The 57,671-nt window shown below is 52.8% G+C and carries 52 protein-coding genes; 14 read left to right on the top strand and 38 right to left on the bottom strand.

The features are described 5' to 3' along the window. Positions 1 to 426 precede the first annotated feature (426 nt). The 6 genes from AC6RNO_RS24235 to AC6RNO_RS24210 form a co-directional block, all read right to left on the bottom strand. The gene (locus AC6RNO_RS24235) at positions 427 to 1,221 is read right to left on the bottom strand and encodes a TatD family hydrolase (protein ID WP_497107036.1); all 795 of its coding nucleotides are present in this window, start codon (positions 1,219 to 1,221) and stop codon (positions 427 to 429) included. A 6-nt stretch (positions 1,222 to 1,227) separates the two neighbouring features. After that, entirely contained in the window at positions 1,228 to 1,794 is a 567-nt protein-coding gene (locus AC6RNO_RS24230; protein WP_474683609.1) for an RNA 2'-phosphotransferase, read from the bottom strand. A 55-nt stretch (positions 1,795 to 1,849) separates the two neighbouring features. Beyond that, positions 1,850 to 3,268 carry an RtcB family protein gene (locus AC6RNO_RS24225; protein ID WP_488437512.1) on the bottom strand — a complete coding sequence of 473 codons (1,419 nt, stop codon included), beginning with the start codon at positions 3,266 to 3,268 and terminating at the stop codon, positions 1,850 to 1,852. 296 nt (positions 3,269 to 3,564) lie between these two features. Then, positions 3,565 to 4,677 (bottom strand): slipin family protein, encoded by a 1,113-nt coding sequence (locus tag AC6RNO_RS24220; RefSeq protein ID WP_488437511.1) that lies wholly within the window; start codon positions 4,675 to 4,677, stop codon positions 3,565 to 3,567. 596 nt (positions 4,678 to 5,273) lie between these two features. After that, on the bottom strand, positions 5,274 to 7,277 hold the full coding sequence (locus AC6RNO_RS24215) for a putative bifunctional diguanylate cyclase/phosphodiesterase (RefSeq protein WP_474683606.1): 2,004 nt from the start codon (positions 7,275 to 7,277) through the stop codon (positions 5,274 to 5,276). A 190-nt stretch (positions 7,278 to 7,467) separates the two neighbouring features. After that, positions 7,468 to 7,641, bottom strand: a complete 174-nt coding sequence (locus tag AC6RNO_RS24210; RefSeq protein WP_474683605.1) for a hypothetical protein — start codon at positions 7,639 to 7,641, stop codon at positions 7,468 to 7,470. A gap of 165 nt (positions 7,642 to 7,806) precedes the next feature. Here AC6RNO_RS24210 and AC6RNO_RS24205 point away from each other — a divergent pair, with 165 nt between their 5' ends. Then, positions 7,807 to 8,598, top strand: a complete 792-nt coding sequence (locus AC6RNO_RS24205; RefSeq protein WP_474683604.1) for a hypothetical protein — start codon at positions 7,807 to 7,809, stop codon at positions 8,596 to 8,598. A 461-nt stretch (positions 8,599 to 9,059) separates the two neighbouring features. Here AC6RNO_RS24205 and AC6RNO_RS24200 read toward each other — a convergent pair whose 3' ends face one another. From AC6RNO_RS24200 to AC6RNO_RS24170, 7 genes are all read right to left on the bottom strand, one after another. Beyond that, on the bottom strand, positions 9,060 to 9,899 hold the full coding sequence (locus tag AC6RNO_RS24200; protein WP_474683603.1) for an aldo/keto reductase: 840 nt from the start codon (positions 9,897 to 9,899) through the stop codon (positions 9,060 to 9,062). 78 nt (positions 9,900 to 9,977) lie between these two features. Beyond that, the gene (locus AC6RNO_RS24195) at positions 9,978 to 11,420 is read right to left on the bottom strand and encodes a nicotinate phosphoribosyltransferase (protein WP_497107035.1); all 1,443 of its coding nucleotides are present in this window, start codon (positions 11,418 to 11,420) and stop codon (positions 9,978 to 9,980) included. Positions 11,421 to 11,426: 6 nt separating this feature from the next. Further along, positions 11,427 to 11,993 carry a cysteine hydrolase family protein gene (locus tag AC6RNO_RS24190; protein WP_474683601.1) on the bottom strand — a complete coding sequence of 189 codons (567 nt, stop codon included), beginning with the start codon at positions 11,991 to 11,993 and terminating at the stop codon, positions 11,427 to 11,429. A 360-nt stretch (positions 11,994 to 12,353) separates the two neighbouring features. After that, a complete protein-coding gene (locus AC6RNO_RS24185) occupies positions 12,354 to 12,782 on the bottom strand; it encodes a threonine/serine exporter family protein (protein ID WP_474683600.1) in 429 nt (142 codons plus the stop codon). Then, a complete protein-coding gene (locus tag AC6RNO_RS24180; RefSeq protein WP_497107034.1) occupies positions 12,779 to 13,564 on the bottom strand; it encodes a threonine/serine exporter family protein in 786 nt (261 codons plus the stop codon). The genes AC6RNO_RS24185 and AC6RNO_RS24180 overlap by 4 nt, the downstream gene beginning before the upstream one ends. A 76-nt stretch (positions 13,565 to 13,640) precedes the next feature. Further along, positions 13,641 to 14,765: a glycosyltransferase family 4 protein gene (locus AC6RNO_RS24175; protein WP_474683598.1), complete on the bottom strand. Its 1,125-nt coding sequence runs from the start codon at positions 14,763 to 14,765 to the stop codon at positions 13,641 to 13,643. After that, positions 14,762 to 15,565 carry a DUF6492 family protein gene (locus AC6RNO_RS24170; RefSeq protein WP_497107033.1) on the bottom strand — a complete coding sequence of 268 codons (804 nt, stop codon included), beginning with the start codon at positions 15,563 to 15,565 and terminating at the stop codon, positions 14,762 to 14,764. Before AC6RNO_RS24170 ends, AC6RNO_RS24175 begins: the two co-directional genes overlap by 4 nt. Before the next feature lie 271 nt (positions 15,566 to 15,836). Here AC6RNO_RS24170 and gdhA point away from each other — a divergent pair, with 271 nt between their 5' ends. The 3 genes from gdhA (at position 15,837) to AC6RNO_RS24155 (ending at position 19,202) form a co-directional block, all read left to right on the top strand. After that, positions 15,837 to 17,198: an NADP-specific glutamate dehydrogenase gene (gdhA, locus tag AC6RNO_RS24165; RefSeq protein ID WP_474683668.1), complete on the top strand. Its 1,362-nt coding sequence runs from the start codon at positions 15,837 to 15,839 to the stop codon at positions 17,196 to 17,198. Between the two features lie 350 nt (positions 17,199 to 17,548). Then, positions 17,549 to 17,983, top strand: a complete 435-nt coding sequence (locus tag AC6RNO_RS24160) for a helical membrane plugin domain-containing protein (protein WP_474683596.1) — start codon at positions 17,549 to 17,551, stop codon at positions 17,981 to 17,983. Positions 17,984 to 18,020: 37 nt separating this feature from the next. After that, complete coding sequence (locus tag AC6RNO_RS24155; protein ID WP_474683595.1) at positions 18,021 to 19,202, top strand: NAD(P)/FAD-dependent oxidoreductase; 1,182 nt, start codon at positions 18,021 to 18,023, stop codon at positions 19,200 to 19,202. A gap of 630 nt (positions 19,203 to 19,832) precedes the next feature. Here AC6RNO_RS24155 and AC6RNO_RS24150 read toward each other — a convergent pair. The 6 genes from AC6RNO_RS24150 to AC6RNO_RS24125 are packed head-to-tail and all read right to left on the bottom strand — an operon-like array spanning position 19,833 to position 28,287. Further along, on the bottom strand, positions 19,833 to 20,687 hold the full coding sequence (locus AC6RNO_RS24150; RefSeq protein ID WP_497107032.1) for a diguanylate cyclase domain-containing protein: 855 nt from the start codon (positions 20,685 to 20,687) through the stop codon (positions 19,833 to 19,835). Further along, on the bottom strand, positions 20,668 to 22,767 hold the full coding sequence (locus tag AC6RNO_RS24145) for a cellulose biosynthesis cyclic di-GMP-binding regulatory protein BcsB (protein WP_488437504.1): 2,100 nt from the start codon (positions 22,765 to 22,767) through the stop codon (positions 20,668 to 20,670). The genes AC6RNO_RS24150 and AC6RNO_RS24145 overlap by 20 nt, the downstream gene beginning before the upstream one ends. A 17-nt stretch (positions 22,768 to 22,784) precedes the next feature. After that, a complete protein-coding gene (locus AC6RNO_RS24140; RefSeq protein WP_497107031.1) occupies positions 22,785 to 24,035 on the bottom strand; it encodes a glycosyltransferase in 1,251 nt (416 codons plus the stop codon). Positions 24,036 to 24,043: 8 nt separating this feature from the next. Next, positions 24,044 to 25,582: a hypothetical protein gene (locus AC6RNO_RS24135; RefSeq protein WP_497107030.1), complete on the bottom strand. Its 1,539-nt coding sequence runs from the start codon at positions 25,580 to 25,582 to the stop codon at positions 24,044 to 24,046. After that, a complete protein-coding gene (gene wsfD / locus AC6RNO_RS24130) occupies positions 25,566 to 27,131 on the bottom strand; it encodes a glycan biosynthesis hexose transferase WsfD (RefSeq protein ID WP_488437501.1) in 1,566 nt (521 codons plus the stop codon). Before wsfD ends, AC6RNO_RS24135 begins: the two co-directional genes overlap by 17 nt. 40 nt (positions 27,132 to 27,171) lie before the next feature. Continuing rightward, entirely contained in the window at positions 27,172 to 28,287 is a 1,116-nt protein-coding gene (locus tag AC6RNO_RS24125) for a hypothetical protein (RefSeq protein WP_497107029.1), read from the bottom strand. Between the two features lie 396 nt (positions 28,288 to 28,683). Between AC6RNO_RS24125 and AC6RNO_RS24120 the strand changes: the two genes are divergently transcribed. Further along, positions 28,684 to 29,031: a hypothetical protein gene (locus tag AC6RNO_RS24120; protein WP_497107028.1), complete on the top strand. Its 348-nt coding sequence runs from the start codon at positions 28,684 to 28,686 to the stop codon at positions 29,029 to 29,031. A gap of 191 nt (positions 29,032 to 29,222) precedes the next feature. Here the strand turns inward: AC6RNO_RS24120 and AC6RNO_RS24115 are convergent, their stop codons facing one another. After that, positions 29,223 to 30,434 (bottom strand): cytochrome P450, encoded by a 1,212-nt coding sequence (locus AC6RNO_RS24115; RefSeq protein WP_497107027.1) that lies wholly within the window; start codon positions 30,432 to 30,434, stop codon positions 29,223 to 29,225. A gap of 568 nt (positions 30,435 to 31,002) precedes the next feature. Between AC6RNO_RS24115 and AC6RNO_RS24110 the strand changes: the two genes are divergently transcribed. Together AC6RNO_RS24110 and AC6RNO_RS24105 are read left to right on the top strand one after the other, a co-directional pair. After that, positions 31,003 to 31,251 carry a DinB family protein gene (locus AC6RNO_RS24110; RefSeq protein ID WP_488437498.1) on the top strand — a complete coding sequence of 83 codons (249 nt, stop codon included), beginning with the start codon at positions 31,003 to 31,005 and terminating at the stop codon, positions 31,249 to 31,251. A gap of 24 nt (positions 31,252 to 31,275) precedes the next feature. Then, positions 31,276 to 31,818: a DUF1697 domain-containing protein gene (locus AC6RNO_RS24105; protein ID WP_497107026.1), complete on the top strand. Its 543-nt coding sequence runs from the start codon at positions 31,276 to 31,278 to the stop codon at positions 31,816 to 31,818. Here AC6RNO_RS24105 and AC6RNO_RS24100 read toward each other — a convergent pair. From AC6RNO_RS24100 to AC6RNO_RS24080, 5 genes are all read right to left on the bottom strand, one after another. Continuing rightward, entirely contained in the window at positions 31,815 to 32,648 is an 834-nt protein-coding gene (locus AC6RNO_RS24100; protein WP_474683585.1) for a DUF6597 domain-containing transcriptional factor, read from the bottom strand. The genes AC6RNO_RS24105 and AC6RNO_RS24100 overlap by 4 nt on opposite strands. 147 nt (positions 32,649 to 32,795) lie before the next feature. Further along, on the bottom strand, positions 32,796 to 33,218 hold the full coding sequence (locus AC6RNO_RS24095) for a VOC family protein (protein WP_488437543.1): 423 nt from the start codon (positions 33,216 to 33,218) through the stop codon (positions 32,796 to 32,798). 106 nt (positions 33,219 to 33,324) lie between these two features. Next, positions 33,325 to 34,212: a DUF1963 domain-containing protein gene (locus tag AC6RNO_RS24090; protein WP_497107025.1), complete on the bottom strand. Its 888-nt coding sequence runs from the start codon at positions 34,210 to 34,212 to the stop codon at positions 33,325 to 33,327. A 29-nt stretch (positions 34,213 to 34,241) separates the two neighbouring features. Then, positions 34,242 to 34,829, bottom strand: a complete 588-nt coding sequence (locus AC6RNO_RS24085) for a DinB family protein (protein WP_497107024.1) — start codon at positions 34,827 to 34,829, stop codon at positions 34,242 to 34,244. Between the two features lie 26 nt (positions 34,830 to 34,855). Then, the gene (locus AC6RNO_RS24080; protein ID WP_497107023.1) at positions 34,856 to 35,884 is read right to left on the bottom strand and encodes an oxidoreductase; all 1,029 of its coding nucleotides are present in this window, start codon (positions 35,882 to 35,884) and stop codon (positions 34,856 to 34,858) included. A gap of 119 nt (positions 35,885 to 36,003) precedes the next feature. Between AC6RNO_RS24080 and AC6RNO_RS24075 the strand changes: the two genes are divergently transcribed. Beyond that, positions 36,004 to 36,885, top strand: a complete 882-nt coding sequence (locus tag AC6RNO_RS24075) for a LysR substrate-binding domain-containing protein (RefSeq protein ID WP_497107022.1) — start codon at positions 36,004 to 36,006, stop codon at positions 36,883 to 36,885. Positions 36,886 to 36,964: 79 nt separating this feature from the next. Here the strand turns inward: AC6RNO_RS24075 and AC6RNO_RS24070 are convergent, their stop codons facing one another. The 5 genes from AC6RNO_RS24070 to AC6RNO_RS24050 all read right to left on the bottom strand — a co-directional run bounded on the left by AC6RNO_RS24070 (position 36,965) and on the right by AC6RNO_RS24050 (position 40,377). After that, positions 36,965 to 37,483, bottom strand: a complete 519-nt coding sequence (locus AC6RNO_RS24070) for a GNAT family N-acetyltransferase (RefSeq protein WP_497107021.1) — start codon at positions 37,481 to 37,483, stop codon at positions 36,965 to 36,967. A gap of 36 nt (positions 37,484 to 37,519) precedes the next feature. Then, positions 37,520 to 39,193 (bottom strand): ABC1 kinase family protein, encoded by a 1,674-nt coding sequence (locus AC6RNO_RS24065; RefSeq protein ID WP_488437491.1) that lies wholly within the window; start codon positions 39,191 to 39,193, stop codon positions 37,520 to 37,522. 13 nt (positions 39,194 to 39,206) lie between these two features. Then, complete coding sequence (locus tag AC6RNO_RS24060) at positions 39,207 to 39,521, bottom strand: phasin family protein (RefSeq protein WP_474683578.1); 315 nt, start codon at positions 39,519 to 39,521, stop codon at positions 39,207 to 39,209. 3 nt (positions 39,522 to 39,524) lie between these two features. After that, complete coding sequence (locus AC6RNO_RS24055; RefSeq protein WP_497107020.1) at positions 39,525 to 39,659, bottom strand: hypothetical protein; 135 nt, start codon at positions 39,657 to 39,659, stop codon at positions 39,525 to 39,527. Between the two features lie 73 nt (positions 39,660 to 39,732). Then, complete coding sequence (locus AC6RNO_RS24050) at positions 39,733 to 40,377, bottom strand: Lrp/AsnC family transcriptional regulator (RefSeq protein WP_474683577.1); 645 nt, start codon at positions 40,375 to 40,377, stop codon at positions 39,733 to 39,735. A 283-nt stretch (positions 40,378 to 40,660) separates the two neighbouring features. On the opposite strand from AC6RNO_RS24050, the gene AC6RNO_RS24045 reads away from it, so the two are divergent. After that, the gene (locus tag AC6RNO_RS24045) at positions 40,661 to 41,611 is read left to right on the top strand and encodes a beta-ketoacyl-ACP synthase III (protein WP_488437490.1); all 951 of its coding nucleotides are present in this window, start codon (positions 40,661 to 40,663) and stop codon (positions 41,609 to 41,611) included. After that, the gene (locus AC6RNO_RS24040) at positions 41,608 to 41,751 is read left to right on the top strand and encodes a hypothetical protein (protein WP_488437489.1); all 144 of its coding nucleotides are present in this window, start codon (positions 41,608 to 41,610) and stop codon (positions 41,749 to 41,751) included. Before AC6RNO_RS24045 ends, AC6RNO_RS24040 begins: the two co-directional genes overlap by 4 nt. A 771-nt stretch (positions 41,752 to 42,522) precedes the next feature. On the opposite strand, the gene AC6RNO_RS24035 is transcribed toward AC6RNO_RS24040, so the two are convergent. The 6 genes from AC6RNO_RS24035 to AC6RNO_RS24010 all read right to left on the bottom strand — a co-directional run bounded on the left by AC6RNO_RS24035 (position 42,523) and on the right by AC6RNO_RS24010 (position 49,153). Continuing rightward, the gene (locus AC6RNO_RS24035; protein ID WP_497107019.1) at positions 42,523 to 43,395 is read right to left on the bottom strand and encodes an aminoglycoside 6-adenylyltransferase; all 873 of its coding nucleotides are present in this window, start codon (positions 43,393 to 43,395) and stop codon (positions 42,523 to 42,525) included. 187 nt (positions 43,396 to 43,582) lie between these two features. Then, complete coding sequence (locus AC6RNO_RS24030; RefSeq protein ID WP_497107018.1) at positions 43,583 to 45,433, bottom strand: alpha/beta fold hydrolase; 1,851 nt, start codon at positions 45,431 to 45,433, stop codon at positions 43,583 to 43,585. Positions 45,434 to 45,489: 56 nt separating this feature from the next. Further along, entirely contained in the window at positions 45,490 to 46,071 is a 582-nt protein-coding gene (locus AC6RNO_RS24025; protein ID WP_474683571.1) for a TetR/AcrR family transcriptional regulator, read from the bottom strand. Between the two features lie 25 nt (positions 46,072 to 46,096). Then, on the bottom strand, positions 46,097 to 47,041 hold the full coding sequence (locus tag AC6RNO_RS24020; protein ID WP_497107017.1) for an MsnO8 family LLM class oxidoreductase: 945 nt from the start codon (positions 47,039 to 47,041) through the stop codon (positions 46,097 to 46,099). Between the two features lie 139 nt (positions 47,042 to 47,180). Continuing rightward, positions 47,181 to 48,194 carry an alcohol dehydrogenase catalytic domain-containing protein gene (locus AC6RNO_RS24015; RefSeq protein ID WP_497107016.1) on the bottom strand — a complete coding sequence of 338 codons (1,014 nt, stop codon included), beginning with the start codon at positions 48,192 to 48,194 and terminating at the stop codon, positions 47,181 to 47,183. Then, on the bottom strand, positions 48,194 to 49,153 hold the full coding sequence (locus tag AC6RNO_RS24010; protein WP_497107015.1) for an aldo/keto reductase: 960 nt from the start codon (positions 49,151 to 49,153) through the stop codon (positions 48,194 to 48,196). The genes AC6RNO_RS24015 and AC6RNO_RS24010 overlap by 1 nt, the downstream gene beginning before the upstream one ends. A 140-nt stretch (positions 49,154 to 49,293) precedes the next feature. Between AC6RNO_RS24010 and AC6RNO_RS24005 the strand changes: the two genes are divergently transcribed. Beyond that, positions 49,294 to 50,172, top strand: coding sequence for a helix-turn-helix domain-containing protein (locus AC6RNO_RS24005; RefSeq protein ID WP_497107014.1), 879 nt, complete (start codon positions 49,294 to 49,296; stop codon positions 50,170 to 50,172). Here the strand turns inward: AC6RNO_RS24005 and AC6RNO_RS24000 are convergent. Continuing rightward, positions 50,166 to 50,483: an SPW repeat protein gene (locus tag AC6RNO_RS24000; protein WP_474683566.1), complete on the bottom strand. Its 318-nt coding sequence runs from the start codon at positions 50,481 to 50,483 to the stop codon at positions 50,166 to 50,168. The genes AC6RNO_RS24005 and AC6RNO_RS24000 overlap by 7 nt on opposite strands. 212 nt (positions 50,484 to 50,695) lie before the next feature. On the opposite strand from AC6RNO_RS24000, the gene AC6RNO_RS23995 reads away from it, so the two are divergent. From AC6RNO_RS23995 to trhO, 3 genes are all read left to right on the top strand, one after another. Then, a complete protein-coding gene (locus tag AC6RNO_RS23995) occupies positions 50,696 to 54,493 on the top strand; it encodes a response regulator (RefSeq protein WP_497107013.1) in 3,798 nt (1,265 codons plus the stop codon). A 175-nt stretch (positions 54,494 to 54,668) separates the two neighbouring features. Continuing rightward, positions 54,669 to 55,736, top strand: coding sequence for a PAS domain-containing protein (locus AC6RNO_RS23990; RefSeq protein ID WP_497107012.1), 1,068 nt, complete (start codon positions 54,669 to 54,671; stop codon positions 55,734 to 55,736). Positions 55,737 to 55,811: 75 nt separating this feature from the next. Further along, the gene (gene trhO / locus AC6RNO_RS23985) at positions 55,812 to 56,717 is read left to right on the top strand and encodes an oxygen-dependent tRNA uridine(34) hydroxylase TrhO (protein ID WP_474683563.1); all 906 of its coding nucleotides are present in this window, start codon (positions 55,812 to 55,814) and stop codon (positions 56,715 to 56,717) included. 773 nt (positions 56,718 to 57,490) lie between these two features. Here trhO and AC6RNO_RS23980 read toward each other — a convergent pair. Further along, positions 57,491 to 57,671, bottom strand: a 181-nt coding sequence (locus AC6RNO_RS23980; RefSeq protein ID WP_497107011.1) for a hypothetical protein, incomplete at its 5' end; no start/stop codon positions are given.

Raw genomic sequence — 57,671 nt, 5'->3', positions numbered from 1 at the left:
CTCCCAGCGCTCGGTGCTGCGCTGCATGACGGCGGTCCGCCGACCGCATGGCTTGGCAAGCCGCAAAGCAAAGCCTGCGAAAGCTTTGCCGCCAAAGACACAGTGCAGCCGGTGCGATAGGCAGTTGGCGCCACGCAAGACGCAAAGCCTGCAAAAGTGCAGGCTTTTTCCATAAAAGTGGCTCGTTTTGGCGAAAAGCCTGCGATTGTGCAGGAATTTTCGATGAAAACGGCGCTAAGCTCGTGTATGAGCTGAAAAACCTGCATTTTTGCAGGAATTTTTCGCTGCCAGCTCATCGACGTGCAAAAACCTGCACTTTTGCAGGCTTTCTCCACGCACTCGGTAGATTGCGCTGCCTCCGGCGTGCAAGCCGCTTCTCCGTCGCTCCAGGCGCGAGGCGGGGCGGGGCCTTCGGCGGCATTCGCCTCACTCCACCCCAAAAAACGCTTTCGCCGTCCTCGTCGCAGCTTCCGCCACCTCATCGGCCGTCTTTCCGATACATGCCGCTACTGTCCGTACAATATGCGGCAAAAACATGGGCTCGTTGCGTCCCTCCGCAGGCTTCGCCGGCAAATCCCTCGGCGTCAGGAACGGGGCGTCCGTCTCCACCATCAACCGGTCAAGCGGCACCTTCGTTACCAATTCCCGCAAATGCTTGCCACGGCGCTCATCGCAAATCCATCCTGTAATTCCGATATGGAAGCCCATGTTCAAATATACGTGCAGTTCCTGCAAGCTGCCTGTAAAACAGTGCACGACCGCCTTATTCAGACGCGGCAAATACGGCCTGAGAATGCGCGTAAAATCGTAATGCGCCTCCCGTTCGTGCAGAAAAAGCGGCATTCGCAGCTCGCACGCCAGCCGGATTTGCTCCTCGAACCAGTGCTTCTGCACATCCCTCGGAGAAAAATCGCGATTGTAATCCAGGCCGCACTCCCCGATGGCGACAACCTGAGGGAGTGCGGCAAGTTCCCGCAGCTTCTCAATCGTGTTTGCCGTGCAGTTCCGGACATCGTGCGGGTGAATGCCGGCCGTAGCGTACAATTTCCCGGGAAATCGCCCAGCATAGCGCGCAGCCTCTTCGCTGTTTCGCAAATGCGTTCCTGTCAAAATCAGCGGCGACACGCCCTCCGCTTCCGCCCGTGCAACAACCGCGTCGCGATCATGCTGATAAGAACGATGCATCAAATTGACTCCGATATCGATCATCTGTGTATGCATAATAGATCAAACCTTTCCGGATGTTTCATATACAGCGCAGCAATCGGCCGGGATTTCATCGGCGAGCCAAACTTCATTCCCCGCATAGTAAAAGGCTGCGCCATAGCTTGCGGCTTTGGCCGTATCGACCGCCAAAATGACAAGCTCCCCTCTCCGCCTCCCGGCGAGGGCCGCGAAATGCAGCCCTTCCGACAAATGCACATACTGCCGCTGCATCGGAACAATGCCCTCTTTTAAAATAATCGGCGCCGCCTGTTTGTTCGTCCCGTGGTACAAAACAGCAGGCGGAACAGCCGCAGGATAACTGATTTTGGTGTGGCTGTGCCCATAGCGGGCGCAAATTCGGCCATCCGTTATCGCATAGCGCTGCTTTTCCGAGTTGGCGACGACTTGCTCAATGTCCGCCAAAGTTAAAGCAGACCATTTTGCTTTCGCGCGCAGCGCTCTCAGCAGATCCTCGACCGCACAAGATCCGTCTTCGGCATCTAACCTGATGCCGAATTGTTCCGGCGCATGCCGCAATATTTTGCTCATGAGCTTGCTTAAGCTCGTTTCTTCTTGTTTGTTTAACATGTAATCACTTCCTGATTTCATTAATTGATCCTGCGCCGGTGCCGGCGAGCTCACCCTAAGCGCCTTTTATCGCCGCCATCGGCTTGCATTTGGCTACAACTTGAGCCAGCCCGGCGCTTACGACGCTTTCTATGATTTGATCCACGTCTTTATAAGCCTGGGGCGATTCGTCCAGCAGCGTCTCCAGAGAGCGCTGGTTCACGACGATTTCCTCGTCAGTGCCGACCCGCATGGAAGACGAAAATTCGTTTAGCGTAATCAAACGCTTTGTCGCGCTGCGCGAACGGATCCGGCCCGCTCCGTGGCAGATCGAGTAGTAGTTCGCTTGGCCCCCGGGAGCGCCTGCCATAATGTAGGAAGCGGTCCCCATGGAGCCGGGGATCAGGGCCGGATGTCCGGTGCTGACATACGGTTCGGGATTATCCGGGTGGTTGGCGGGAAGCGCCCTTGTAGCCCCTTTGCGGTGGACAAAATAAGCGCTGCCCTCGTGCCGCTCCTCCCACGCATAATTGTGCATCAGATCGTACAGCGTCGTCATTTCAAATTTCGAGCCGAACACATCCTTGCACGCCTCTCTGACGGCGTAAGCGATGAGGTGCCGATTCACGACCGCATAATTCAATGCGGAGTACATGAGGTTCACATAAGTCTGCGCCAGCGGATGCTCGAGCGGAGCGAACAGCAGCTTCGGATCGGCCGTTCCGAGCCCAAGGGAACGCATCGCTTTCGCCATATCGCTCCCGCAGTACTGGCTCACCGAACCGCCCCAGGCGCGTGATCCGGAATGGATCATCACGATGACCTGGCCGTCAAACAGCCCCCAGGCTTCGGCGGTTTCCCGGTTTTCCTCATCGATCTCCACATACTGGATTTCGGCAAAATGATTGCCGTTCCCGAGCGTGCCGAGCTGCCGGTGCGAACGATGCCAAATGCGCTCCGGGAACCGGTTCAGCGCGTTTTCGTCCAAAGCGAACTTGCTTTGTTCCACATGCGTGAGCGATGTCGCTTTTCGCGGGGTGTAGCCGTCCGGGATATATTTTTTCGGCAAGCCGTGCAGCCCTTTGGCAACGACGTGCTCGAGCCGAATATCTGAGAAATGCCCCCGCGCATGGTCCTCTACAGGCAAATATTTCTCGATCGTTTTTACGAGCTTGCGGCGCAGTTTCACTTCCTTCAGTTCTTCCTTGTGCAAATTCGTTAAATGGACTCTCATGCCGCAGCCTATATCGCTGCCCACGATCGAAGGCGACACATAGCCGTCGTGCGCGTTCCACACCGCCGTAGTGCCGATACACGTACCCACGCCGACGTGAACGTCCGGTGTATAGCTCATATACACTTGATTCGGGATTTGCAAGTTGTTGTTAGCCATTTCAAATATTTTGTAATCCAAAGATTTATACAGGTCGGGACCTGCGTATACGTGCACGACACCCGAAGGGAGCTGCACCTGCCGATAGTAATTTTCGTCCATCTATCAGTTATCCTTTCTTTTTTCAGCTTAATCCATTAGGTCCGGTCAAAACAAAACAGCCATAGACGTCATCGTCCATGGCTGTGCGCAGAAACCTTGCAAGCAGGCGCCCGCATTACATAGGCTGACACCCGCCAAGCTCTCACATGTCCCGTCGAGACCGATGAATCGGAGTTGTTTGTGCAATTGTGATGTTATTTAATCTCGAGATCATATCCATCGGCCTCCTTTCCATTCATTTACAAACATCATAAAGTCGCACCCCGCAACCTGTCAATCCGGCCCGGGCGGAAATATTAATTATAATGATTTCTGTCTCCTAGCAGCGAGTTGAGCTGTTCCAGCAAATTGCCGCCGCCGGTCAGTGAAATCGTACCGATTTTCTCGCATATTTTTTCCAGAAATTCAAGCTCCTTGAGACGATAAAGCGTTTGGTTGTCATCCATCAGCTTGGCAGTGTTCAACAGGCTGCGGGTAGACGCCGTTTCCTCGCGGCGGGTGATGATGTTGGCCTGAGCCTTTTTCTCCGCAAGCAGCACCGTGTTGAGAATGTCCTTGATGTCCCCGGGCAGAACGATATCCTTGACGCCGGCCGACAAAAACTGTACGCCGTATTCCTGTTCCTTTTCGTTCAGGCGCGACAGTACGAAGCCGGCGATTTCCTGCTTCATGCGGAGCAGATCGTCCAGTTTCAACGTTCCGATATATTCGCGCAAAATCAGCTGCAGCGCAATATAAACTTGATCCTCGAAACCCTTGATGCTCAAGGCTTTGAGGGGATTGACGATTTTGTACTGGCAGACAAAGTTCAAGCGCAGAGCGACCTTGTCCTCGGTCATGATCTCTTGCCCCGTCATGTCCAGCTGCTGCTGGCGCAAATCCACCGTTTTTACAGCTGCGGCGACAGGGCTTTTCCAGAAATAGTATTTGCCAGGTCGAAGCTCTCTTTGCATCACATTGTTGTAAAATAGGATGCCGGACTCGTAGCTCCCGACTTCCACAGTGTGGAAATACCCGGTCAACTTGGGCAGGATCGCCAGATCCACTTCCGGCGGCAGTTCCGGCTTGCGAATGTCGAAGCGCACGTAATCATGTTTCTTCAGCACGTTCCAGAACGCATAAGTTCCCGCCGTAAGCAGACCTGCAAATTTGCCGTCTTCGTAGTGCAGCACATATTCGTGATCGGCGACATCGATCGTGCTCAGTTCCTTCCGCAGCTGCTCATCCTGCAAAAACAGCACAAGCTCTTTGCCCGCGGCGTCAAAAGGTTTCATTACATTTTGGACCGCTACCGCAGTATCCGAAAATGGCCCGAACCGATACATTCCCGGCTGCAAGTGCCGGACGTAATTTCCTTTTTTAAACAACAAACCGCGTTCGTCCGTCTGAATATTTATTGTTTTCAACATGTTCATTCCCCCATGAACCGATTTACGGCTGTTTGAACCTTATGTAAGAAATCCTCCTGAAGCATTGGCGGAATCAAGCTTGAGAAAAGAGTTCATATGTCCTATCGTCCGGCACCGTACGGCGAAACATTTCGAGCCCGAACTGCAAACCCGAAAACGTTCCGCGTCATGCCGGCCAAATAAAAACCAATTTACTCTTATCGGTATCTGCCGATTGCAAAGCTTTGCCGCAGCGCGGACACGAATGCCCGCCGAGGATTTCTTCAAAAAGGTTTTTTCTCAATGATTTTTCGCGTGGAAGGCGATATCTTGGGGCTCTGCTCCCCTGTTAGATCTATGCCGGCCGAATCTATACAATATACAAGCACATAGGATGAGCGAGCACTGCGGAATTGTCGGAAATCCCCGCCTTGGTACAGTCACCCGTGCATAAATCCCGATCTTGTCAATCCTGATCTCTGACTGACAGGTACTATCATCGCTCATTTGGAAAGGATCGAACAGGGTGAAAGTATGGCGAGCACAAATAAGGCTAGGGGGAAACTTATCGGGGAATCCGGACCCGAACAGCCGTTGAATACGGGGCCGAACAGGTCTCAGGAACGTACTTGCGGCGCGTCAGCCATGATCAGGCGGACCAATTCTCCAGCCTCGACAGGCTTGCTGAAATAGTAGCCTTGGTAGTAGTCGCAGTTCATTTCGCGGATCATGTCAAGCTGTTCTTTGCATTCCACGCCTTCAATGACGATTTCAATACCGAGCTGTTTGGCCATCGCTATGACGGAACGCAAAATGATCTGACTTTTCCTGTCATGGAGCAGACTTTTCGTAAACGTTTTGTCCAGCTTGACTTCGTCCAGGTCCAACTGGGAGAAATAATGAATCGATGAATAGCCGACCCCAAAATCATCCAGCGCAAAAGAGAAGCCGGCGCTTTTCAAAGTTTGTATCGTTTCGTTCACTTTGGCCAGATTGCTGATCAAAGCCGATTCGGTAATTTCAAAAGTGATGAGCTGCGGATTCACGTTGTAACGGCTGGCGGCTTGATTGACGTGCTCTGCGAAATCAGGCTCCATCAGTTGATAGGGAGATAAATTGATGGCCAGGCTTAAGGAAGCGCCGCCGCCTGCTTCCATTTCGCGCAAAAAGGAAAATACCGTTTCCATAACGTGCATGCCGATCGCGCCAATCAGCCCCAGCCTCTCGGCCATCGGAACAAACAGTTCCGGGGACACGTGTTCCCCGTGCCGCTGCCAGCGGATGAGCGCTTCTGCGCCGACAACGCGGTTATGCTTCAGAGACACCTTCGGTTGGTAGACGACCTCCCAGGCGTTCTCTTCGGATGCTTTGCGCAGATCGTTTTCCATAGCCAGCTGCTGCTCAAGAGCTTGATACATATCATCGTAGTAATAAGCAAACGACTGGTTTTGACTGTGCGCCTCCTGCGCCGCCAATTCCATTTCCTTGATCAGAACGTCGAGCGATTTGGCCGCATCCGTCAGCTCCGTAATCCCCAGGTAAGGACGAAAGTGCCGGCCATAGAAGCGCGTAACGCTGAACATGTCCTGGATCGCCTCTATAAGCCGATTCCCTGTTTGACGATTGCCGGCATGCACCAAAATAAAACGCTCGGAATAAAAACGGTATACTTCGTCATTGCCGCCGCACAAAAATTTGAGCTTTTGCGCAATTTCGCACAAAACCGCGTTTCCTTTGTCATAGCCTACAAAATTGCTGAAGCTTTTAAAACTGTGCAAATTGATTAAAATGAACTGTGCCCCCTCTTCCGGCTGCTCGCTGCGTTGTTGCCGGAACGAAGCCAGGTCTTCCCGGAGCTGGTGCACGTTTTTGATTTGCGTAATTTGATCGTAATACGCCAGCTGCGCAATCCGCTTCTCCGCCGCCAGCAGCCGCTCGTTTTTCGCTTGAATTTTCCGGACGTTGTCCAAAATATTTTTGGAATAAATCTCGCAGTAATACAGAAAAAAACCGACGATCAGCAGCAGCGAAAAAGCAAGATCAAGGGTTAACGTAAGGTGGAAGCTTACCCACGACTTCAGGTTATTGATCAAAATAATGACGATGGCCCCGCTTATTAAATAATAAAGGCCGACTCGGGTAACTTGCTTGTTTTGCTTTAGAGCCGCTCTGGCAAATAAAACGGACATTACAAAAAAAAGAGTCAGAGCCAAATTCAAAATGAGATGCAGCGAGAGCCCGATATAAAAAGCTATATGCACCAAAAACGTAATAACTAGAGTCGCCGGCACTAGTGGAATCAAATGGAATTTTCCTTTGCGGTACAAATCGATCGCCCCGAACAAAACCCCCGATGCCACAACGCCAGCAAAAATCGTAATATCGAGCAAAAGAGCGATCTGTTTCTGATGATCCGCATACAGAAGACCAAGAACCATCACGATGCATTCGATAATCCATATCAAAGAGAAGGAAATGATGTTATCTATAAAGTTTGTCTGCGCATCTTGTCTGCTTTTCCGAATTTCATAATAGGCAAAAAAAACATACATCGATAAGGAGATTAGCACTGCGATGACAATAAAAACTTCAAGCTGATCGAAATTCTGCAAATCAAGCATCCAGGATTCCCTCTTTATCCGATAATTGAATAAGTAAATTTTACCAAAATTATAGCATAAATTATCGAAAATTGTTGTATTTTCTGATTCGCAACCGGAATCGGCAAAAAAGACGCCCGCTCCTCCCTCCATGCAAGGAAACGGTCGCCTTCAGCCATGCTCGTATATGGCGTACCCTCGGCGGGGACGGTCACTGATTTTTAAAAAACTCCTGCTTTACGAATTGGATAAACCGGAGAGAAGCCGATTCCGTCAACTGTTCCCCATCCAGTGTGAAATTGAATTTTTTCAAAATTTCTCTGTCATCTTCGTGCAAATGATTCACCAGCTCTTGAACGTCTTTATCGAGCAATTTCTGTGCCATATCTCTCAACCTCCTAATCCTTCTATACGGTGAGTATATCGAATAAATGTTTGGAAACTTTTAGTTTATCCTTAGAAGTTTGTTAGTCATCCCGGTATATTCCGGTGCAAACTTTCATAGACTGATAGAAAAAGGAGCTTATCTTCCCAGAACAGGAGCTGAAATATGCAGAATTTCCGGGCCGCTCGCATACAGCCGCAGCAAATTTTCATCTATTTTTTGATCATGCTCGTCAGCTTCATGTTTACAATCATTTTGGCGACCCGCTTACGCCCTGCACAACCGCCGCCGGCTCCATACGAATACAAAACCTTCACCGCCACCAACCAGGTTCAGCTCCATACCATTCGGACAAGCCCGCAAAATATCGGATTAAAAGCGATAACTTCCAATGTGACGGATCTGTCGTTCAACGGGATCAACGGGGGATTTTTCTGGCAGGGCTACTTGCTCAGCATAGCGGTGATCAACGATCAGCCGGTCAAAGGGAAGCAGGGGGACTACGGTTCAGGCTGGTATAATATCGACCGCAAGCGGGGAACGCTCGTGTGGGATGAAAAAGCGAAAGCTTTTTCGATACAAGTCGTGGAAAGCGCGGAGGAGTTGAAGATGACCGACCGGACGAAGTATTGGGCGCAGGGCGGGGTAAGCATGGGGCTCCAAAACGAGCAGGGCTGGGCCGCGCAGGCCGTTTCGGAAGAAATGCCCGTCATCGACGAGAAAAGAATGCGCTCGGGCATCGTTTACGACAAAAGCAATAACGTCTATCTCGTCGTCGCTCCGACACCCTGCACCGGCGAGCAATTCCGCAGCGCCGTGCGGGAGCAGGTCGGAGAGGGCCGCTTGGTAGACGGACTGTTCCTCGACGGAGACGGCTCCTCCCAGTTGAAGCTGGCCAACGCCGCTCTCCCCGGCGACCACCGGGAAGTGTTCCAGATGATCACACTGTTGAACTGAAGGCGGGGGTTGGAGGGGCTGCCCGTTGGGGGAGGGGCACTCTCAATTAGAGGCGCAGCAGGCTCTGTGCAGCGGCTTGGCAAGCTGCGCACCGCGTGCAGCTCTTAGCGCGCGGTGCCGGGAAAATCTGCGATTGTCAGATGGACCGTGACAATCAGGATTTTCCGTTAGGGCTGCCGGCGGGGGAGGGGGCGCCCTCAATTGGGAGCGCAGTAGGCTCTGTGCAGCGGCTACGCATGCCGGAAAGCCTGCACTTTTGCAGGAATGTTGCGCGGCGAGCGCTTTGAGAAGCAAAAACCTGCACTTTTGCAGGCTTTCTGCGCGCTTCGCCAAGCAGCTTTGCTGCCAGCTCGCTCGAGCGCGATTGACTTTCGCTTTCGCACGTTTTGGGCCCGCATCGCAGCAAAAATCCGCCCCGTTTCCTATAAGGAATGAGGCGGATTCGGCCGGATACGTATGGATTAGAACGTCACGTTATCGGGATTCGGGCCGAGACGCTCGTTTTTGTTCAGTGCATCGATGGCGTTCATATCTTCGTCGCTGAGCTGGAAGTCGAAAATGTTCGCGTTGTCGCGGATACGCTGTTCCGTAACGGACTTCGGAATCGTCACGACGCCGTTCTGGATGTCCCAGCGGAGAATGATTTGCGCCGGCGTTTTGCCGTACTTGGCGGCAAGCCCGGCGAGCGCCGGATGATCCAGGCGGCCTTGCATCAGCGGACTCCACGCTTCCAACTGTACGCCTTTGTCTTTACAGAACTGCAGCAGCTCTTTCTGCGAAAGGTGCGGATGAAATTCCACCTGATTGACGGCCGGAACGACACCCGTATCTTCGATAATATCGTTCAAATGGTGAATTTGAAAATTGCTCACGCCGATCGCCCGCACATACCCTTGATTGTAGAGATGGACAAGAGCTTTCCAGGTTTCTCTGTATTTGCCGGGAACGGCCCAATGAACGAGATACAAATCAATCATATCAAGGCCGAGTTTTTTGCGGCTCGTTTCGAACGCTTGCAGCGTCGACTCGTAGCCCTGGTCCGCATTCCACACTTTGGTGGTCACGAAAATATGTTCACGCGGTACGCCGCTGTCGCGAATTCCTTGTCCGACGCCTTGCTCGTTGCCGTATACGGCTGCGGTATCAATGCTCCGGTATCCAACGTTTAAAGCCGTTCTGACAGCGTTGATCACTTCATCGCCTTCCTGGGATTTCCAGACGCCAAGTCCGAGCCAAGGCATTTTCACACCGTTATTGAGCGTAACTCCTTCGGTAAAAGCATGGCCTGCCTGCAAAGACATGAATGATACCTCCTTCATTTCGTACGAACACATCTATCATACCATCCAAACATTGTAAATCAAAATCCGCGCCGGCGATTACTCCTGATGCGCATGAATCAGGTCCATTTTCAGCTGCCATGCTTTCGTGCTCAAATTGACGCGGTACACTTCCGGATTCAGTTTGCGCAAATATTGCGACCAGAACAGTTTTTTCTGCTCGGCATGGTATTCGCGGATTTGATGCAAGGAGGGAAGCTCATAGACCAGCTCGCCGTCCGCAAAAATCGGCTCCAGCAGCGGCACGGCGTCATAATTTTCGATATATTTATGAATGTAGGGGTGGGTGGGATCGAACAGCTTGATCCGTTCGCCGCGCCTGATATCTTCCTCGTCGCGCAAAGCCAAATAGTCGGCTTCCGCTTTCCCCGTCTTCCGGTTGACGATCCGGTACACGTCTTTAAAACCGGGATTCGACACTTTTTCCGGGTTGCCGGAAATTTTGATGACCGGCACGTAAGCGCCGTTTTTCTCCCGGGCTACCAGCTTGTAGACTCCGCCCAATGCGGGCTGGTCGGCTGCGGTAATCAGCTGCGTGCCCACTCCCCACACATCGATGCGCGCATCCTGACCCTTCAGGTTGAAAATAATATTCTCGTCGAGGTCGTTGGATGCGACGATTTGCACATCGGGGAACCCCGCATCGTCCAGCATTTGTCTCGCCTGCTGCGACAAGTACGCCAAGTCGCCGCTGTCGAGGCGGATGCCGTTCATTTTTTTCCCCTGGCTTTGCAAATAGCGGGCAATGGTAATGGCATGGGGCACTCCGCTTTTCAAAGTATCGTAAGTGTCCACCAGCAAAGTCACCTGATCGGGCAGCACTTCCGCATATTTGCGAAAAGCTTCTTCCTCCGTGTCGTGACCCTGTACCCAGGCATGAGCGTGCGTCCCTTTGGTCGGAATGCCGAACAGCATCCCCGCCCGCAGGTTGCTTGTCGCATGGAAGCCCGCCACATAGGCGGCCCGCGCTCCCCATACGGCGGCGTCAGCCTCCTGCGCCCGCCTCGTTCCGAACTCCAGCAGCACATCGTGCGGAGCCACTTGCTTGATCCGCGACGCTTTCGTTGCGACGAGCGTCTGATAGTTCATGAAATTGAGCACGGCCGTCTCAATCAGCTGCGCTTCAAACACTCTCGCTTCCACACGGATCAGCGGTTCGCCCGGAAAAACCAGCGTTCCCTCGGGCACGCAGTGCAAATTCCCCGTGAAACGAAAACGCCTCAGCTCATCGTAAAAAGCTTCCTTGTAATTTTCCTCCTGGCTTTGCAGGTAGCGGATTTCATCTTCGCCGAACCGCAAGCTGCGGATATAATGCACAATGCGCTCCAGCCCGGCAAACACCGCGTAGCCGTTGCCGAACGGCAGCTTGCGGAAATATACCTCGAAAACGGCTTTATCGTTGAGCGAGCCTTGCGCCCAATGAGCGTACATCATGTTGATCTGATATTTATCCGTATGAAGCGTCAGGTTATCGTAGTTCATAAGAGTTCACTCCGTTCCGTTGTCCTTGCCGTTCCATGCGCTGACGACTTCTGCGCCCAGCACCGTCCGAAAATGTCCGAGCGCCCAATCATGGCCCTGCGGGTTAAAAGTCGCCGCCGCGTCCTCGTGCACGACGATCCGCAGCCCTTTGTTGTACGCGTCCACCGCCGTATGCAGCACACAGATGTCCGTGCAAACGCCGGCCAAATGAACTTCGTCAATGCCCCTTGCCCGGAGCTGCAGTTCCAGGTCCGTCCCGCAAAAGGCGCTGTACCGCGTCTTATCCATCCAATATATCCGCTGCGCGTCAGCGTCATAAACTTCTTTCAGCTTCCCGTACAGCTGCCGGCCCTCGGTGCCGCGAATGTTGTGCGGAGGGAACAAGCGATGCTCGGGATGGTACGTATCCGCCTCGTCGTGCAAATCCACCGCCATGACGACAAAATCGCCCTGCCGGACGAACTGCCTTGTCAACTCGGCAATGCGCCCCTCGATGGCAATGCCGGGATCTCCGCACGGCAATTTCCCCGTTATAAAATCAACCGTATAATCGATTACAAGAAGTGCTTTCATCGTCAGTCACTCTCCTTGAAATGAGTCTTATAATTTCTATTTGATATTATCAATATGACATATTTAAAAAGAGGTGTCAACTTCTTTTCCCGGCAGCGCGAAAAAAAAATAAAACCAACTCGATTCTCTTTACGTAGTATTCATTTATGCACGATCATTTTCAGGGTCAGGGAGGCTTCTTGCTTATGACAAATGTATTTGTTCTTCAACCAACCGTTTCAATCCGGGACTCCATCCAAATGCTGGTATGGTATTTAAGAAAAAGACGGAAACTATAAATAAACGGCAGTATGCGAACGGCGCAAAAAAAACAGTCCGGCCCGATGAGGGCGCGGGCTGTTTTTTTTGCGCTGGTGCCGGCTACAGGCGCGACTTTCTGATGACGTGGTTGATCACTTCCGAAAAAACGAGTCCGAACGCGATCGCGCCGGAGAGCATGAACGCTTTGGCCGCCAGCTGAACGGCCTGATCGTACTGGTTCTCGACCACGTTCCGCATAGCGTCGAAGGCCAGTCCGCCGGGAACTAAAGGTATGATGCCGGATACGCTGAAGACGATGATCGGCGTTTTATAAATTTTGGCGAACAATTGGCTCGTCACCGTCACGCAAAAAGATGCGATCAGCGTCGCCACAATCGGATCGACGGGAACTTTCAAAAAGGATATGTACAACAGCCAGCCGAACATACCGACAAAGCCGCATTGCAGCAAAGTGCCCTTCGGCACGTTGAACAGGATCGCAAAGGCGGCCGAAGCAACGAAGCTCGTCAGCAGCTGCTCGATCATCATGCGAGTCCCTCCCCGCCGTAAAAGGAAAGCACAAAGGCGATTCCCGCTCCGATGGCGAAAGCGGTCAGAAACGCTTCCGCTCCCTTCGAAAGCCCGGACACAAAATGGCCGGCCATCAAATCGCGCACCGCATTGGTGATAAGAAGCCCCGGCACCAGAGGCATGACGGAGCCGATGATCATTTTGTCCAGATCGCGGCCAAACCCCGCTTTCACGAACAAATAAGCCATCGTCCCGATCAACAGAGAAGCCAGACACTCGGCAAAAAATTTGATCGGGATCAGACGATGGATTGCGGTCAGGAACGCGAAGCCCGCTCCGCCCGCCGCCATTGCAGGGACGAAGTCGTTCCAGGTCCCGTCGAACATGATCAGGAAGCAGCCGCTCGCGATGGCTGCGGCAAAGATTTTGAGCCAAACCGGATAGCCGCGGCTGGAGGCATCGACTTCCTGGAGCAGCCGGCAAGCGTCCGCCACCGACAGCTCTCCCCGGCTTATTCTGCGGGAGACGGCGTTCACGACCGTAACTTTGCGCAAGTCCGTCGAGCGCTGCGAAATGCGGACCAACCGGGTTATAGATTCCGCACCGTCTATAGAAAAGATGATGCCCGTCGGGGTTACAAAGCTGTGGGAATTCGCGACGCCGAAAGCATCGGCAACGCGGGTCATCGTGTCTTCGACCCGGTACGTTTCCCCGCCGTTCTCCAGCATGATTTTCCCGGCCAGCAAACACACCTGGGCGATATCGTTAATGGAATGAGAAGATGGAGCCGGATGTTCCATGCGCTTGGTCTCCTGTACGGTACAAGTTTCCCCAAAAGTATAGTATACCGGGCACTCGCTTTCAAGCCGGTTTCCGTTATTTTTTAGACGCCACCACTTTTTCCACGACCCGCTTCAACGATAAGCCGGCTCTGCCCCACGATAGCTTGCTCACATCCAGCCGGCCTTGCCGGCCTTTTTGCCTGCACAGCGCCGGATTCCTATAAGCGGTCCGCATCTGCCTTTTCAGGCTGGCGATATCGACTTCGGCCCATCGCTGGCCTTTTTCGGCAAAAAATTTGCGAAATTGATACGCTATCGATTGTCCTCCTCTCATTTTAACCACCGGATTCATTAATTTATAGTTGATCAAAAATGAATTTTTACGGGTCAGGAAATCCATGTGCCCGCCCCACCCGGTAGCGATAACGGGAACGCCGCTTGACAACGATTCAAGGAACGGCAGGCCGACGCCTTCTCCGCGGGTAGGAAGCACAAACGCATGGCCGAGCGTATAGACCCCTTTAAGCCGTTCAGGGGACAAATGCCGGGCAATGACCTTGACCGGAGCCGTCTGCTTGCGGATGCCAAGCTTCTTTTTATAGCGCTTAATCCGGTTCAAAATCCATTGTTCGTTTTCAAAAAGGCCAGTTCCGCTCGTTTTGATGACGAGCATTACCTTGTCGGCCGGGGAAAATTCTTCCCAAAACGCGCGCAGCAAAGCTTCGGGATTTTTGCGGTGCTGGAAGCCGAATACGGATACGAAAATAAACTTCCCCTGCGAGCCGGGCAGCGGCATCTTCTTATTGCCGGGGTGATATTTTCTCGTATCGACGCCATGGGGAACGATGAATATAGGAACTTTAACGCCGCTGTTTCTCAAGGCTTGCCTGTTTTGAACCGAGGGCACGCATATGGCGTCGAATTTATTTATGTTCGGCCGCCACCGGTTCGGTATTTTCGTCGTTTCCCAAACCGTATTCAAAATGATATGGTCAAAATGCTTTCTTTCCTTTTGGATATTTATCATATATGGGAAGAAATGGTAAATTAAAACCCGGCGCTTGTTTGTTTTTCTGCCGCCAGGCGATCCGTTCGTCTGCGGCTCCGTTCGGATGTCGACGCCCCGCCGTTTTAACGCTCGAAAGTATTCCCTGCTCGCTATGCCCAAGCCGCTTGCTTTGCGCATCGGGCCTTTCCAGACGCATTGATACTGGATCATCGGCTTCCCCCCTTTGGCGTTCTCGCATACCATTTGCGTTTGTGAAAAGAGACGGACCTGTACTTTGCCGCCAGGTTCCGCAGCTGCAAAGATGAAAGCTGCCGGGCGTTCATATTCAGGCTTTTGTTCAAAGCAGGCTTGAGAATGAGCGATCCCGGGGACCTAGCATACAGAAAGTTCCCGTACGTTTCAAATTCCGAAAACGAAAACTGCTTCGTTTTGTCTATGTTCCGCAAAATCGCGGAATACCAGCGCGTATTATGCTTCGCTTCGATCGCTTTTTTCAACCTGGCGAGCTTCGCTTTCTCAAACAACATGTAATGGGTGACGAAGGACCTGGGGGAGAGGGGCTTTTTTTTCAACAACTTGCGATACGTATTAAAATATTCATTCTGGCTCCAGTTTCTGTAAAAGAACACCGTCTTGCCGCCCGATTTGAAAACGTGCGGGCGGATGAACACCGTATCGGCGTCGATAACCAGATAAGCGTCCGATCGGCAGACGGAATCGCCGCCCAGCTTCAGGAGCTGCTGGTACAGCCAGCCGGAGCGGTCCCATTTGGCGGAGCGGTAGCGGATATGATTTTTGGTAATCGGGAGAACTGTATTTTCGTCGACGAATTTGCACTGTTTATCGCGGCACAGCTTCATCAATTTTTTGCTTTTGGGAGCTACGATGAGGATGCTTCCGATCGGATGCTTCACATGTTTTCTTGCGGCATCGATGACATAGGGGAGGGTCGCCAAATCTTTTTCGATCGCCGGAATCAGGATGTCTATTCGCGAACTGCTGCTTGCCATATTTTCATCTCCATTTAGCTCGGTTGGATTATGATATGTCATTGCAGAGCAAAAGGAATGGGGCAATGCCCCCGCTATTTCAGGATTATCCCTCCGGCACGCTCAAGTCTTCTTTTCGCTTCCTATTCGATAAACCTAACACGCCTTGTAAATAATTATTGAAGCTTTTGGCGGATTATGTAAAAATAAATAAGGTGAATATCCTCTTTTTGGATGGATGCAGAACAATAACGAATGAAGGCGGTAGAACACATTGAGTAATCTTCAAACTATGGTCAACGAAGAAGTAAGCGCAAAAAATTATGTGCAGGAAGTGTACGAATCCGTTGTGAAACGCAATCCTCACGAAAGTGAGTTTCATCAAGCGGTAAAGGAAATTCTCGAGTCGTTAGTCCCTGTCATTGCCAAACATCCGAAGTATAGACAAAACGGCATTCTGGAACGGATCGTCGAACCGGAACGGTTGGTTTCCTTCAGAGTGCCTTGGGTAGACGACCAGGGTACGGTCAGAGTGAATCGCGGATTCCGCGTACAATTTAACAGCGCTATCGGCCCGTTCAAAGGCGGACTGCGGTTCCATCCTTCCGTGAATGCCAGCATTATCAAATTTCTCGGATTCGAGCAAATCTTCAAGAACTCTCTTACAGGCCAGCCGATCGGCGGCGGCAAGGGCGGATCCGACTTTGATCCGAAAGGGAAATCCGAAGGGGAAATCATGCGGTTTACCCAAAGCTTTATGACCGAATTGTACAAATATATCGGCCCCGACACAGATGTGCCTGCCGGAGATATCGGCGTAGGAGCCAGAGAAGTCGGATACATGTTCGGCCAGTACAAACGAATCCGCGGCAACTATGAAGCCGGCGTATTGACCGGTAAAGGCATCGTTTACGGCGGCAGCCTTGCTCGCACGGAAGCTACAGGTTACGGAGCCGTTTATTTCGTCAATGAAATGCTGAAATCTAAAGGATTGAGCTTCGAAGGCAGCACCGTTGTCGTATCCGGCTCAGGAAACGTGGCTATTTACGCGATGCAAAAGGCTGCCGAACTGGGAGCGAAAGTCGTAGCTTGCAGCGATTCCAACGGCTATATTTATGATAAAGACGGGATTCAGCTTGAGACGGTTCGGAGACTGAAGGAAGTCGAGAGAGTGCGCATCAGCGAGTACGTCAAAGAGCACCCGAACGCGATTTATGTAGAAGGCTGCCGCAACATTTGGACGATCCCGTGCGATATCGCGCTTCCGTGCGCCACGCAAAATGAAATTGACGAAACGTCGGCAGCTTTGCTGGTGAATGGCGGCGTTAAAGCGGTCGGAGAAGGCGCCAACATGCCTTCCACCTTGGAAGCTATCGACGTCTTCTTGAAGGCGAACGTGCTGTTCGGTCCCGCCAAAGCCGCAAATGCGGGAGGCGTAGCGGTGTCTGCGCTGGAAATGTCGCAAAATAGCATGAGGTACTCGTGGAGATTCCATGAAGTTGACGACAAGCTCCATGATATTATGAAAAATATTTATCGAAATGCCGTCAACGCTGCAGAGGAATACGGCCACCCGGGCAATCTCGTAGTAGGCGCCAACATTGCCGGATTTATCAAGGTTGCGGACGCCATGCTCGCGCATGGAATCATTTAATCGCATTTATACAATTTGCGGAAATCCCCTCCATGATCTTTTTCAGGAGGGGATTTTTCACGTTCGCGGCCGCGCTAATTCGACAAGAAAAAAAATTTATTTTAATTCTAGGCGCAAAAGGTGTAAAATAAACAGAGATGGTTGAAAGACGATTACACCATGTTCGTTGTCGCTTCATTTATTCACCGAGAATAAGCTGTGATGCCCTTCAAAAAAGAACGGCATTCTTGCCGTCTCATATGTGAAAAATGTTACAATCCTCTGGACATGCGGCTTTCGTTGAGTGGTTGGTTAACACAATCGAAACAGCAACCTACATTTTAATTTTACGCAAAGGAGGACGTTTTCTTATGTCACAAACAGCTCAACAAGAGGTAGCTGTAAGCCTCGCGGAAGAAAAAAAATCGCTCGACGTACTGGATCAGTTATTGAAGCCGGAGGTTCAGCAATCTTTGACCGTATTGGTGGAAAACCTGCCTAAATTGGCCGAAATGGTAACGCTGATGACCAAAGCTTACGATTTTGCCCAAAATATCGCGACGGATAAAGTGCTGATCAACGATTTTGCGCAAGGAATCGGCGAATTCGTCAAACCGGTACAAGAGAAAGCCAAAGATATCGCGCAAGCGGCTATCGAAGCCGGCGAACGCTCGAAAGCCGAAGCAAGCTCCACCGTCGGCCTGTTCGCTATTCTCAAAATGATGAAAGATCCCGAAGTGCAAAAAACGCTTCGTTTTGCTCAAGCTTTCCTGAACGTGCTGGCTGAGCGCAAAACCGCAAACTGATACCAACGGATTCGTTGACAAATAATGGAGGATGGACATGTCGAAACAAGTTTTGATTCTGGGCGCCGGTTATGGCGGAGTTCTTACGGCTTTAACGGCACGCAAATATTTGTCGGCAGCGGAAGCGAACATTACGATTGTTAACCGTTTTCCGACTCACCAAATTATTACCGAACTGCATCGTCTTGCAGGAGGCACAATTGAAGAGCAAGCGGTTGCGCTTCCTCTCAGCAAGCTGCTAGGCGACAAAAATATAAACATTGTTGTTGATGGAGTTAAAGAAATCAAGCCGAACGACAAGCGTGTCGTTCTCGAAAGCGGCGCCGTACACAGCTACGATGCGCTTATCGTCTCGCTCGGCAGCGAAACGAACTACTTCGGCATTCCGGGACTGGAAGAAAACAGCCTCGTCCTGAAATCGGCCGCCGACGCCAAACGCATTCGCGAGCATGTCGAAGCCCGTCTGGACGCTTACAAAAAATCCGGCAATAAAGCCGATGCGACGATCGTTGTCGGCGGCGGCGGCTTGACCGGCGTCGAGCTTGTCGGCGAATTCGCCGACAAACTTCCTGAAGTTTGCCGCAGCAAAGGCATCGACTTTAACGACATTGCGCTGTACTGCGTAGAAGCCGGTCCTTCCATTCTGCCGATATTCCCGAAAGTGCTGATCGAGCGCGCGGTAACGAGCCTCGAGAAACGCGGCGTGAACTTCATCACAGGCGTTGCCATTACGGAAGCGACAAAAACGGCGGTATCGCTGAAAGACGGCCGCACGATCGAGTCCAGCACGATTATTTGGACAGGCGGCGTAAAAGGCAATCCGGTTGTCGGCAGCAGCGGCCTTGCCGAAGACCGCGGCCGCGCGACGGTTACACCGACGCTGCAATCGACTTCGCATTCGGATGTATTCCTCGCAGGCGACTGCGCGGTTGTATTCCCTGAAGGCGGCGACCGTCCTTATCCGCCGACAGCGCAGCTTGCTTGGCAGATGGGTGAAACCGTCGGCTACAACCTGTCCGTCCTGTTCAAGGGCGGCGTTATGGACAAATTCGTGCCGGTATTCTCCGGAACGCTGGGCAGCCTTGGCCGCAAAGACGGCATCGGCACAATCGGCGGCAACGCCACGCAGCTCAAAGGCTTGCCGGCCACACTGATGAAGGAAGCGAGCAACATCCGCTACCTGTCCCACATCCACGGCCTGTTCGCACTCGCTTACTAATTGGCACCCACCGCGGCCGCGCGGGGTAAGGGCGCTGGCGAAGGACCCGTGGACGGTGGTGCTGGCGCTGGCATCAACCTTACTGGCGCCAGGCACCAGTGCAAAAAACCTGCAAAAGTGCATCTTTTTGCCCGTTGATGCCCCTTTCCTTCAAAAATTCTTGCAAATGTGCAGGCTTTCCCGCTAAAATTCGGGCTCAGGCCCGTCATGAGCGGAAATTCCTGTACTTTTGCAGGCTTTGCCTCCATTCCGGCTTCGGCCTCTGTAAAAGCCTGCACTTTTGCAGGCTTTTGCTCTCGCTGCCAAGCCGGGCACCACAAAAACGCCGGAGACGTCATCGTCTCCGGCGTTTTTGCATTCGTTTCGGCGGCATCGCGCTCGTGCCCGCGCTCACAGGCGCGGGCGTTAGTGCGCACTTGGAGCTGCCGGGCACCTGCGTACTGGCGAGGACACCGATGGTGGGCGACACGGGCACCAGTTCGACGGCGCCGCACCTGCGGTGCGCCGGCACTCGTGCCGCGCCCTCGCCTGCGCCCACACCCGCACCTGCCCCCGCGCTCTAGCTCACGCCGCACCTACACTCGCACCGCGCCCTTACTCACACACGCACCCGCCTCTGCGCCCACCACCCTACACGTCGTACTCAAGCCTTCGTCTCGCCTGTACGATAAAATCAAGCGGCGTTGGAATTTCCTCCGGAGTGTATTCTACAGCCCCGATCTTCAGGTTCAGTTCGACCTTGTATTTGTCGGCAAAATCAACGTTATTAAACGTTGTTACATTTTGCTTCAACCGGTCGATGACGACCGACGCTCCTTCCCGGTCCGTGAAGAGCAGCATGCCCCAGGTCGGGTTCTCCTTGTCGAACAAGTATAAGGAGTCGTTCGTGCGGATGCTCGTCTGGCTCAGCCTAGATACGTCCCGGATCGCCTCCGTCATCTGCTCTTCGCTGATCAGTCGCCGCAATTCGTCCCAGTACTTCACGTTGATGACGAGCAGCGTCAGCGGGATTTTGTAGCGGACCGACAGCGCCATGAAAATAGCGGCGTCATTTTGAAACGAGCGGCTGTTTTTCAAATTTGTGTTTTCATCCATGGTTGCGAGCCGCCCGTTCGTTTTTTGCAGCTGATCGTTTTCGCTTTGCAGCTGCTTGTTCGCCAGTGTCAGCATCCACGTCACGATGGTGAACGCCGGAGTGATGACGAGCCAAAAATAGCTCTGTCCCCCGACAAGAGCGCCTTGAACGACGCTTTGGTACAAAATAAACGTACCGTAGCCGAAAATAAAGACGATATTCAAAATCAGCCCCGTCGTCACCGTCGTAAAGTAAGTGACGACCGCAATAAGGAAGGCTACGTTCAGGAATATGATGTTTTGGATGTAACGATTGGGATCGCCGGACGTGAACACAATGCTGATAAAACAGAGCACGAACAGCAGCAGGAAGGCGCCGTCCGACAGCAGGCTACTTTGATTGCGTTTCATCGCTCTCCCTCCGTTTCTTCCGGTATTTGCGAATCATGAGAATCAGCGACATCAGGACCAGAACCATGGTCAGCACGGCCGCGGCCATAAATCCGAGCACATCGGTCCGCGCGAGCACGTCGCTCACGAGCGTGGATTGCTGCTGGCCCGCCTGCTTTTTGAAGCGGTACGCGTTGATATTGCCGTCCTTGTCCGCAATGACGCCGTCCCCGTATACTTTCCACATCGTGCTTTCGCTGGCGATCGATTTGGAAGCCAGGTAGTAATACTCGGAGCCGGCGCCTGTGACAGCCAGCAAGCCGTGCCCGCTTTTCAAGGGCGAATCGATAAGCTGCAGCGTGCCGATCCGCTTGCCGTAACCGGCATCAATGCTTATTTTTTCGTTGGATACAATGCCGCTGCCGTCCGGACTATACCGGAAATAAAGCTTGCCGTTATTGTCGCGGATCAGCTTGTTGTTCTGATACGTCCCGATCGCAATAATGTTGCGGTCCTGCAAATCGGCCGGCGCGGCGCTGTCTGCGAAAAACCGGACTTCGCCCGTATTGCCTTCCGCGTACCGTCCCAGCAGGTTGAACAGATTGGATATGGTCCGGTACGTGTACCCATCAAGCTGCTCCGGCAGCACGACCGCAACCTGGTTGTAAATGCCGTCGCGCAGGAACGGATACGGATAATTGTTGAACAGCAAATCGGTTCTGTCTTTCATGTTCAGCTGCAGCAGCGAATCTTTGGAGACGAATGCCCACGGCATTTGGTCTTGGTTCTGCGTGCAGGGAGCGTTTTTCAGCTCCAGGTCAAATGCGGCCGTGACGGAAAAGTTGCCGGCAATATCGAGATTTTGCGGAATCGTCAGCGTCAGCGTGTCGTTATTGGCCAGCTCTTTCGTTAATTTTTTGCTGCCGATCGGTGTATTATTGACGAGAACGGTCACCATGGAGCGGTCAAAATCGAGATTTTGCGCATAACGGAAATCGAGGCTGATTTTGCTGGCGTCCGCAATAGCCCGGTTGGCCGGCATCGGCACGAAGTACGTTTTCTCCTGGTGCATCGGCCCCTTCAATTCGTCCCCGCCGGCAGATAGCGGCACGTTTTTGCTGATGCTTACCGGAGGCGTTGACACATCCGTTTCGGCATCCACCACTTTAGCGTCGCCGTCCAATTGCCCCATCAACGTCTGATTGGCCGCTAAACGACCGGCTTTAACCAATAAAGCGGGGTCCTGGGACGTGATGACGAGCGTCGGCTGCGTATCCTTATTCACCAGTTGAATCAGCGCCTGTTTGCTCAAATCCCGGGAACCGAGCAAGCTTTTAATATCGCCCGGCAAGTTGTCATACAAAGCTACGGCCACGACAGCCGTCTTATCTTTCAAATTATCCGCGGTGTATGTAAGCAGCGGGATCGTTTTGTCTTTCACGCCGTTTGCTTTGGCATAGCCGGACAGCGCGTACACCGCCGCTTCCAATTCGGTCTGGTTGCTGCGCTCCGGCACCGCAACCGCATTTTGACCCTGAATCACGGTGTCCATCCCGGTAAAATGCCGGTTAAAATCGCTGATGCTTCCGGTAAGCGGCGCTTTCGTATGCTGCACATCGACGCTGGAAGTGCTGTAAAGCTGGAGCCAATTGTCTTGCGACTGATCCGGCGTACAGGCCATGACCTCGTTCACCGTCTGAATCGAGCCTTCGATGGATAGCGTGTTCGTGCCTTTGATCACCAGCTCCTTGGGCACTGTAACCGTCAGACGCTGCTTGGGATCGTCGCTGACCGCAGGTCTGAACGAATAAAAATGAGTTCCGTTCATCACCAGTGTAACGCTTGAGCGGTCGTTTTTCGTTAAAGGAGATGCTTTGTAATCCAGATTCACCGTCACGCCGTCGACATTCCAATATTCGGGTATTTGAAAATACACTTGCTTGGATGACATCAACCCCGACAAGGAGGTGTTCGTATCCGTTAAAGACATGACGTAGCCGGTCGGATTCGCCGCCCCCGCTTCTTCGGCCGAAGCCCCGGGGAGCTGTGAGAAAAGCAATGACAAGCAGGCCATCCATGCGACGATCACTCGTTTGTTCACGTGTCTTCTGTCCCTTCTTAATAACGTTCGGTTTTGTACCATTTGAATTCCCGTTTCAACAACCGCTCTTTGAAAAACGTGATCAAGCCGTATGCCGCGACAACCATCCACATTTGACAATAGGAAACGTACATGAGCATGATGATCCACACGTTGGAAAACCGCATTTCCCCCTTTTCCGTCGTTAATGTCATATAAGTGCCAACGATAAAAAGCAGAATGGCCAGCATCCATAAAAACGAGCTGAAACCGGCGATCGTCGTATACACGTAGCCTAATGCATGAAGAATCAGCAGCAGATCGGACATGACCAGCGAAGTAAGCATCAAAAAATAGATCGATAAAAAATAAATGATATCGAAGCGGATGTTCTTCGCCGAGCGTTTGAACAGCAGCCGGGTATTTTTCACAAGCACATAAACATTGCCTTTTACCCAGCGCGTCCGCTGCCTGAACCACACCTTGACCGTTTGCGGTTCCTGCTCCCAGGTAACGGCTTTCGGCTGAAATTTGATCCGGTAGCCGAGCAAATAAATTTGAAAGCTGATTTCGGTATCCTCGGCCAGCGCGTTAATGTCCCAGCCGCCGATGCTTTCCACGATGTGGCGCCTCATAATAAAATTGGTGCCCGGAATGGTGCACAGTTTGAACAGCTTCCACCGCCCGGCTTGCGCCATCCATTGAAACGACAGCGTCTCTATATTAATAAACCGCGTCAGCAGGCTTGCATTGCGGTTGCGGGTACGGAACTTGCCGATTACCGCACCGAGCGAGCGGTCGCGCGTAATCTCGGCGACAAGGTAACGCAGCGCCTTTCGCTCCGGCGTATTGTCGGCATCGTAAATGGCGATCAGCTCGCCTTTGCTTCGCGCGAACCCGATGTTCAGGGCGTTGGATTTGCCTTTGCCTCCCGTTAACGCGTCCGTGTTGATGACATACAAATTGCGATCCGGATAACCCGCCTGCAAACTCCCGAGCAGGGTGCTGCTGTTGTCGGAAGAATTGTCGTTGATGACGATAATTTCATACCGGTCGTGCGGATAATCGAGCGCCAGCAGCGCCTCAACCGTCTGGCCGATCACTTTGGCCTCGTTGTGGGCGGGCACCAAAATCGAGACGAACGGCGCCTCTCCTTCAATGTCCGGCGCGGCTTCGTTCTCGTTCTGCATATAGTACAAGTAACCGGCGATAATAAGGGCGACGTTCACAAGCAGCAGGGACCAAATACACGTAACTGCAATCAGCATTAAAATGTCGGCAATAGTCATAACGTCTCCTATTTGAAAAATTTACGTTTGTACAGCCGCGACCCGATCGTGAAAAAGAATCCGAAAATAAGAAGCGTCGCCAAAATAATGACCATAAACACATTATTTTGCACATTAAACAGCGTCGTTAAACTTTGTTTCTGTGCTTCCGTGTAAACGTACTTCGGACTGATTTCCTGCAAAGTGCTGTTCAGATCCAGGCTTTTTCCGTCAAGCAGCAGTACGCCGCCGCGCGAAGCAATCGAATGAGCGTCCGTATGTACCGCATGAGCGCCGTCCTTATAATCGGCAAACGTAATCCAACTGCCGGAGAGCGTCCGGACGGCCTCATCGAGCTGCGCCTCATTCTCGAAGAAATCCATCGTGACCGCCGTATCCATCGGCAAGGATTGCACGGCTTTGCCTTTGCGGTCAAACTGCTGCAAAAAACCGGGCCCCACGCTGTACATCGAGGACGCGAACGGCTGAGACTCGTTCGTTTGCGCCTTATAAAGCGGCCGAACGCTCGGAAACAGCACGGCGGAATCGAAAAAACCGGTTCCAGCAGCTGCATACTGCCGGTCATACGACCAATACAACTCCGCGCCCATACCCAGCGGGGCAACGCCGTACTCGGCCAGCCGGTCCACGAAAGCCGCCATCTTCGCTTTCAGCTCGGGATCGTCCTGATTGATCGCCTGGGCCACGACAGGCGCGTTCACCAAAATACTGCCGTTTCTGGACTGCACATATTTCAGCGTCTCCAGATAGCGCTGCATGGCCGGGTAGTCCGTATTCGCAAATACCGGACTTGCGCTGACGATAAAAGGAATGCCGGCATCGTACAGCTTATCGGCTAGCTTCACCAATAAATCGAGATTGGAGAACGGAGAAATCGCCTTGAATACGAGGTAAGTATGACTCTCCCCGCTAACCCCCAGCCAGTCCCTGAGCAAGGAGGCCAGCGCCAGCTCGCTCAGGTTGCCCTGCTCGAAATAAGGCGCATAGGCCAAACGGTCGGCGCTGACCGCAAAGGGCGCTGACCAATCGCCGCTTTCCGACGTAACGGTGCCGTACGGAGTGCCTGAGCTCCTTACGATATAAGGCATATTGTGCACGGCGATCGACGATTGCGAGAACTGGCCGGCGGCCAGCCGGACCTTATCCCGGCCCGTCGTCTTCGTCTGAAGGCCCAGCTCTTGCTGCAGCTTCGAGGGGGCGTCCGCTCCAATATGCAATAAGCCGCCTTCGTAGGCCTCCAAGTCGTGCGCGTAAGCCTCGTTCGCAACGGCCAAATCGGCCGCATTGCGGACCTCGATCACTTTGGCGAACTGCCTCATAGTCCCTTGGCTGTAGCTGTCGAAAGTTGTGAGCGCAACTTTTGCGCCGAAGGACGCCAGCAGCCGCTGGAGCGTTTCGACATTGCCTTCTCTGGGCGATTCTTTGGCCAAGCTGTCATAGACGAGCAGGACATGGACAGGCTCCCGCCCGGACGCATGGACATAGGAAAAGGGAAGCGCGAGCAGCATGCAGACGGCCAGGATCAGTGTCTTAAAAAGGGTTCGCATACGCATGCCCGCCTCCACTTTTGTCAACGTTTCTGCGAGCTTCGGCGACAGCGTCTTCAGGCTCCGCTTCTTGCTCGCTTTGCCACAAGCGCCGTCTGATCGCATCGGCGACCGTTAAAAAAGTAACGAAATCGAAAGCCGCCGTAAACAAAAATTCGTGCTTCGCCAAATCGGCGTCCCCGGCCCCGACAATCGAAACAGCGATGCCCGATAAGCCGAAAAGTATCATCGTGACGACGAGCGGCAGCCGCAGCGCCGCTCTGAACCGCCTCGCTCGGACGGCGGAAATAAAGGACGGCGAATACAAGCCGACAACGAGAATCGTCCAGATGACGATGAAGCCGAACGTTTTCGGGGAAAGCGCCTCTTTGATCGTGCTGTATCCCGAGAAAAACGCGGTTTGCGCTCCAAAAGGCTTACCGACCGACTTTTCATAATTGCCCATAGCCGCCGGGCGAATCGTAAACGCATTTTTGGCGGCCAATTCCAGCATTTTGCCGGCTTGGTCGGGATGGCTCATGTAGTAAACCAGAATCGAGCCGAAGCCGTACCGGCTGTAAAAATTTTTGTCCAGCAATTCGGAATTGACGTCTACCGTCGAGTAGGGCTCGTAATAAATGGTCCCCTTCAACAGTGCGTACTGCTTGTCCATGCCGAGCGACTCCAGCGCCGCTTCCGGATCGGCGGATTCCATGAGCACCCCCCGGGCCATCGCATGGTATTTGTTGATGTTGACAAACTCTTTCGGAATCCATACGTAAGCAGCCGTTCCCGCCAGCAGCAAAACGACCAGCGAGGAAGCTGCCAGCGCGCGAAACGTTCTTGTTTTGCCGATGAACACAAGAAAGACGCCGACAATGGCGACGATGACGCCAACAGGTGCATTTTGCTGTTTGCTGGTCGTCAGCAGAAGGGCGCTGACCGCGAACACGGCCAGCATGACGTAATCGTTGTACCGTTTCCGGTAAAGCAGCAGTGCCGATGCAAACATAAACACCATCGTCACCAAAACGACGCTTTCGCTGAAAAACGAATTGAAGTAAGCCGTGTATGCCGTATCGCCAAACATAAAAACAGCGAGCAGCGCAATCGGATAACCGAATTTCCGGGGAATTCGCCACGTCAGACTCTCCACCAGCAAATAAATCCCGATCGTATACAGCGCGGTGAAAATGACCGACTGAACACGAATATCAAACACCTGTCCATGGACAAACAGCCCGTTCAGCCAAATGGCGAGCTTGATAAACAGGGATTGCGAGGAGAACAACGTGGAGCCGTTCTCGTTGTAGTATTGAAATATGCCGTACTCTTTGACAAAGTAGCCCAAGTACTGGCTGTTGTAGTCGGGCGCATTAAAGTACAGACCGTTGCTGTACAAAATACGGAAATAATCCCCGTTATCCGCCATTCCGATATAGGGCGGCACGTACAGCGCAATCGCCGTAACCAGCAAAACGCCGGCCGCCGCCAAAAAAGCCGGAGATATGTAATGGCTGAACGCGGCAAATGCCCGCTGAACGTAATGTTTGGCTTTATCGCCTGCCATGCTCTGCGCCTTCCTTCCGTCTTCATTCATCGTTAGCCAATTAGTACGCATATGCGAGCAGTGCCATCAAATTATCAAAAGAATACGCTTGCTGCGCGGCGGTATCGCCGAACCCTCCGTTCAGCGGACTGCTTGCATCGGCAATTTGAAATTGGTTCATTTTGCGGATGCTGTCCCCGTATAGCTCCTGATCCCCAATCCGTGAGCCGATCATCGCCGCTATGGCGTAAATGGCTGTCGACTGAACATCGTTCAGCGGCTTGCCGTCACGCGTGTACTGCCCGAACAATGCGCCCTGCTTCACTTTTTCTTTCAAATAGCGGATGCTCGCCGGCTTCTGTTCGCGAATTTCCGCCAGCGCCAAAATCGTCAACAGCGATTCCACCGTATTGATATTATCGGAGTTGTACGCTTTCTTATCGTATTGATACCGCGTTTCATAAAACGGGAACGAATCGGACAAATAGCCGCCCTGCACGATTTGCCGCATGTTAGCCGCAAGCTTTTGCCCCTGCTTTGGGGGAAGCGGGAGCTTTTGCAGCGCCCTGAAATCGACATAACACAGCGTAACAAACGCGTTGGTCGTTCCGTAAGCTTCGTCGTAAAAATCATACAGGCTGCCGTCTTTCACATTATGCTCGTAAAAACGGCTGCCGTAAGTTTGGGCTTCGCTCTTATACCGGTCGCTATTGAACGCCTCCCCGGCTTCGTCCAGCGCCCGGATGATCCGCAAATCGTCCACCGCCGCGTTGACCGTATACCGCTTTTGCAGCGCGGGACTGTAACGGTAGCTGAACCCGGTCTTGAGGTCAAAAGTTTGCTTGGCGCGCTCCCATTCCCGATCAAAGGCATCCTGCTGCCCGGTGAGCGCGTAGTAGCGCATCAGCAGACCGGCCGACTCGCTTAACACCTCGTGCCCGGAAGCCGCCTCCCCGCTCTGGCCGGTATCGCGGTAATTCGTAAACACGCCGAATCGGCCGGAAAGCCCGGAGACGATAAATTGCTGCAAAGCCTGCCGCTTATCTTGCATCTGCAGGTCATCCCCGTAATGCTGCCTGGACTGCACAGCCGCGCCGGAGGCGGCGTCAGAGTCTTGCGCGGACGGGTCCGGTCTCTGGCAGGCCGTAAGCACGCAAACGGATAGTATGATGCTCATGTAAAAAACAACGCTCTTTTTCGCAACGCTCACCCCCTAACGAACTATATGAATATTGTATAATTTTGTATAATTTTATCGAAAAATGGGTCATTTTCATAGTATAGCGAACCATATCCGAATGTTGCTGTCAACACAATTGTTTTCATTGTATATTTTTACGGTCCCGATATACTAACTATACCAAATACTTCTCACAAATTTCTCTACAAATTGTCGAATCGTAGCGAAAAAAATAAAAAAAGCCGAACATATCGTTCGGCGGCCCAAGCAGCCCAAGAAAGTCACGGCAATTTGTTAGGGCGGGGGAACCAGCGGGGCCCGCGCGCCTCTCCCGGCGCAGGTCGAGGAACTGCGTAACCGGGCAGTGGCAGGGAGCGGCTTGGTAGGGCGCAGTTGGACAGGATGCGGCTGGGCAGGGAGCAGCTTGGTAGGAAGCGGCATGGCAGGGAGCAGCTTGGCAGGGAGCAGCTTGGTAGGAAGCGGCTTGGGAGGGAGCAGCTTGGCAGGGAGCAGCTGGGCAGGGAGCAGCTTGGCAGGGAGCAGCTGGGCAGGGAGCAGCTTGACAGGGAGCAGCTTGGCAGGGAGCAGCTTGGTAGGGAGCAGCTGGGCAGGGAGCAGCTTGGCAAGGAAAAACCTGCAAAAGTGCAGGTTTTTCCTTGGAAATCGATTCGTTTTGGCGAAAAACCTGCGAAAGTGCAGGTATTTTCGCTGAAAGTGAACCTGAGCCCATGTCTCCGCTGAAAAGCCTGTACTTTTGCAGGAATTCAGCGTGGCCAGCGATCTAGGATACAAATTCATGTATTTTTGCAGGTTTTCTTCGCGCAGCCAGGCAGATTGTGGCTACCGCCTCTGACGCGGGGTGGCCCCCAACGTATCGTTCGGCTGCGGATTGTTCAGCTGTCGGGTCGGGCATGAGCGCCTTCAACATGCGGTTAAAACAGGACGGGCAGCTTCTCCAGCCCCCTTAATATGAGATGCGGGCGCCACGCCAACTCCTCGGCTGGAACGGCCAGCCGCAGCCCGGGCAGCCGGCGGAGCAGCGTGGCGATGCCGATCTGCCCTTCCAGCCTGGCCAGCGGCGCGCCCAGGCAAAAGTGAATGCCTTGGCCGAACGCCAAGTGGCGTATGTCCCGGCGCGTAATGTCCAGCCGCTCGGGGTCGTCGAACTGCTCCGCATCGCGGTTGGCGGATGCGAGCACGACGAGCACCGTCTCTCCGCGCGGAATAACCGCGCCGCACAGCTCCACATCCTCGCCCGCAAAACGGGGAGTCGTCATTTCCACCGGACTCGTATACCGCAGCAGCTCTTCGATCGCATTCGGCAGTAAGGCCGGATTTTCCGCCAGCATTCGCAGCTGTTCGGGATGCTGCAGCAGCGCAAGCATACCGTTGCCGAGAAGATTGACGGTCGTTTCGTGGCCGGCAATGAGCAGAAGGACGATCATCGCCAGCAGCTCGCTTTCATTCAGCTTCTCCCCCGCTTCCTCTACCGCGACAAGCGCCGAAATGAGATCGTCCCGCGGATCGCTGCGACGGAGGGCGAACAGGCTGCGCAAGTAATCGGCCAATGCGGCCGATACGGCCAGCTGCCTTTCATCCGGTTCGACGATTTCGGAACCGGCCACCAGATCATCCGACCACGCCCGGAACATGTTGCGGTCCTCATACGGAATGCCGAGCAGCTCTACGATCACCGTGATCGGCAGCTGGTAGGCGTAAGAGGCAATCAAGTCCATCGTCCCCTCGCCTTCCACAGTGTCCAGCAGCTCGTCGGCAAGACGCTGCACACGGTCGCGCAGCTGCTCGATCATCCGGGGAGTAAAAGCTTTGTGAACGAGCTGCTTGAGCCGCGTATGATCCGGCGCATCCAGATCCAGCATGTTTTGCGAGAACGCCTCCAGCACTTCCGGTTTGGGCGGTATTTGCTCACGTTCTTCCGGCGTCATCGCGTTCCGCACGTCTTTGACGAATCGGCCGTCCTTCAGCACGGACAACGCATCAGCGTACCGGGTAACGAGCCACAACCCCTGGCCGTCCGGCAGCGCAATGCGGAATACGGGAACGTTTTCGCGCAAGTAAGCGTAGGTCGGGTAAGGGTTCTTTTTAAAATCAGGGCTGAATACATCGATCGATTCCAATTGCATGGGGCAAGCACCGCTTCCTTTTTTAATAGTGAATTTAAATTCATTTTTAAGAGAAAAAAATAAATTCCCTGCCTTTTGGAAATACACCATTGCCAAAAGGTGTTTATTAGTGAATTTAAATTCACTTTTAAGATAGCGCTTGGCTCGTGAAAAGTCAAGGCAATCTTTTACTGCTCTCCGCCCTTCGCTGCCGATGTAAATGCTGCAAAAAATCTGCGGCAAAGCAATGCTTCAATTTTCTTTGCCGCTAATGCTCCATCACTTTTACACATCTATATCGATTTACTTTCACAAACGCTACAAAACATTTTGCATTTGTATAAAAATACGATGGCCAAACACGGATTCATTCCAAAGATATTACCGCTATACTTGTCACTGGGCCCCATTGCCGCGACAAATGGCTTGTCGCTTTTTTACAATACAGACCCGGCTGTTCTTATGTACATTAATAATCGACGATGGCCTCATAAAAAGCTTTTCAAGGAGGAAAAACAAATGTATCATACGATTAGCGCATTTGCCGCCGAATGGAAGGCCGAGACGGAAGCAACCGGACGCTTAATGGATGTTCTCACCGGTAGCGCTGCTTCATGCGGTAGAAACCCTATGGAGCGACGAGGATTTGCTGATCACGCACGACGCGCACGGCGAAGTATGGTCCAACGCAAAATCGTTGCATCTGCTGGTCCAGCATGAAATGCATCATCGCGGGCAAATGACCGTGCTTATGCGTCAAGCGGGGCTGCGGCCGACCGGAATCTATGGCCCTACGCGCGAAGATTGGATGGATAACGGCCAAGAGCCTTATTTATAAAAAGCAATGGAGGAAGATGCCGGAATGACAATTTATATCGCGCTGCTGCGGGCTATTAACGTGAGCGGACATAACAAGATCAAGATGACCGAGCTGAAAAGCGCATTGGAAGCGATTGGTCTTGACCGGGTACAGACGTACATTCAAAGCGGCAACGTCCTGTTCGAATCGCCGGACAGCCCCGAGCAGCTGCGCCGGCGGATTGAGGAAGGAATCCAAGGGGCTTTCGGGATTTCGAGCACCGTTGTTTTAAGAACCGCAGAAGAACTGGACCGAATCATCGCGGACTGCCCTTATGCGGATCTCGTTCTGGCGGAAAAAGAAAGCATCCACGTTTCCGCGTTTACCGATGCTCCGCCGCAAAAGGCGGTCGATTCCTTGGCCGCCAGCGAGCGCGATGACGACGAATACTGCATTCACGGACGCGAAATTTATTTCTTGTTCCGGCGCAGCATACTGGACTCCAAACTGGCGAAGCAATTGCAAAAGCTAGGCAATACGTCGACAGCGCGCAACTGGAATACGATGAACAAACTGGCCCAGCTGGCAAAAGCGATGAAAAATTAGCGGTCAGAAGCAGGTTGTCGGTCGCTATTAGCGCTGTTTTTCCTGACATATTCCTCGGGAGAAAGCCCGACGATCCCTTTAAAATCTTTTATAAAATGGCTCTGGTCGTAGTACCCCAGCTCGATGGCGAGCTCCGGCCAGCTCTGAGGGGGGCCGTTCGCCAATTGGTCGGCTACCTCAAGGAGCCGGTAGCGTTGAATGACCCATTTGAGGCTGACGCCGACGTATTTTCTGAACAGCCTCTGCAGCATTCGCGTTGAAATTTGGAACCGGTCCGCAACGTCTTCGACGGCCGTAATTTTTCTATCGGATATAATACTGTCTATAATCGACTTCATTTGCGCAACCGTCTCGTCATGCACAGGCAGCCGTTTGCGAAGGAACGCTTCCGCTAGCTCAACCATCCCGGCTTGGTCATTCATCGCCCGAATGGCATCCTCAAACGGTGAAAAATCGGCCCCGAAAACTTCATGCGCAGACATTGTACGTCCCGTGAATTTGTAAACAGGGCTGTTTACGAATGGATAGAAAGCTCCCGGCCTGAATTTGATCCCGAACACGAAGCCCTTATCTTCGAGCCGTCTCGCAAATTTTTCTTTGATAACCCCCACGATCTGCGACTGATCCCGCTCAATGACCAAATGCACGGATGGATGGGGCAAATTTTCCGAAACGTAAGGCTCCTGCCCTCTTAAATCCCAATTTACGATCCAATAATGCTCGACATAAAGCTCAAGTTCCGGCGTAGGCAAATATAAATCAAGCGTCGATTTATCCGATCTGGATTTCGTATGCAGCAATCCGCTCGGTTTCTTAAGGTTGGCTTCCACGGGTATTCACTCCCAACAAAGACATCAGGCAATTCGGCGGAACGGAACAACCCGGCTTCCACTCGCACAAAAACGCCGATAACCCTGCGCCGACAGGGCAGCAAGGTTATCGCAGCGGTGCTCATTGATATTGTGATTGTGATAGTATTACCACTCGCCCGATCCGAGATTGAACTGCCACTGTACGCCGAACTTGTCCGTCAAATTGCCGTAGCGTTTGCTCCAAAACGTTTCTTGAAGCTCCATGCCCACTTTGCCGCCCTCTTTAAGCTTATCGAAAGCGGACTGCAGAGCGTCGGCATCTTCGGTCACGATGGACAGGCTTATATTGTTGCCCACCACAAAAGGCATGCCTGGAAAAACGTCGGAAAACATCACTGTGCTTCCAAAAATAGAAATCCTGGTGTGCATAATCAGGTTTTTCGCCGCTTCCGGAAGCGGAAATTCCGGATTAGGCGGCATTTCCCCGAAAGTCATCATTTTGGGTTGTTCCGTTCCAAAAACCTCTGCGTAAAATTGTACAGCCTCGCGACAATTTCCATTAAAATTCAAATAAGCCTCTACCGCCACCATGCTCAGCTCCTTTTAATTTGAATTGATAGCTGTTTTTGGACTACCAGTTCTATACTATAACATGTCAACGCAAAGAATCAATTATACAATTCGACACCATATTTCAGCTTGAATAGAGCGAGCAATACGTACGGTCAAAGCGCCCTGCCAGCAAATCTTCCTTGCGAATAAAAAATTGCAGCACACCGGCGTCCCACCACAAAAATCCGACATCGTCATCCGATTCAATCTCAAGGAGCATTAGCGTATCCCCAATTTCCTGCTTGGCTTTTTCCTCATCCCCCGCAAAATGATCGGTTATTTGTTGAAGCGCCTTATTTTTATCATAGCTGTAGTTTGCGCCTGTCAATATCATTAAAGCCGCCTCATATTCGCAATCATCGTGCTGGCTCGTAGGGTAACCGAACAATCGGGCAACCTCGCCACGCTGACTGTCACTGATCGAAAAACTCAAATCCTCGTAATCTTCATAACCGAACGTTTCGTTCTCGATCCGGTCATAATCGACGTAGGCATAATTCGGTGGCTCAAGCGATGCCCTGGCTTCAAGCTGATAACCGCAAAACTGCTCTTCCAAAGCAGTCACTTCGGGAGATAAGCGGCGCTGGGCAGAAGCAAGCTGATCCTCACGCAAAAACAATACGCGATGCTGAATATTATAAGCCGGCTCATCGATCCCCACGAAAAAATAAAGCATACCGCCAACCGGAAGCAGCGAAGATGCGTCATGCCTGGCCAAATCTTTCAAATTCAGTTGAAGCAAAAAAGTCATAGGTATGCCGTCAGTCGTCAAGGGCCATTCTATTTCAGAAGGAAGGTCGGGATCTCCGCCGATTCTGGAGCCGCAAGGAGAATCATAGTTGGCCGTTCCGGCTTTTGTACATCTAATTCCTTGCAGCGTATTCTCCATCAAATACTGTAAGGCATGTGAAAACTGATGTTCCAGGATCAAGCTCTCCAGTTTATTACGATTACGTTCATTCAAGCTCACCTAAAATCCTCCCATCGATGCAGATAGGTCTATTTTAAATGATCCTGCCAGCCGCTTCCATAATGCCTTGTACCTACGCTGTCCTCCAAAACAACCTTTTCCGATACCGTAACTGCATTCTTAATCGCATTCAAATGATGCTCCGCATGTCCTGCAATTACATAAAGCATGGTTCGTGCAGTCACTTCTTTATTGACAACATAGCCAGTCCTTAACCAATTCGCCTCTGAAATCGTGGTCATAAGGGAGATTGTTGCTTGTCTGACCGCTTGGAAATCTGCAATCAACTCCTTAAACGTACAGTCGCTGAAGGAACCTGTGTTTACAAACATATCCTGATCGTAGCCCGAAAGTTTTGTCGTATCTCCACGTGCGATGCTGAGCAACCAGTAACTCATAACTCGTTCCGAATCACTGATATGAGCGAGCACTTCCTTCAATGTCCACTTCCCGGACGCATATCGCAGCTCGCCTTTTACTTCGTTAAGCCTGCCAAATAAGTCGTTTATCCGATTTTGCTGTTGTTGAAGAAATTGGCGGATATCGCCTTCGGATATAAGATTGATATAAATTGAAAAATACGGATCATATTCGTCTTTTTCCGGCCGTTTTAACATTTTAAGTTTGTTTCTCCTTTCCTGCTTTAATACGCATCTCTGTATGGTTTCGGAATATGATCCGGATCATTGAGAAGCGTAATAGCCGCATGCACAGCCCAATACGGATCACGCAGCATGCCCCGGCCAATCGCGACAAGATCCGCTTCTTCCCTGTCTATAACCGCTTCCGCCAGCTCAGGATCTTCCAGCAAACCGACTGCGATGACGGGTACGTTCAAAGCCTCGCGAATTTGACGTGCAAAAGGTACTTGATAGCCCGGGTAATTGCCCGGCTTTTTTTGTCCGGCGGGACCTTCTCCGCCTGTACTCACATGAAACACATCGACACCTGCAGTTCGGTAGGCTTTGCACAATTCAATGGCATGATCAATGTCATATCCGCCATCGGCGTACTCAATTGCCGAGATGCGGAAGATGAGCGGCATATCCGGGGGCATCTCTTTTTTCACCGCTTGTATGACTTCTACTCCAAAACGGGCAAGTTCTTGGCCGTAAATATCCTCTCGTTTATTGGTCAGAGGAGATTGGAATTGATGGATCAAGTAGCCGTGAGCTCCGTGCAGCTCGATCGTATCTACACCGGCTTTTATAGCGCGGCGGACTGCATCGGCAAATTTTCGGATGACGTCTTGCACCTCTTCAGTTGATAGGGCGTGCGGCATTTTATAAGGCGATCCGGGGAATTTTATCGCGGACGGAGCAATGGGAGTCACCGCGTCTTCCGTTTTCCTTCCGGCATGAGCGATCTGAATCCCGATCTTTCCGTTATGAGCATGTACGCCGTCGATAATTTTGGCGAAGGCCGGAATATGCTTGTCGGACCACAAACCAAGATCAAAATCGGTTATTCGGCCGTCGGGATCAATATCCGTCATTTCCATGATAATGAGGCCCGCTCCGCCTATCGCACGGCTGAGATAGTGAACATAGTGCCAATCGCTTGGCATTCCATCTTTTGAAGTAACCGAATACTGGCACATTGGCGCCATGACAATACGATTTTTTAGGTGTAAACCTTTTAGATCCATGGATGAAAACAGTTTTCGAGCCATATTATTTGCCTCCAAAGACAGGATAGTTCAGCATCAGATGTACTGCTTGCATAAATTATATTCCCCATGTTAACATGAATCAAATTAATGTTATTAATCAAATATATGAGGAGATACTCATGAGCATTGCGAGATTTGAAATATTCTCCAAAGTGATCGAACTAGGCAGCTTTACCAAAGCAGCCGAGATGCTTAACATGACACAATCTGCAGTAAGTCATGCTATTGCCGGTTTGGAGGCGGAATGGGGCATTACTCTCTTGATTCGCGATCGTAAAAAAGGTCTCATCCTTACGGATGTGGGCCACAAAACTCTGATTCATATCCGGGAAATCTTAAATCAGATGGAAAAACTTAAACAAGAAATCGCATTTGCATCAAAACTTGAAGCCGGCACTATACGAATCGGAAGTTTCGCTAGCGCGACCTCTTGCATATTGCCCAAAATCATTTCCAAGTTTCATAAAAAATATCCAAACATTGAGTTTATCTTTTTTGAAGGAACTTATGATGAAATTATGGAGTGGTTTGAGATCGGAGTGATCGATATCGGAATTGTCGTCCAACAAAATGTGAATACGGATCTGCATGTATTGCCGCTAATCCAAGATAAAATGGTAGTTGCCTTCCCTGAAGAGCACCGCTTCCAAAAAGTGCAAGCAATCGACGTACAGGATTTAAAAGAAGAACCGTTTATTATGCCTAAAGGAGTTTATCGATCTCATGTGGATGAAATCTTTTCCCAAGCCCAAATAAAACCCCGGGTTCGTTTTGAGGTTCAAGACTGTGCCACGATCGCAAGCATGGTGCAAGAAGGACTTGGCATTACTATCGGGCCTGAATTGTTTCTGAAAGACCAGCCGAACATTAAAATCGGGAACCTTAAACAACTCAATTGGCGTAACGTGGCATTAGCTTGTCCATCGGCTTCCGTTTCCCCGGCAGTTCGAGCGTTCCTTACAGTAGCTCAAGACATGTTTGCGCCTGAACCTCACCGATAATGACCCGCATCAAGATAAAAACCCTTGATATACAAGGGTTTTTCAATCTTGCTATGGCCGAAGAGTCACCGACTTTTTCCTATCGGTTCGAGAGCGCAACCTTGTAGACTTCGGTAAATAAAATCTTTTTAAAAAGATCGAAATCCGATTTCGAGAGTGATTGAGGATAGCTCATGATGTTGAGCGGAATTTCGCCCTCGCCTTCCTGAAGCGGCGGCTGCATGTATTCGAAATGATTGAAAATAAACCCCAACCGTTCATAAAAGCCTACTCTCCGCTGCGCCAATTCGTTGTCTGGGGGTTCCACCTCGAGCAGAACAGGTTTGCGCGACTCTCCGGCATATGCGGCCACTAGCTTTCCGCCTATGCCGCCTCCCCGCGCGGCCGGATCGACGGCGATATGTTCCACGAAGCGAAACGAAGGGAATTCCCACGCAGCCAAAAAAGCAATCACTTTGTCGTTGTCATCCGTTTCCGTGATAAGGCGGTAGTAGGGGCTGGATAGCAGCGCCCGCTGTCCGGCATAAGTTCTCATTTCACTATTCGGAAACGAAGCCTTCATAATGGTGAAAATTTCATCAAATTGCTTGTCGTTCATTGTATGGTTCTCCTTATTCGGTTATCGCGGCTAGGGCTAGAAGCGGCCTGAGCGAAAAATGGCGTAAATAAGCCACACAAACATGAGCAGCGCGATCACAAAGCCGATCTCAATGATAGGAATGCGCCAGAGCATCGTTTGCGAGTGGCTCAGGGCGGCGCCGATAATGAGTCCGACCATCACGATGCTAAGAGCCAGCAGCACGATACTGAACGAGAGCCGGTTGCTGATGCGGTCCATTTTTTTCATCAGGTCGTCCAGTTGAGGCACCCCGATTTCGACCCGCGCCTGTCCTTTCCGCATCCACGAAGACAACTGCTTCATGCCTGACGGAACTTCACGCAGCAAATCCATGTACTCGGGCGCATCCTCTATCCACGTTTTGAACATCTGTATGGGGTCCAACCGTTCCAGAAACAGCTTTTTCCCAAACGGCTCGGCCACATCGAAGACGCTCAAAGTCGGGTCCAGCGCCGACACTACCCCTTCCATCGTCAAAAGCGCTTTGCCGAGCAAGGTCAGCTCCGCCGGAATGCGTATCTGATGGCGGAACGCCACGGTAAACAAATCGTTGACGGCTTCTCCCAGACTGACCTGATTTAACGGAACTTTGTAATATTTTTCGCGCATTTCATCGACATCGGCATGCAGCAAGCTCTTGTCCGCATCCTCGGGGACAACGCCCATATTCGAAATGGCGCGTATGACGCCTTTCGTGCTTTGATTGCGCAGGGCGATGACAAACGAGGCGAAATGCTTTTTCGTCTCGGCGGCCAGCCGCCCTACCATGCCGAAGTCGAGCAGGGCGAGACTGCCGTCCGGAAGCGCCAGCACGTTGCCGGGGTGGGGATCGCCATGGAAAAAGCCGTCGACCATCACCTGATGGAAAATGGTCGAAGCAAACCGCTCCGCAAGCATCCTGCGGTCCAGTCCCGCCCGGTCAAGCTGTTCATGGTCGGACAGTTTGATGCCTTCTATGTATGCCATGGTCAGCACCCGCTTGGTGCTGTATTCCCAAAAGACTGCCGGCACATGAATGTAGTTCAGGGCTTTGCTTTGGATCGCGAATTTTTCCATGTTGCGCGCTTCCGTCCCGTAGTCCAATTCAGCGCGCAGCGCCTTTCCAATCTCGTCGATAATGTCGCGCAGCCGGTAATTCCGCGCCCATTCCAGACGGTTTTCGGCCAACCTTGCCCAATCCGCCAAAATGTCCAGATCGGTTTCGATAAGCGCATGAATGTCCGGCCGCTGTACTTTGACCGCGACTTCCGTGCCGTCCGGCAGGACAGCGCGGTAAACTTGCCCAATGGATGCCGACGCAAGCGGCGTCACGGAAAAATGCGCAAACAAACTTGAAATAGGCGCTCCGAGCTCCTGTTCGATAATTCGCGACGCTTCCTCGTAAGAGAACGCAGGCACGTTATCCTGAAGCTGTTCCAGCTCTTTCAGGATTTGGGACGGAATCAGGTCGGGGCGCGTGCTCGCGATTTGACCCAGCTTGACAAAAGTCGGACCCAACTCCTCCAGCAGCAGACGAATGCGCTCACCGACGCTTTTGGCCTGAATTCCCTTCCGTTCTGCGCTCCGAAACATCTTAAGCTTCTCGGTCAGCCCCATTTCATAAGAGACGTATCCGAGCCCGTTGCGTGCAAAAGCAGAGGCAATCGCCTGGTAACGCTGCAGCTGTCGAATCCGTTTTCCTGGGTTCATCTGCGGCCTCCTGTCAGTTATCTGTATGATCCTTCCGTTGCAAAGCTTCCAAAGCATCCAAACGCCGTTCGATCCGCGCGATGTCCTCCTGGGTTGCCGGACGGTGTTCACCCAGAATAGCATGTACACGTTCCCGCACCATCGACTCTATGTGCTGCCGGGTTTCCTCGCCCTTCTTCACGAGCTCATCCACCAAAGCGCGCGATTCGGACCGGTTCACTTCGCCTTTTTTCACCAGCTCGTCGATCGTCTTCTCCACCTGCTCTTTGCCGGCAATCGCCAGCCCTAATCCCAGTGAGATCGCTTTTCCGATAGTTTCTTTCATCATAAATCACGGCTCCTTGTTTATCAAATTTAAAAGCTCATGCTCTCTGTTGATTCCCAAAACGTAATCCATGGCAGGATGCGAAACGCCGTACCAAGCATGCTCATCTTTATTATGGTGCAATAAATGTTTCTTTTTCATCCACCTCCCCCGAGCGTTCCGGGGTTCCGGCCTGCAAAAGACCCAAAAACAAAGCAATCGAGGACGGCTTGGTTTAAAAAGCCTCACTCAGGAAATTGGAGAGCAGTTCCTTCTCTTCCCCGGAAAGATCCGCGATTGACTTCAAAAGCTGGGATACGAGTTCCGTAATTTCAATGCCCAGATCATCGTTCATCGTTTGTATCACCGTGCCGAGGACAGTTCCGACGAACATCGTCATCCCTGTTTCCTTGCTCGGAGCCCTATGAACAATGTGATGGATCAACGACTCGGTTTTGCCTCCGAGCTTCTTTAAGTATATAAGCAGCAAGCCGATCATGTATGCGCAAAAATTGATGCGGGTATTGATTTTCGAAATCTCATCCATCATTTTGCGAAGCGCCTCGTTGAGACTGCTGTGCTTCAAATCCTTGAGCAGCCTGGAAATGCTGCCGACCGTTTGATGCCAGTCCGCCGGATCGAGCGTTTCGCTGCGCAGCTGCTTGAACAGATCCATAGCTTTGGAAGTAGGCACGAACACAACCTGCGAGCGCCCGGTTTCTTTGGCGTTCACCTCGTAGCTGCGTGAAATGAAACCCAGAGTTTCTATGCCTTTAAGCATATCATATGCCGTCCATTTGCTCACGCCCAGCGCTTTAGCCAAAGTTTCGTAATGAATGGGCAAGTTCGTTTTCTGATACAAATCGATTAATTTTTGCAAAAATTGCTGACGGCGTTTAGTAAGCGACTCGATAGTTCCCGCACCTCCAATGCTTGATGATGTGGAAAAGTGTTTTTGGGTTTTTTGTGGTTAAATCGTAGCATCGAAAACAGGTAAAGTCAAGGCACGTGCACAAGCGCCTCTTCACGGCGGCGGCATTGCGTTTTTTAATATTTCCTTTTCAAACGACCTGTGTTATATTTTGATCTGCGCCTCTTTTTTGGTTTTTTGGGTGGTGTTTTTGTGTCTTTTGTGTATGTAAATTGTTTGGAGGGGATCACTCGTGCATTCACATCCCGATCGGTACGGGGTCGCCATTGCAGGTGCGGGATCGTATGTACCGCCCGGCTTGGTAACCAATTTTGATTTATCCGCGACGCTTGAAACATCCGATGAATGGATCGTCCAACGGACGGGCATTCGCCAAAGGCATATTGCAGCGGAATCGATGGACACGTCCGACCTTGCCGTTAGGGCGGCAGCGGAAGCTTTAAACCGGGCCGGGCTGCTGCGGGAGCAAATCGACCTTATCATTGTCGCCACTTCGACTCCTGAGCATGCTTTTCCGCCAACAGCCTCGCTGGTCAAGCAAAAGCTTGAAAGCCGCGCGCCCGCATTCGACATTTCGGCGGCTTGCTCAGGCTTTGTGTATGCCCTATCCGTCGCAAGCCATATGATCCGTTCCGGCGCCTGCAGCAACGCCCTGGTGATCGGCGCGGACAAGCTGTCGAAGCTGGTGGATTGGAACGACCGCAATACCGCGGTCCTGTTCGGGGACGGAGCCGGCGCAGCCGTGCTGCAATCCCGGGACTGCACGTTTCCCGGCTTTTCTCTGCTCGGTTCGGAGGAAGGAGGAGCGGAACTGCTGAAATCGCCGGTCGCAGGCCCCATTGCGATGAACGGGCGCGAAGTTTTCAAGTTCGGGGTGCGGATCATTGATGTTTTGCTTCGAAAAGTGATGGCGGAATTGAACCTTAAGATTGACGACATCGCTCTCATCATTCCGCACCAGGCCAACATCCGAATGATCGAAAGCGCCGCCGAAAAAGCGAATATCCCTATGGACAAATTTTTTGTGAATATCGAAAAATACGGAAATACTTCGGCGGCATCCATTCCGATAGCCCTTGCCGAAGCGATGGCGCAGCAACGTCTTCATTCCGGGGACATCGTCGTGCTGATCGGTTTTGGCGCTGGATTGACATGGGGAGTCCAGGTCATTCAGTTGGCTTGAACGTCCCGGCAGCGGCAAGCCCGGCCATGATCGGGCCGAGCACGTACGGCGGTGGCAAGCCCGGCGGCGAAGAGGAGCAGGCGTTGACAAATTTGCGGCTGCTCGTAACAGGCGCCTGCGCTTCGCTGTCTCCCGGCTAAACCGCCGTGTCCCCCCCATCCACCAGCAGGCTGTCGCCTATAATGAATGAAGCGTCGTCGCTGAAGTGGGGGGCACGGCCCTTCTTACCCAACCCACGCCTCCCCTGTACGAATTGCGGTGTTGAAGTGGGTGGGCACCTACCCACACCTCTCCCGCAATAAGGGGGGCTCGCTGTAGTTGGGGGGCAGCCCTTCTTCCCCACCCCATGTCTCCCCTGCGCGAATTGCGGTGCTGAAGTAGGTGGGCATCTACCCACATCTCTCCCGCAAAAAATGGGGGGGCTCGCTGTAGTTGGGAACGCAAGGGGGCTCGACAAGGAATAAACATGCAAAAGTGCAGGCTTTTTCCGCAAAAAAGGCCCATTTGGGCGAAAAGCCTGCGATAGTGCAGGAATTTTCGGTGAAAATGAACCTGAGCCCCTGTTCACGGCGAAAAGCCTGCACATTTGCAGGAATTTTCGTGGCCAGCGCATCTACCGGGCAAAAAACTGTACTTTTGCAGGTTTTCCTCATGCAACCAGGCAGATTGTGCAGCTGGCTCTGGCGTGCGGGTACTGGGCAACTGGGCAGATTGTGCAGCTGGCTCTGGCGTGCGGGTACTGGGCAACTGGGCAGCCTGAACAATCGCAAGTTTTCGGTACCGCCGCCTGGCCTGGCCGCATCATGAATGACTGCGCCAAAAACGAGGCCCCTCAGGCGGCCCGAATATTAAAAAAGGCACACCCATGCCAAAAGCGCATCGGTGTGCCTGATTCATGCTATGCTTGCCCGCTAAGTGGCCCCTTGGCCTTCATCCAAAGACTCGGCGTCCGGCGGCAATTGTCTGATTTGTTCAATATAGGCCGTTACATTGCGGTCTTCCAGTATCGGATAGCGGTATCCCAATCGTTCTGCGAGCGGCATGCCGACCTTGCGAATCAACTCGCCCGCTTCAAAAAGCTTGTTCCACTGCTCTTCCGGGTCGGCGCCCACATAGAGCGAAATATACGCCTTGTAAATGTCAGGCCCCAGAAACCGCTTGAACCATTTTCCGGAACTGCCGACGTTCACCTGCCAATCATGGTTTATGCCCACATGCCACTCCAGAAGAAAGCGCAGCGATTCCATGAAATAATAGTCGTAGAGGTTTTTCACTCGCGGAATTTCGTCCCGCCACAGTTCTTTCGCGATATACACCTGGAGCCACCACAATTCAACGAGGTGTAGATCCCACAAATCTTGCGAAGGCCGCTTGATGAAATAGGATCGGTCGCTCGGCTCAGGCAGCTTCAAATTCAAGTCGTCCTTATCGAGCAAAACTTTACTTAACGAGTCTTCAAAAACTTCCCGAATATTTTTGATGTCTTTAAAACTGAGATCGATTCTGACGCTGTCTTTGAACTGCATCATGTAAATGGAAGAGCCGTCCTCAAAATACTCATATTGAACGACAACGCGTTCGCCGAATTCGGAGATCCAGCTCCTGTCGGCATTGTACGGATGACGCTGCAAGTCGGCCATATAATAGTCAACGTCATAATCCTGCATAAAATCTTTCGGGGCATTCGGATTCGTACGCGAGCCGTTAAGCACAACACATCGAATATTCGGATCCCGACCGGCAAATTGCAAAATTTGCGCCAGCACTTCTTTTTCATTTCGCATAATCGTTTGACCTCCGCATTCTTTTTGGTATAGATGAACTTCACAGAATGCGGCAGGGGGGCCACGAGCGCGAGTGATTCAATCGGCTTGTTATAAACGATTCAACATTTTGTTCATCGCCTGATCCATCCCTTCATTTTCCACTACCAATAAGTTACCATTTCTTCGCCGGTCGTGCAGCTCGTAATTATGGCAAAATCAACTGCCTGAGATGCCTGGCCGTTTGCTCCGGGTGCGACAGCGGAAAATGATGAGCCTCCGGAATTTGCACGGTGCGCAAGGAGCGGTAACGTTCCGGCAATTGATATACCCGGTCCTTTGTACCCCATAGGATCGATATTTGCCCTTTGAGCAACGCTGCGGGCGAAACCTCGAAGCTCTCCGCGCGCGTGAGGGCGGCAAGGGCTTCGGCGGTCGTCTTCCGGACGCGCGGCGACCGCAGTTCCCCGAGGACATAATCGGCATACGCCGGCGGAATGTCCTCGATGCGCTCGAAGCAGCTTTGCGCCAGCAGCTGCTTCCGCAAGCCCGCCGCGTCAAGCCGGCGCAGCGCGAGCTCCGTCATGCGCGCGCTGCGGTACAGGCGCGGCGCGCTGTGCAGCACAGGCTGCAGCAGATGCAGCCCGGCGATGAGCTCGGGTACGCGTTCCAACGCTTTAGCGGCGAGCAATCCGCCCAGCGAATGACCGACCAGCGTAACCGGGGTGTCGAAAGAACGGATCGCCTGTACCAGCGATTCGACATGTCCCTTCAGCACACCCTGCCTGTGATGGTACGGGGAGCGGCCGAAGCCGGGGAGATCGACCAGGCATACGGACGATTCGGGGAACTGATCGGCAAGCGGGATCAGACAATCCGCTCCGCTTAAAGTTCCGTGCACGAACACGATCGGCGGATTCGTTTCCGGACCGCTTCCCTTCCGCTCCAGCGCCGCCAAAGGTCCGCGTTTGCTGTGAAAATATCCGGCCGGGTCAGGAGCGGAATGATGGAGCCTGAATTCCAGATCCGTGAATGTGAACGGCAGGACGGTTGCATTCACGGCATGGGCCAGCCCGTGTTTGCGCTGAACACCGCGCGCGGCTTCCAACGGGTAGCCGACATCCACGATAAAATCGAGCGATTCCTTCGGGATACCCAACTTGCGCCCCAACGGGGTGCCAAGCACTTTGGACAGCAAGGCCGGCGTTATCGAGCCGAGCGGCTTGCCGACCCGAAGCTCCTTGGCCATTTCCGATGCCAGCTTCACCATCGAAGGATTTTGCCGCTTTTCGTCCATCAAGTAATACGTGCCATTGGCAGGTTCGGACTCACCGGCAAGAGCGCTGATGAACTCGGCTGCGTGGTCCACGTGAACGAGCGGAAGCCAATGCGACTTGCCGCCGGGAACGAGCCCCATCAGCTTGCGCGCCGTGGAACCGACAAGAATGCCTAGCCCGCCGGTCTGCGGCGTATTTCCGTGCTCGGAGCTGCCGATGACGACGCTCGGATGGATGACGGAGAGCGGAAATCCTTCTTTGCGTGCGCCCCGGCGAATGTGCAAATCGGCCAAAAACTTCATCCGCTCATAAGGCGGATATTTCTCCAAACGGGCGATGACGGGTTCCGGCGAGCTCGCGTTCTCATCGGTGACTGGGCTTTTAAATCCAACCACATGGATTAAATGCCGCAGACCCTTGCGCTTATGAATGTGCGCAGCCAATGCCAGCATCTCGTCCGCAGCTTGCAGAAAAGCCGCCCGGGCCTCCTCCTCGCCGAGCAAAATATCCATCGGGCCGCCCGCATGGATGATGACATCCGCCGCCAAAGCCAGCTCCCTGTCCGCCTCGGTCAATCCGAGACCGGGCGCAGCCAAATCCCCGATGACCGGCGTCATGTATGCGGAATTCCACCCTGCTTCCAAGCTCATCTGTCTGTTAACCTGCTCCCATTTCTTGCGCGACCGGGCAAGAACCGTGATCGTATGCTTCTCCCGGGAAAGCTGCAGCAGCGTATGCATGCCTATAAAACCTGTACCGCCAGTTACAAAAATGTGTGCCATTTCATTCGCTCGCTTTCTTTTTTAGCACTAAACAGTACTAATTTTTATTAAAAAAATTACTTTAGCAAAAATGCTAAAGATAAAAGTGAATCCTCCAGCAGGGTTGGATTTTGGCTTGCATGCCGCAGGAAAAGTCCGCCTTCGATCGCCGAGACGATGAATTGGGCGGTCGGTCCAACAGGCAGCCCCGCCTTGAACTCCCGTTTGTTCATGCCTTCGATCAGCAGAGCTTCTACCGTTGCGACCTGGTCGCGGAAAAAACGGCTCAGCTTCTCCTTAAAAACCGGTACATCCTGCGGCATTTGTGTGTAAAGGGTAAGAAACGGACATCCGCCCAAACATTCCAGCTCCTGGCGGGTCAGCATGTGCAGCAGCGCTTCAAAGCGTTCCCGGACGGACTTGTCCGTGCGCGAAGCGGCTTCGGCGATCATCCCCGAGTACATGTGAACGAGTTGATCGAGAATCGCCGACAACAGCTCCTCCTTGCTTTTGAAATAGTAGTAGATGTTCGTTTTGGACACCTTGCTCACGGCTACGATTTCATCCATACTTGTGGCAAGGTAGCCTTTGGTGAGAAACAAGGAGGCGGCGACTTCGAGAACGACATCGCGATTCGTTTTTTTATGTTTTTTCATCATGATTAGTACTATATAGTACTGAAATCTATTTGTCAAAATCGCCTGAAATTCCCGCGGCAGCAGCAAGCAGTTCAAAGGAACGGAGCCGCTTCGCATAGTCCGGTATCATCGTAACGGCCAAAAACTCCTCCACCTCATGCTGCTCTTTGAGCTCCGTCAACTGAGCGATCACCGAATCCCCGGTTCCCGCAAGCAGCTTCCCGGCAGCCGAAGACGCCCGCTCCGCTCCCGGCTGCATGCCGAACAGAACGCCTCCGGCAGTGCCCAGCCGCTGCGCCTCCTCCACCCTATCCGCGCATACGACGCCGACGGCGATGATGACCCGCGGCTTCCGCAAAAGCGCCGAAGGCCGGAACTGCTGCCGGTACGCGCCAATCGCTTCAGACGCGTCCTGCTCGCTCATGAATTGTCCGAACACGTAGCCTGTTCCGAATTGGGCCGCATAAGCGGCGCTCTTCAGGTTCGTTCCGAGCATCCACACCTGCGGCGGAACAGCAGGAACGGGCCTTGCCGTAACTAGCTGGCCCTCGCATTCATAATCGCCGGACAGCAGGCTCATCAGCCCTTGCAGCGTGTCCGGCAGGTTGCGGACGTTTTCCAGGAAATTGCCGCTTAGCGCAATTGCCGCTTGGGCCGAAGCGCCGGGCGCCCGGCCGATTCCGAGATCGATTCGGTCCGGATACAGGACGGACAGCGTATGGAATGTTTCGGCTACTTTAAGCGGCCTGTAATGCGGCAGCAGAAGCGCGCCGGAACCGAGCCTGATCCGGCTCGTCCGCGCGCCGATATGAGCAAGCAGCACTTCAGGCGACGTGCAGGCCAGACCCTGCATATCGTGATGCTCGGCGACCCAGTAACGCGAATAGCCGAGCTTTTCTGCGGTTTGCGCAAGCAGCACCGACTGTTCGAGGGCATAAGCCGGTTCGGCGGGTGCGAAGACGGGAACTAGATCCAACACGCTAAGTTTCATAGCAAAAATCTCCTCCTTTTGCCATAATGCACCAAAAATACAACGTGCACAACCCCGAATTCCCCCAACAGCAAAAAAAGCCCGTTCCGCAGCAGCCGAAGCTGTACGCGAAACAGGCGGATCCGCCTAAATATCCGGGCTACAATTCAATCATCGCTTTGATCACTTTGGATTCGGGCTTCAGCCAGGAATCGAAGGAGTGAATTGCATCGGCAAAAGGCACGCGGTGCGTCACGTAGCTGCCCGCATCGATGCCGCCGCTCTTTAACGCGCCGATCACCTGCTCAAAATCCTCCTTCGTGGCGTTCCGGCTCCCCATCAGCGTCAGCTCGCGCTTGTGAAATTCCGGGTCGTGAAAAGCGATATCGGCCTTGACCAGTCCGACGAAGAGCAGCTTGCCGCCGTGGGCGGCGTAGCCGAATGAATCGGTCATCGATTGCTTGTTTCCCGTCGCATCGAAAACCGCCGTCGGGAATTCCCCGTCCGTCAGAAGCGCCAGCTGCTCCCTGGGCTCGCGCAGCGCATGAACCGTGTGGTCGGCCTTGGCCCACTGCCGGCAAAACGCCAGCCGCTCGTCGTTCACATCCATGGCGATGACCCGCGCGCCCTGCCGCTTGGCAAACGCCATGACGCCCAGCCCGATCGGGCCGGAGCCGATGACAAGCGCCGTTTCCCCGCGGCGCAGCTCCGCTCTCCGGACCGCGTGAGCGCCAATGCTCAGCGGCTCCACGACCGCCGCCTGCTCCAGCGTCAAGCCATCCGTCTTGATCAGATGGCTGACAGGGACGGAGATATATTCCCGCATCCCTCCGTCGGCATGAACGCCCAGCACCGACATATCGGTGCAGCAGTTCGTTTTGCCCCTCCGGCAGGCGATGCAGCTTCCGCAGTGCATATAGGGGATGACGCTGACCTGATCGCCGCTCTCGAGCCCGCATCCGTCGCCTGCGACGGCTTCAACCGTGCCGGACAGCTCATGGCCAAGCACGCGCGGATATGTAAAGAACGGCTGATTCCCTTTATAGGCGTGAAGATCCGTGCCGCATATGCCGATCCGCCGGATGCGCACAAGAGCTTCGCCCGGAGCCGGAACGGGGACGGGCAGGTCAACGAATTTCAGCGAGTCCGCTCGCTCGCATACGATTCCTTTCATCACAGCGCCTCCCCCGCCGATTGCCCGGCATCGTTGTACTCAGGCCGGCCGCTCGGCCAGCTGAGATTATGAACGGGCTGCAAAATGCGCAGCACCTCCGCCAGCAGCTCCCGGTCGATCGGCTCCTCCGTCCACGCTATATTGTTCGCGATATTCAGCGGACTGGCCGTGCTGACCAGCGTCGTCGGGATGCGTTCGTTAGCGGTGGAGAATTGCACCGCCAGCTTGGCAATATCGGTACCCCGACCGGCACAGTATTCCGCCGCTTGCCTGCAAGCCGCCTTAATCGGCCCGCCTGCCGGATGCCACTCCGGCGTTCCCCGCGTGCTCAGCAGCCCCATAGACAGCGGGGAAGCGTTCACCAATCCGATGCCCCGCTCCTCCAGCAAGGGAAGCAGGCCGAGCAGCGCCGTATCGTTCAGCGAATAATGGCAGTAGGATAAAATCACGTCCGCTTCAACACGGGGCAGCAGCCTTTCAAACAACCGGATCGGCAGGCCGGAAATGCCGTAAAAACGTATTTTGCCCTCCCCCTTCAATCGCTGCAAAGCCGGGATCGCTTCTTCTACGATCTGATCGGCGGACGCAAACTCGACGTCATGCAGGAAAAGCAGATCGACATAGTCCGTATGCAGACGCCGGAAGCTTTCTTCCAGACTGCCGGCAATCCGCTCTTTGGAAAAATCGAAGCTGTCCTCGCCGTACCGTCCCACCTTCGTGGACAGCACCAACTTGCCGCGCGGCAGCTCCCGGACCGCTTTGCCCAGCACGGTTTCGGCTTTCGTCAAGCCATAGTAAGGGGCCACGTCGATGTAGTTGATTCCCGCATCGACCGCCGTATGTACGGTGCGGATTCCTTCCGCTTCATGCGCATCCCGGAAAACGCTTCCAAGCGAAGATGCGCCAAAGCTCAAAACGGAGACGTCCAGTCCCGTTCGTCCTAACGATCTGTATTTCACATCCATCACTCCCCATTGCGGATTTCTTCATTTCCTTTCATTTTATCAGCAATATCGAAATAAAAAATGATTTTAAATAGCAAATATATACTCTTTTTTGATATAATATTCAAAAAATATCCGGCCCGGAGGAGCAATAGATGACCCCTATCCGCAAGCAATTCGCAGCAGAATCCGCATTCCCGTTCGCATTTGTATACAAAGATACGAAAAACATACAAAGCGAGCTGCCGGACCACCTTCACGACTGGTATGAGCTTGTGTACGTGTACCGGGGACAAGGCACTTTCTTCATCGATCAAACTTTCTATGATATGCAGCAGGGCGATCTGTTCGCGATCCCGGGCAATACGATCCACCGGGCGCTTCCCGACAAGGACGATCCGGTCACCTCTTCCGCCGTCTTCTTCAGCCCCCTGCTCGTCCGGCATGCGGCGCTCGGCGATTCGTTCTCTTACCTGAGCTGTTTCGAGCAAGCCAAAAAGCGCAAACAGTACAAATTTGCGCTCGAATATTCGCAGCAGTCCGCCATCGAAGCCGGCCTCGAACAAATCCAGCTCGAGATGGCGGCCAAACATCTGGGTTACCGTCAGGCGATTGTGCTCCATTTGCAGCAAATACTGCTCCCTATGAACCGCACAGTCGAGCCCGGAGGCCGCCACCGCATAGCGGATTCGCCGTTCGGCCCGTTATGGATCCGGGAAATACTGCCGTATATCGACGAGCATTTGCACGAAAGCATCGGGCTTGCCGAGCTCTCGCGCAGGGCAGCCGTCACGCCGGCTCATTTCAGCCGCTCGTTCAAACAGTTTACCGGAATGAATTTGACCGCTTATGTGACGACCAAACGGATGATCCGCGCCAAGGAGCATCTGGCCGTCTCCGACCATACGATCGGCCGCATCGCCGAGCTTTGCGGATTTGAAACGCTGCCGCACTTTCACCGCATGTTTAAGCGGATTATGGGCTTGACTCCGGCCGCCTACAGAAAATCGCTGGAATCAGGCCGCTCTCATTGATAATCGTCGTACAGACTCGAATAATTGAGCAGCAGCGTTAAGAAGCCGGCTACGATGAAAAGAAAAAATCCCAAAATTTCCAAATGGTACACGTTAGGGAAAACGATGAAGCAAAAACCGGTAATCAAAGCCGCCCAGTTTTGCCATGCTTTTTTTCCCGATTTGCCGATCGCCAGCAAGGAGCAAAGAAACTGAATAGCACCGAGCGCTACGCAAACGACCGTGGCATTTTGCAGCCCGGAGAAGCCGAATATCCAGGGAGCGGCAATAAAACAGACGCCAATGCATGCAGACAGCACATTTTTGATCATGGCCCGTCTTCACCTCCATGATGAACCTTGATCCCATTATATGCAAACGCTTTCAGATATGTGCCGCAGGCTGTCGCCTTTTTGTGAATCATGTCCGCGTTTGCCGATTCTGCATGCCGTGAAAATTTAGACTGACTGTTCTCCTGATGATTCCGCTATAATGGATATAATTGATGCAGCAACCATTCTTAATTTTTTTCGGGGGACAGCCGATGTCATCTTCGCTTCGTTTCAAGTTACTTGCAGCCTTAGTGCTCATTACTTCCATATCTTTATTTATCGTCGGTTTCGCCAATTACAAGCTGTCCAGAGACAGATTGATCCAGCAGTTGGAAGAACAATCGCTCTCCACAGTTAAAAATTCAGCGCAAAATTTGTATGACTTTCTTTCGATTCGTCTGGCCGAGATTGAATTGATCAGCCGCATGAGCGTAATGAAGCAGGGGACGCTGAAGGAACAGCTCGATTTTTTGAACCAGGAGCTGCGGGCCGGCGGGGAACGCTACGACTCGATGGGAATCGCCGACCTTGCCGGCAATTTGACGCTGACTACAGGCGAAGTACTGAATATCCGGGGAGAAAAATATTACACGGACGCCATGTCCGGTAAAACGTCCATCTCCGACCCTTATTTCTCGAATAAAGGGGATTACATCATCAGCATCACCGTACCGGTATTTAACGACCGGAAGCAATTGATCAGCATCGTCGATATTTCGCTCGACGCCGCGGCAACGTTCCGCCAGCATCTGGTTCCGCCTTTGCTGAACGGACGAAATCTGCTGATCAACCGCGAGGGGCTCATGCTGTACAATACCCAGCCTTCGTTGATTTTGAAGCGAAACTTGTTCACCACACTCGCCGATAAAGCTCCCGAGTTCAAAGAGATGCTGTCCCATGACTCCGGCTCTTTCAACGTCACGTTCGACGAAAACGAAATGCACCTTTTTTATACCCGCGTGCCCAAACTGGATTGGTACCTCGCCTATTCCGTGCCCAAAAGCACGTTCGAAGCGCCGGCCGAGCCGCTGCTGTGGACGACCGTCGGCTTGATCGTGTTCACCGAGCTTGTCCTGTCGTGTTTGATTTATTGGACAGCCTATTCGCTCATTATCAAACGCATTTTGCAAATCCTGCACGTTACCGAGGCGGTTGCCGACGGAGATTTCTATATGAAGCCGCTTTTCTTCAAAAGCAAGGACGAGCTCGGGGCGCTGGCCCACTCGGTGAACGGAATGATCGAGAACTTGCGGGAGCTTTTCGAGCCGTTCGAGGCTTTTATCCGGCATAATCAGTATGCGATGATCGTGATCGATCCCTGCTTCACCGTTCTTCATTTCAATCAGCGGGCCGAGGAAATGCTCGGCTATTCGTACGCCGATGTCGTGAAAAAGGCGACGCCTGCGCTGTGGCTGGACCACGGGCAGCTTCAGGACAGAGCCGCGCGCTACTCGGCCGAGCTGAACGAGCATGTGCCCGCCGACAGTACGGCGCTCGTCATTAAATCGCTGCGCAGGCGGCGCGAGGATACGGAATGGATCTGGCGCCGCAGGGACGGCAGCCGCCTGTATGTGGAATCGAACATCAGCGTCATTACACATCCGGACGGAAGCTTGAAAGGATACGTGTGCATCGCCCGGGACGTCAGCGAAATCAAGGAAAGCACGGCTACGAAAGAGCGGCTGCTCGCTATTATGGAAAGCGCCCACGACATCATTCTCACCTTTGACCGGAAGGGCAACATTTTGTACATGAACCAGGCCGGCAAAAAATATTGCGAAATCGGCGACGAAGAGCTGGCGGTTCGGCGCCATTTCAGCCATTACGTGGAAATTTTGTGCAGCGTCGATTTTGACGAAGGGTTGGCTCTCGCCGTCAAGCAAGGCTTTTGGGAGTTTGAAGCTGAATTTTTGACCAGGAATAACCGCGCTCTTTTTATGTCGCTTATTATTGTTCCTCACATTACGACGGAAGGAAGCGCCTATTACTACTCGGCGATCACCCGGGACATTACGGATCAAAAGCGCTCGCAGGAAGAGCTTATCCGGGCCAAGCGGGAAGCCGACGAGGCCAATCAGGCCAAGAGCATGTTCCTTGCGCGCATGAGCCACGAAATCCGTACTCCGCTAAACGGGATTATGGGATTGACGTATTTGCTGGAGCGTACCGGCATGTCCGCGCTTCAGAAAGACTATGTCGGCAAAATCGCTTCATCATCGCAGGCGCTCTCCCAAATCATTAACGATATTCTCGATTTCTCCAAAATGGAAGCGGACAAGCTGACCTTCGAGCGCATTCCGTTCCAGCTGGCGGAAACGCTTGACCGGATTTGCGAAACTTTGAGCGTCCTGCTCGGCAACAAGCCGATCGAGTTTATTTGCAGCGTAGACCCGCAGGTTCCTTCCACCCTGGTCGGCGATCCGCTGCGGATTTATCAAATTTTGCTCAATCTGACCAGCAATGCGGTTAAATTTACCGAAGAAGGATCGATAACTGTGCGGATCGGGGTCGAGGAGTCCGGGCAGGAGTCCGGCCAAGACGAGGTGCTGCTCGCTATTACGGTCAGCGATACCGGCATCGGCATTCCCGAATCCCAGCTAACGAAGCTGTTTCAGCCTTTTGCCCAGGCCGACGGTTCAACAAGCCGCAGATTCGGAGGCACCGGACTGGGACTTGTCATCTGCAAAAATTTAATCGAACAGATGGGCGGCAGCCTCGACGTCTGCAGCGAGCCCGGCGCGGGCAGCGAGTTCCGGATGCGCATCCCTTTCGAGCTTTGCGCTCAGCAGGAAACCGCTGCACCGCTTCTTCCGGTGAAAGCGCTCGTCGCCGAAGACGAGCCGGCGCTGCGGGAAACTTTGGTGAACATGCTGCATTCGATTTGCGAAGAAGCGGCCGGCGTTTCCTCCTGGACCGAAGCGTTGAAAGCGGCGGGCGTAATCCCGCTCGATCTGCTGATCCTTGACATGGAGGCGCCGGATATGTACGGAATAGAAGCATGGTTGGAGATGAAATTCATCTGCGACCGTCACAACATCCGCACGATTCTGTACACGTCCTTGGCAGGACACGATGCGCTCGCCCAGCTTCCGGAAGAGGCCAGACCCGACGCCGTGTTGGTCAAGCCCGTAAGCCTGAGGGCTTTGCAGCATGCGATCGACACTGTAACGGCCGCCGGCGCCGTGGACTCCGTTGAGCAGACGACGGAGGGCAAGCAGGCCAAAGCGGAAAATGAGGAGCGCATTCTGATCGTGGAAGATAACGAGATCAATCAAATTGTCGCCCGGTCGCTGCTGGAGAACAGAGGCTACGCCGTCCAGGTTGCCAACAACGGATTCGAAGCCATCAACCAGTTGTACAACGGCGCCTGCTCGCTCATATTGATGGATATACACATGCCTGTTCTGGACGGCATCGAGACGACCGTGCTCATCCGGCAATTTCCGGAACTCAGGTCAATCCCGATCATCGCGCTTACGGCCGATTCCACGAACGAACAGCGCAAGGCGTGCCTTCAGGCAGGTATGAACGACGCAATTGCAAAGCCGATTCATCCCGACAGTCTGTTTGAAGTCATCGACCGCTATTTGGCGAAGGACAAGCAGACTCCCGAAGACTACCCGAAAAACTTGCCGGATACCGCTCCGCAGCGGCCTCACTTTGAAGCTTGTCTCGATACCGGGCAAGCACTCGAACGATTAGGCGGGCGGGAATATCTCTATCGCCACATGCTGGACAAATTCCATGATCAATTCACCGATGCGGTGCCGCAGCTGCAATCGATGATTCAATCCAACCGTTACCCGGAAGCGTTGCGGGCGCTGCATACTTTGCGGGGAGCGGCCGGGAACATCTCGGCAAACCGTGTATTGCAGACGGCCAGCGAGCTGGAGACCGCGCTTGCGAATGCGGCGGAGAGCGAAGGGCCGGCGCTTTTGCTGAAGCTGCAAACCTTTGCGGACGAAATGAGCGAGTTGTTTCAAGCCATAGAAATGATGAAAACAAGATAAAACAGTATGTTCCATGCATAAATAGAACTAATTAACTAGTTTAACCAAGTTTTTTCAGCGTTCCTACAAATTTCGACACATTTCGCGAAAACTTCCGCCTATAATCAAATTACCCTCATAGTCTAAAAGAACTAATAAACTATCAGGGTATTTTATTCGGGAATGAGGGAAGCGCTTGCTTACGACAATCTCAATATTTCAACTGCAATGCGTGCATGCCTTGCTGTCTTTTTTGATTTCTGTAATCAGCTGCTTCCTGTTTACTTTTTTTTACCTGGTCGTCGACCGTTCTTCGCTTGGCACCGTCAACCGGACATACATGAAGTGGGGCAGCTTCGCGGCCGTCGGCTTTTCCTATTGGCTCTCCCACACCGCAAGCGCAGTTGCGGTTCCGCAAACCGCCGCTCATTCGGATCTGCTGCACAGCGTATATTTCGCTTGTATTCTCGCTTATACCATGCTATTGATGCACATGGCCGCACACAAAACCGGGCAAGACGCAGCAGCGGCGTCTTTCGGCTGCAGCTTCATGCTCGCCGGAAGCGCTTTACTGTTTGACGGGATCAGCTATTGGGCTATGTATCCCGATTTAATTATGTGGAATCCCGTCCTAACCTTGTCTTCGCTCATGATAGCTGCAGCCGTGGTCTACATGCTCTTTCGCTTCCTGCGCCTTCTGATCGGACAGCATCCGCCCGGCATCGGCATGATCGTGCTGTTAAGCTGCATCTGCGGAGCGGCGCTCAGCATGTTCCCGGTCTTGACCAAGCTTTCGTTTCTACGTCTTAACGGCGGGGAATCGGCTTATTACGTCGCATTTACCGTGGAGTTGGCGGTGCTGCTTATGCTTATGAAGCTATCGAATGCCGGTGCTTACCGGACCCTCGATCAGCCGCAATTGCCCGCAGACTTGGTCGATGAACCTGATTCGGCAAACAATCCTGACGCGGTTTTCCGCCTCGATCAATTGGCACGAATCTCCTATCTCAACCATTCCATGTTGGCACTTTGCGGCTACAGGCCCGACGAGCTGATCGGCCAATCCATCACGAGCATCATAAGCTCCGATCAGACGACAGCGGCATTAGAGCAATGTTACCACGGGTTTACGGGAATCTCGCGGTCTTTTGACAGCAAGCTTCTGCGCAAAAACGGGGACAGGCATTTTTGCCGGATTTCCATGATTCCGATATGGAACAACAATAAAATCATCGGACTTTACATGGTAATGAAACTCGATTGAAATATATGCCGATTTGTGTCACTATTATCATATGCGTTTTACAAGCATGCAATAAATACGTATAGGTGGTTAATCATGACAACAACGAACGCGCCATATCGAATCTTGTTATATTATAAATTCGTCACCGTTCCCGATCCCGAAGCGCTGGCCAAAGAACATTTGGCTTACTGCAAAAAGCTCGGGGTCAAAGGACGCATCCTGATTGCCTCGGAAGGAATCAACGGCACGCTTTCGGGCACGGTCGAACAGACCGAGGCTTACATGCGGATGATGCGCCAAATCCCGCTGTTCCGGGACATCGTCTTCAAAATAGACGAAAGCGACAAGCACGCTTTTCAAAAAATATTCGTGCGCCCCAAGAAGGAGCTCGTTACGTTCCGTCTGGAAGAAGACGTAAACCCGAACGATTTGACAGGCGTCCACTTGAAGCCCAAACAATTTTACGAAAAGCTGCAGCAGGAAGACGTCATCGTGCTCGACGGCCGCAACAACTACGAGTACGATATCGGCCATTTCCGGGGAGCGATCCGGCCTGATGTCGAGACCACAAAGGAATTCCCGGAGTGGATCCGCGACAACCTGCAGGAATTCAAGGACAAGCCGATTCTTACTTATTGCACCGGCGGCATCCGCTGCGAGAAGCTGTCCGGCTTCCTGCTCAAGGAAGGCTTCACGGAAGTGTACCAGCTTGACGGCGGCATCGTCAGCTACGGCCACGACCCGGAAGTGCAGGGCCGCCTATTCGACGGCAAATGCTACGTGTTCGACGAGCGCATTTCCGTGCCGATCAACCGCACGGACGAAGATGTCGTCATCGGGCGCTGCTATCATTGCGGCAAACCCGAAGACCGCTACATCAACTGCGCCAACGACTACTGCCACTTGCAGCACATTTGCTGCGAAGAGTGCGAGGAGGAGCACAACCGCTTCTGCTCCAAGGAATGCGAAGAAGCGACGCTTGCCCGCATGGAAGCGTAACATAAAGGTGGAGCAGAAGGTTATTCTGCTCCACCTTTTTTTCGGCGGCGGGCCGGCCGTAGCCGCCGGCCGTGCAGCCGGAAGCCCGCTGGGTGACCGGCGGGATCGACGCGGCTCTCCGTTGGTGCAGCCGGATTGGGCTGCCCCCGCTGCTGAGTCGCCGGGATGGGCGCGGCTCTCTCTTGGCGCAGCCAGTAAGGGCTGCCACACACTGCTGAGTCGCCGGGGGTAGGCGCCCGATTCTCTTGGCTCAGCCGGTAAGGGCTGTCACACACTGCTGAGTCACCGGCATAGGCGCCCGACTCTCTTGGCTCAGCCGGTAAGGGCTGCCACACACTGCCGTGTCACCGGCATAGGTGCCCGACTCTCTTGGCTCAGCCGGTAAGGGCTGCCCCCACCTAGGACAAGGTAAGCAAAGGCGTGGAATGTTTCGTTGAGCCGTCTGACTTGGCGGAACTGTTCACGAAACGGCTTGGCATGCCGAAAGCCTGCAAAAGTGCAGGTTTTTTCCGTAATAACGGTTCATTTGGGCGAAAAGCCTGCAATTGTGCAGGAATTTTCGCTCAAAATGAGCCTGAGCCCATGTTCGCGGCGAAAAGCCTGCACATTTGCAGGAATTTGTCGTGGCCGGCGCATCCATCGAGCAAAAACTGCACTTTTGCAGGTTTTCTTCGCGCAACCAGGCATATTATGCGACTGGCTCTGGCGTATGGGCGTGTGGGTTTCTCCACATCTAGAATGTTTCGTTGAGCCGCCTGACTTGGCACAGCCGCTCACGAAACGGCTTGGCATGCCGAAAGCCTGCAAAAGTGCAGGTTTTTTCCGCAAAAACGGCTCATTTGGGCGAAAAGCCCACTAGCTTTGCAACAAACCTGACATGAAAAATTTTGTTTCAAAATGTTCCTAAAATTGTATTTTATTGATACTTTTATCTGGTGGATCATTAAAAAATCT

The organism is Paenibacillus sp. sgz302190, from assembly GCF_059820445.1.
The sequence above is the reverse complement of the archived record's forward strand: the minus strand, read 5'-3'. Positions and strand labels throughout refer to the sequence as shown.

Bases quoted from the DNA above. Each gene is read 5' to 3' on its own strand.
- AC6RNO_RS24235 (WP_497107036.1), bottom strand. From the start codon at position 1,221: ATGCATACACAGATGATCGATATCGGAGTCAATTTGATGCATCGTTCT.
- AC6RNO_RS24230 (WP_474683609.1), bottom strand. From the start codon at position 1,794: ATGTTAAACAAACAAGAAGAAACGAGCTTAAGCAAGCTCATGAGCAAA.
- AC6RNO_RS24225 (WP_488437512.1), bottom strand. From the start codon at position 3,268: ATGGACGAAAATTACTATCGGCAGGTGCAGCTCCCTTCGGGTGTCGTG.
- AC6RNO_RS24220 (WP_488437511.1), bottom strand. From the start codon at position 4,677: ATGTTGAAAACAATAAATATTCAGACGGACGAACGCGGTTTGTTGTTT.
- AC6RNO_RS24215 (WP_474683606.1), bottom strand. From the start codon at position 7,277: ATGCTTGATTTGCAGAATTTCGATCAGCTTGAAGTTTTTATTGTCATC.
- AC6RNO_RS24210 (WP_474683605.1), bottom strand. From the start codon at position 7,641: ATGGCACAGAAATTGCTCGATAAAGACGTTCAAGAGCTGGTGAATCAT.
- AC6RNO_RS24205 (WP_474683604.1), top strand. From the start codon at position 7,807: ATGCAGAATTTCCGGGCCGCTCGCATACAGCCGCAGCAAATTTTCATC.
- AC6RNO_RS24200 (WP_474683603.1), bottom strand. From the start codon at position 9,899: ATGTCTTTGCAGGCAGGCCATGCTTTTACCGAAGGAGTTACGCTCAAT.
- AC6RNO_RS24195 (WP_497107035.1), bottom strand. From the start codon at position 11,420: ATGAACTACGATAACCTGACGCTTCATACGGATAAATATCAGATCAAC.
- AC6RNO_RS24190 (WP_474683601.1), bottom strand. From the start codon at position 11,993: ATGAAAGCACTTCTTGTAATCGATTATACGGTTGATTTTATAACGGGG.
- AC6RNO_RS24185 (WP_474683600.1), bottom strand. From the start codon at position 12,782: ATGATGATCGAGCAGCTGCTGACGAGCTTCGTTGCTTCGGCCGCCTTT.
- AC6RNO_RS24180 (WP_497107034.1), bottom strand. From the start codon at position 13,564: ATGGAACATCCGGCTCCATCTTCTCATTCCATTAACGATATCGCCCAG.
- AC6RNO_RS24175 (WP_474683598.1), bottom strand. From the start codon at position 14,765: ATGATCCAGTATCAATGCGTCTGGAAAGGCCCGATGCGCAAAGCAAGC.
- AC6RNO_RS24170 (WP_497107033.1), bottom strand. From the start codon at position 15,565: ATGGCAAGCAGCAGTTCGCGAATAGACATCCTGATTCCGGCGATCGAA.
- gdhA (WP_474683668.1), top strand. From the start codon at position 15,837: ATGGTCAACGAAGAAGTAAGCGCAAAAAATTATGTGCAGGAAGTGTAC.
- AC6RNO_RS24160 (WP_474683596.1), top strand. From the start codon at position 17,549: ATGTCACAAACAGCTCAACAAGAGGTAGCTGTAAGCCTCGCGGAAGAA.
- AC6RNO_RS24155 (WP_474683595.1), top strand. From the start codon at position 18,021: ATGTCGAAACAAGTTTTGATTCTGGGCGCCGGTTATGGCGGAGTTCTT.
- AC6RNO_RS24150 (WP_497107032.1), bottom strand. From the start codon at position 20,687: ATGAAACGCAATCAAAGTAGCCTGCTGTCGGACGGCGCCTTCCTGCTG.
- AC6RNO_RS24140 (WP_497107031.1), bottom strand. From the start codon at position 24,035: ATGACTATTGCCGACATTTTAATGCTGATTGCAGTTACGTGTATTTGG.
- AC6RNO_RS24135 (WP_497107030.1), bottom strand. From the start codon at position 25,582: ATGCGAACCCTTTTTAAGACACTGATCCTGGCCGTCTGCATGCTGCTC.
- wsfD (WP_488437501.1), bottom strand. From the start codon at position 27,131: ATGGCAGGCGATAAAGCCAAACATTACGTTCAGCGGGCATTTGCCGCG.
- AC6RNO_RS24125 (WP_497107029.1), bottom strand. From the start codon at position 28,287: ATGAGCATCATACTATCCGTTTGCGTGCTTACGGCCTGCCAGAGACCG.
- AC6RNO_RS24115 (WP_497107027.1), bottom strand. From the start codon at position 30,434: ATGCAATTGGAATCGATCGATGTATTCAGCCCTGATTTTAAAAAGAAC.
- AC6RNO_RS24110 (WP_488437498.1), top strand. From the start codon at position 31,003: ATGTTCTCACCGGTAGCGCTGCTTCATGCGGTAGAAACCCTATGGAGC.
- AC6RNO_RS24105 (WP_497107026.1), top strand. From the start codon at position 31,276: ATGACAATTTATATCGCGCTGCTGCGGGCTATTAACGTGAGCGGACAT.
- AC6RNO_RS24085 (WP_497107024.1), bottom strand. From the start codon at position 34,829: ATGTTAAAACGGCCGGAAAAAGACGAATATGATCCGTATTTTTCAATT.
- AC6RNO_RS24080 (WP_497107023.1), bottom strand. From the start codon at position 35,884: ATGGCTCGAAAACTGTTTTCATCCATGGATCTAAAAGGTTTACACCTA.
- AC6RNO_RS24075 (WP_497107022.1), top strand. From the start codon at position 36,004: ATGAGCATTGCGAGATTTGAAATATTCTCCAAAGTGATCGAACTAGGC.
- AC6RNO_RS24070 (WP_497107021.1), bottom strand. From the start codon at position 37,483: ATGAACGACAAGCAATTTGATGAAATTTTCACCATTATGAAGGCTTCG.
- AC6RNO_RS24065 (WP_488437491.1), bottom strand. From the start codon at position 39,193: ATGAACCCAGGAAAACGGATTCGACAGCTGCAGCGTTACCAGGCGATT.
- AC6RNO_RS24060 (WP_474683578.1), bottom strand. From the start codon at position 39,521: ATGATGAAAGAAACTATCGGAAAAGCGATCTCACTGGGATTAGGGCTG.
- AC6RNO_RS24055 (WP_497107020.1), bottom strand. From the start codon at position 39,659: ATGAAAAAGAAACATTTATTGCACCATAATAAAGATGAGCATGCTTGG.
- AC6RNO_RS24035 (WP_497107019.1), bottom strand. From the start codon at position 43,395: ATGCGAAATGAAAAAGAAGTGCTGGCGCAAATTTTGCAATTTGCCGGT.
- AC6RNO_RS24030 (WP_497107018.1), bottom strand. From the start codon at position 45,433: ATGGCACACATTTTTGTAACTGGCGGTACAGGTTTTATAGGCATGCAT.
- AC6RNO_RS24025 (WP_474683571.1), bottom strand. From the start codon at position 46,071: ATGATGAAAAAACATAAAAAAACGAATCGCGATGTCGTTCTCGAAGTC.
- AC6RNO_RS24020 (WP_497107017.1), bottom strand. From the start codon at position 47,041: ATGAAACTTAGCGTGTTGGATCTAGTTCCCGTCTTCGCACCCGCCGAA.
- AC6RNO_RS24015 (WP_497107016.1), bottom strand. From the start codon at position 48,194: ATGAAAGGAATCGTATGCGAGCGAGCGGACTCGCTGAAATTCGTTGAC.
- AC6RNO_RS24005 (WP_497107014.1), top strand. From the start codon at position 49,294: ATGACCCCTATCCGCAAGCAATTCGCAGCAGAATCCGCATTCCCGTTC.
- AC6RNO_RS24000 (WP_474683566.1), bottom strand. From the start codon at position 50,483: ATGATCAAAAATGTGCTGTCTGCATGCATTGGCGTCTGTTTTATTGCC.
- AC6RNO_RS23995 (WP_497107013.1), top strand. From the start codon at position 50,696: ATGTCATCTTCGCTTCGTTTCAAGTTACTTGCAGCCTTAGTGCTCATT.
- trhO (WP_474683563.1), top strand. From the start codon at position 55,812: ATGACAACAACGAACGCGCCATATCGAATCTTGTTATATTATAAATTC.